Annotated in this window: 51 protein-coding genes, 1 tRNA gene and 1 CRISPR repeat array (1 of these 53 cut by a window edge); of the genes, 24 read left to right on the top strand and 28 right to left on the bottom strand. The window is 62.4% G+C overall.

What is annotated here, in order from left to right; translation table 11 throughout:
• The first annotated feature begins 61 nt into the window (after window positions 1-61).
• The 4 genes from OCUBac02_RS26760 (at window position 62) to OCUBac02_RS26745 (ending at window position 2893) form a co-directional block, all read left to right on the top strand.
• On the top strand, window positions 62-895 hold the full coding sequence (locus OCUBac02_RS26760) for a metallophosphoesterase (RefSeq protein ID WP_173050983.1): 834 nt from the start codon (window positions 62-64) through the stop codon (window positions 893-895).
• On the top strand, window positions 888-1841 hold the full coding sequence (locus OCUBac02_RS26755; RefSeq protein WP_173050981.1) for a metallophosphoesterase: 954 nt from the start codon (window positions 888-890) through the stop codon (window positions 1839-1841). The genes OCUBac02_RS26760 and OCUBac02_RS26755 overlap by 8 nt, the downstream gene beginning before the upstream one ends.
• Window positions 1842-1911: 70 nt before the next feature.
• The gene (locus tag OCUBac02_RS26750) at window positions 1912-2406 is read left to right on the top strand and encodes a hypothetical protein (RefSeq protein WP_173050979.1); all 495 of its coding nucleotides are present in this window, start codon (window positions 1912-1914) and stop codon (window positions 2404-2406) included.
• Between the two features lies 1 nt (window position 2407).
• The gene (locus tag OCUBac02_RS26745; RefSeq protein WP_173050977.1) at window positions 2408-2893 is read left to right on the top strand and encodes a hypothetical protein; all 486 of its coding nucleotides are present in this window, start codon (window positions 2408-2410) and stop codon (window positions 2891-2893) included.
• Between the two features lie 12 nt (window positions 2894-2905).
• Here the strand turns inward: OCUBac02_RS26745 and OCUBac02_RS26740 are convergent, their stop codons facing one another.
• From OCUBac02_RS26740 to OCUBac02_RS26710, 8 genes are all read right to left on the bottom strand, one after another.
• Window positions 2906-4324 (bottom strand): ATP-dependent metallopeptidase FtsH/Yme1/Tma family protein, encoded by a 1419-nt coding sequence (locus OCUBac02_RS26740; RefSeq protein WP_173050975.1) that lies wholly within the window; start codon window positions 4322-4324, stop codon window positions 2906-2908.
• Window positions 4325-5334: 1010 nt separating this feature from the next.
• Window positions 5335-5466: a hypothetical protein gene (locus OCUBac02_RS27550; RefSeq protein WP_280528869.1), complete on the bottom strand. Its 132-nt coding sequence runs from the start codon at window positions 5464-5466 to the stop codon at window positions 5335-5337.
• A 276-nt stretch (window positions 5467-5742) separates the two neighbouring features.
• Window positions 5743-5973, bottom strand: a complete 231-nt coding sequence (locus OCUBac02_RS26735) for a hypothetical protein (protein WP_173050973.1) — start codon at window positions 5971-5973, stop codon at window positions 5743-5745.
• Between the two features lie 764 nt (window positions 5974-6737).
• Window positions 6738-7102: direct repeats of the CRISPR family, unit length 36 nt; unit sequence GTTGTCGGCCAACCGCAAAAGAAGGGTCGGCATAGG.
• Between the two features lie 10 nt (window positions 7103-7112).
• Window positions 7113-9326, bottom strand: coding sequence for an ATP-dependent DNA helicase (locus OCUBac02_RS26730; RefSeq protein WP_173050971.1), 2214 nt, complete (start codon window positions 9324-9326; stop codon window positions 7113-7115).
• A gap of 5 nt (window positions 9327-9331) precedes the next feature.
• Window positions 9332-10447, bottom strand: a complete 1116-nt coding sequence (locus tag OCUBac02_RS26725) for an RAMP superfamily CRISPR-associated protein (RefSeq protein WP_173050969.1) — start codon at window positions 10445-10447, stop codon at window positions 9332-9334.
• Window positions 10448-10457: 10 nt separating this feature from the next.
• Window positions 10458-11246, bottom strand: a complete 789-nt coding sequence (locus OCUBac02_RS26720; protein WP_173050967.1) for a hypothetical protein — start codon at window positions 11244-11246, stop codon at window positions 10458-10460.
• A complete protein-coding gene (locus tag OCUBac02_RS26715) occupies window positions 11243-11887 on the bottom strand; it encodes a type I-E CRISPR-associated protein Cas6/Cse3/CasE (RefSeq protein WP_173050966.1) in 645 nt (214 codons plus the stop codon). The genes OCUBac02_RS26720 and OCUBac02_RS26715 overlap by 4 nt, the downstream gene beginning before the upstream one ends.
• A gap of 20 nt (window positions 11888-11907) precedes the next feature.
• The gene (locus OCUBac02_RS26710; RefSeq protein ID WP_173050964.1) at window positions 11908-12768 is read right to left on the bottom strand and encodes a hypothetical protein; all 861 of its coding nucleotides are present in this window, start codon (window positions 12766-12768) and stop codon (window positions 11908-11910) included.
• A gap of 280 nt (window positions 12769-13048) precedes the next feature.
• Here OCUBac02_RS26710 and OCUBac02_RS26705 point away from each other — a divergent pair, with 280 nt between their 5' ends.
• Together OCUBac02_RS26705 and OCUBac02_RS26700 are read left to right on the top strand one after the other, a co-directional pair.
• A complete protein-coding gene (locus tag OCUBac02_RS26705; RefSeq protein WP_244639306.1) occupies window positions 13049-13825 on the top strand; it encodes a DNA/RNA non-specific endonuclease in 777 nt (258 codons plus the stop codon).
• On the top strand, window positions 13822-14073 hold the full coding sequence (locus OCUBac02_RS26700) for a hypothetical protein (protein ID WP_173050960.1): 252 nt from the start codon (window positions 13822-13824) through the stop codon (window positions 14071-14073). The genes OCUBac02_RS26705 and OCUBac02_RS26700 overlap by 4 nt, the downstream gene beginning before the upstream one ends.
• A gap of 8 nt (window positions 14074-14081) precedes the next feature.
• On the opposite strand, the gene OCUBac02_RS26695 is transcribed toward OCUBac02_RS26700, so the two are convergent.
• From OCUBac02_RS26695 to OCUBac02_RS26680, 4 genes are all read right to left on the bottom strand, one after another.
• The gene (locus OCUBac02_RS26695) at window positions 14082-14255 is read right to left on the bottom strand and encodes a hypothetical protein (protein WP_173050958.1); all 174 of its coding nucleotides are present in this window, start codon (window positions 14253-14255) and stop codon (window positions 14082-14084) included.
• A gap of 259 nt (window positions 14256-14514) precedes the next feature.
• Window positions 14515-15759, bottom strand: a complete 1245-nt coding sequence (locus OCUBac02_RS26690) for a hypothetical protein (protein ID WP_244639303.1) — start codon at window positions 15757-15759, stop codon at window positions 14515-14517.
• A gap of 688 nt (window positions 15760-16447) precedes the next feature.
• A complete protein-coding gene (locus OCUBac02_RS26685) occupies window positions 16448-18520 on the bottom strand; it encodes an ATP-binding protein (protein WP_173050955.1) in 2073 nt (690 codons plus the stop codon).
• A gap of 205 nt (window positions 18521-18725) precedes the next feature.
• Window positions 18726-19025 carry a hypothetical protein gene (locus tag OCUBac02_RS26680; RefSeq protein ID WP_173050953.1) on the bottom strand — a complete coding sequence of 100 codons (300 nt, stop codon included), beginning with the start codon at window positions 19023-19025 and terminating at the stop codon, window positions 18726-18728.
• 53 nt (window positions 19026-19078) lie between these two features.
• Here OCUBac02_RS26680 and OCUBac02_RS26675 point away from each other — a divergent pair, with 53 nt between their 5' ends.
• Window positions 19079-20527 carry a hypothetical protein gene (locus tag OCUBac02_RS26675; RefSeq protein ID WP_173050951.1) on the top strand — a complete coding sequence of 483 codons (1449 nt, stop codon included), beginning with the start codon at window positions 19079-19081 and terminating at the stop codon, window positions 20525-20527.
• Window positions 20524-22008: a hypothetical protein gene (locus tag OCUBac02_RS26670; RefSeq protein WP_173050949.1), complete on the top strand. Its 1485-nt coding sequence runs from the start codon at window positions 20524-20526 to the stop codon at window positions 22006-22008. Before OCUBac02_RS26675 ends, OCUBac02_RS26670 begins: the two co-directional genes overlap by 4 nt.
• A 6-nt stretch (window positions 22009-22014) precedes the next feature.
• Here OCUBac02_RS26670 and OCUBac02_RS26665 read toward each other — a convergent pair whose 3' ends face one another.
• Window positions 22015-22614, bottom strand: coding sequence for a transglycosylase SLT domain-containing protein (locus tag OCUBac02_RS26665; RefSeq protein WP_173050947.1), 600 nt, complete (start codon window positions 22612-22614; stop codon window positions 22015-22017).
• A 212-nt stretch (window positions 22615-22826) separates the two neighbouring features.
• Here OCUBac02_RS26665 and OCUBac02_RS26660 point away from each other — a divergent pair, with 212 nt between their 5' ends.
• Complete coding sequence (locus OCUBac02_RS26660) at window positions 22827-23111, top strand: hypothetical protein (protein WP_173050937.1); 285 nt, start codon at window positions 22827-22829, stop codon at window positions 23109-23111.
• Between the two features lie 2 nt (window positions 23112-23113).
• Here OCUBac02_RS26660 and OCUBac02_RS26655 read toward each other — a convergent pair whose 3' ends face one another.
• Window positions 23114-23458, bottom strand: coding sequence for a response regulator (locus tag OCUBac02_RS26655; protein ID WP_173050935.1), 345 nt, complete (start codon window positions 23456-23458; stop codon window positions 23114-23116).
• Window positions 23459-23678: 220 nt separating this feature from the next.
• On the opposite strand from OCUBac02_RS26655, the gene OCUBac02_RS26650 reads away from it, so the two are divergent.
• A complete protein-coding gene (locus OCUBac02_RS26650; RefSeq protein ID WP_173050933.1) occupies window positions 23679-24428 on the top strand; it encodes a hypothetical protein in 750 nt (249 codons plus the stop codon).
• Between the two features lie 15 nt (window positions 24429-24443).
• On the opposite strand, the gene OCUBac02_RS26645 is transcribed toward OCUBac02_RS26650, so the two are convergent.
• A complete protein-coding gene (locus OCUBac02_RS26645; protein WP_173050931.1) occupies window positions 24444-25367 on the bottom strand; it encodes a hypothetical protein in 924 nt (307 codons plus the stop codon).
• A 64-nt stretch (window positions 25368-25431) separates the two neighbouring features.
• A complete protein-coding gene (locus OCUBac02_RS26640; protein WP_173050929.1) occupies window positions 25432-26082 on the bottom strand; it encodes a hypothetical protein in 651 nt (216 codons plus the stop codon).
• 219 nt (window positions 26083-26301) lie between these two features.
• Here OCUBac02_RS26640 and OCUBac02_RS26635 point away from each other — a divergent pair.
• A tRNA-Glu gene (locus OCUBac02_RS26635) sits at window positions 26302-26377 on the top strand.
• A gap of 184 nt (window positions 26378-26561) precedes the next feature.
• Here the strand turns inward: OCUBac02_RS26635 and OCUBac02_RS26630 are convergent.
• From OCUBac02_RS26630 to OCUBac02_RS26610, 5 genes are all read right to left on the bottom strand, one after another.
• A complete protein-coding gene (locus OCUBac02_RS26630; protein ID WP_173050927.1) occupies window positions 26562-27020 on the bottom strand; it encodes a hypothetical protein in 459 nt (152 codons plus the stop codon).
• A gap of 194 nt (window positions 27021-27214) precedes the next feature.
• A complete protein-coding gene (gene gmtX, locus OCUBac02_RS26625) occupies window positions 27215-27928 on the bottom strand; it encodes a gamma-mobile-trio protein GmtX (protein ID WP_173050925.1) in 714 nt (237 codons plus the stop codon).
• Between the two features lie 75 nt (window positions 27929-28003).
• The gene (locus OCUBac02_RS26620; RefSeq protein WP_173050923.1) at window positions 28004-31144 is read right to left on the bottom strand and encodes a VPA1269 family protein; all 3141 of its coding nucleotides are present in this window, start codon (window positions 31142-31144) and stop codon (window positions 28004-28006) included.
• Entirely contained in the window at window positions 31137-32642 is a 1506-nt protein-coding gene (locus tag OCUBac02_RS26615) for a tyrosine-type recombinase/integrase (RefSeq protein ID WP_173050921.1), read from the bottom strand. The genes OCUBac02_RS26620 and OCUBac02_RS26615 overlap by 8 nt, the downstream gene beginning before the upstream one ends.
• 1009 nt (window positions 32643-33651) lie before the next feature.
• Window positions 33652-36576, bottom strand: coding sequence for a hypothetical protein (locus OCUBac02_RS26610; RefSeq protein ID WP_173050919.1), 2925 nt, complete (start codon window positions 36574-36576; stop codon window positions 33652-33654).
• Here OCUBac02_RS26610 and OCUBac02_RS26605 point away from each other — a divergent pair.
• Both OCUBac02_RS26605 and OCUBac02_RS26600 read left to right on the top strand, forming a co-directional pair.
• Complete coding sequence (locus tag OCUBac02_RS26605) at window positions 36567-37022, top strand: hypothetical protein (protein ID WP_173050917.1); 456 nt, start codon at window positions 36567-36569, stop codon at window positions 37020-37022. The two genes, OCUBac02_RS26610 and OCUBac02_RS26605, sit on opposite strands and share 10 nt — an antisense overlap.
• Before the next feature lie 258 nt (window positions 37023-37280).
• Entirely contained in the window at window positions 37281-38036 is a 756-nt protein-coding gene (locus tag OCUBac02_RS26600) for a hypothetical protein (protein ID WP_173050916.1), read from the top strand.
• 96 nt (window positions 38037-38132) lie between these two features.
• On the opposite strand, the gene OCUBac02_RS26595 is transcribed toward OCUBac02_RS26600, so the two are convergent.
• Window positions 38133-38459 (bottom strand): DUF4031 domain-containing protein, encoded by a 327-nt coding sequence (locus OCUBac02_RS26595; protein ID WP_173050914.1) that lies wholly within the window; start codon window positions 38457-38459, stop codon window positions 38133-38135.
• Between the two features lie 433 nt (window positions 38460-38892).
• Between OCUBac02_RS26595 and OCUBac02_RS26590 the strand changes: the two genes are divergently transcribed.
• The gene (locus OCUBac02_RS26590; protein ID WP_173050912.1) at window positions 38893-39960 is read left to right on the top strand and encodes a hypothetical protein; all 1068 of its coding nucleotides are present in this window, start codon (window positions 38893-38895) and stop codon (window positions 39958-39960) included.
• On the opposite strand, the gene OCUBac02_RS26585 is transcribed toward OCUBac02_RS26590, so the two are convergent.
• The 4 genes from OCUBac02_RS26585 to OCUBac02_RS26570 are packed head-to-tail and all read right to left on the bottom strand — an operon-like array spanning window position 39957 to window position 44669.
• Complete coding sequence (locus OCUBac02_RS26585) at window positions 39957-41111, bottom strand: hypothetical protein (RefSeq protein ID WP_173050910.1); 1155 nt, start codon at window positions 41109-41111, stop codon at window positions 39957-39959. The genes OCUBac02_RS26590 and OCUBac02_RS26585 overlap by 4 nt on opposite strands.
• Before the next feature lie 16 nt (window positions 41112-41127).
• Entirely contained in the window at window positions 41128-42321 is a 1194-nt protein-coding gene (locus OCUBac02_RS26580; RefSeq protein WP_173050908.1) for a hypothetical protein, read from the bottom strand.
• Between the two features lie 10 nt (window positions 42322-42331).
• Window positions 42332-43501, bottom strand: coding sequence for a hypothetical protein (locus tag OCUBac02_RS26575; RefSeq protein ID WP_173050906.1), 1170 nt, complete (start codon window positions 43499-43501; stop codon window positions 42332-42334).
• Window positions 43502-43532: 31 nt separating this feature from the next.
• The gene (locus OCUBac02_RS26570) at window positions 43533-44669 is read right to left on the bottom strand and encodes a hypothetical protein (protein ID WP_173050904.1); all 1137 of its coding nucleotides are present in this window, start codon (window positions 44667-44669) and stop codon (window positions 43533-43535) included.
• Window positions 44670-44865: 196 nt separating this feature from the next.
• Here OCUBac02_RS26570 and OCUBac02_RS26565 point away from each other — a divergent pair, with 196 nt between their 5' ends.
• The 4 genes from OCUBac02_RS26565 to OCUBac02_RS26550 all read left to right on the top strand — a co-directional run bounded on the left by OCUBac02_RS26565 (window position 44866) and on the right by OCUBac02_RS26550 (window position 47559).
• Window positions 44866-46389 (top strand): ATP-binding protein, encoded by a 1524-nt coding sequence (locus tag OCUBac02_RS26565; protein ID WP_173051186.1) that lies wholly within the window; start codon window positions 44866-44868, stop codon window positions 46387-46389.
• Complete coding sequence (locus OCUBac02_RS26560) at window positions 46386-46640, top strand: hypothetical protein (RefSeq protein WP_173050893.1); 255 nt, start codon at window positions 46386-46388, stop codon at window positions 46638-46640. Before OCUBac02_RS26565 ends, OCUBac02_RS26560 begins: the two co-directional genes overlap by 4 nt.
• Before the next feature lie 4 nt (window positions 46641-46644).
• Window positions 46645-46917 (top strand): hypothetical protein, encoded by a 273-nt coding sequence (locus tag OCUBac02_RS26555; RefSeq protein ID WP_173050891.1) that lies wholly within the window; start codon window positions 46645-46647, stop codon window positions 46915-46917.
• Between the two features lie 117 nt (window positions 46918-47034).
• Complete coding sequence (locus OCUBac02_RS26550) at window positions 47035-47559, top strand: hypothetical protein (RefSeq protein ID WP_173050889.1); 525 nt, start codon at window positions 47035-47037, stop codon at window positions 47557-47559.
• Between the two features lie 3 nt (window positions 47560-47562).
• Here OCUBac02_RS26550 and OCUBac02_RS26545 read toward each other — a convergent pair whose 3' ends face one another.
• Window positions 47563-47880 (bottom strand): hypothetical protein, encoded by a 318-nt coding sequence (locus OCUBac02_RS26545; protein WP_173050887.1) that lies wholly within the window; start codon window positions 47878-47880, stop codon window positions 47563-47565.
• Window positions 47881-48092: 212 nt separating this feature from the next.
• Here OCUBac02_RS26545 and OCUBac02_RS26540 point away from each other — a divergent pair, with 212 nt between their 5' ends.
• Window positions 48093-49055: an SPFH domain-containing protein gene (locus tag OCUBac02_RS26540; RefSeq protein WP_244639337.1), complete on the top strand. Its 963-nt coding sequence runs from the start codon at window positions 48093-48095 to the stop codon at window positions 49053-49055.
• A 251-nt stretch (window positions 49056-49306) separates the two neighbouring features.
• On the opposite strand, the gene OCUBac02_RS26535 is transcribed toward OCUBac02_RS26540, so the two are convergent.
• Window positions 49307-49636 carry a hypothetical protein gene (locus OCUBac02_RS26535; RefSeq protein WP_173050885.1) on the bottom strand — a complete coding sequence of 110 codons (330 nt, stop codon included), beginning with the start codon at window positions 49634-49636 and terminating at the stop codon, window positions 49307-49309.
• 140 nt (window positions 49637-49776) lie between these two features.
• Between OCUBac02_RS26535 and OCUBac02_RS26530 the strand changes: the two genes are divergently transcribed.
• From OCUBac02_RS26530 to OCUBac02_RS26510, 5 genes are all read left to right on the top strand, one after another.
• On the top strand, window positions 49777-50433 hold the full coding sequence (locus tag OCUBac02_RS26530; protein ID WP_173050883.1) for a 3'-5' exonuclease: 657 nt from the start codon (window positions 49777-49779) through the stop codon (window positions 50431-50433).
• A gap of 14 nt (window positions 50434-50447) precedes the next feature.
• Window positions 50448-50696 carry a hypothetical protein gene (locus OCUBac02_RS26525; protein ID WP_173050881.1) on the top strand — a complete coding sequence of 83 codons (249 nt, stop codon included), beginning with the start codon at window positions 50448-50450 and terminating at the stop codon, window positions 50694-50696.
• Window positions 50697-50843: 147 nt separating this feature from the next.
• Window positions 50844-53501, top strand: coding sequence for a PD-(D/E)XK nuclease family protein (locus OCUBac02_RS26520; RefSeq protein ID WP_173050879.1), 2658 nt, complete (start codon window positions 50844-50846; stop codon window positions 53499-53501).
• A complete protein-coding gene (locus OCUBac02_RS26515; protein WP_173050877.1) occupies window positions 53501-56857 on the top strand; it encodes a UvrD-helicase domain-containing protein in 3357 nt (1118 codons plus the stop codon). Before OCUBac02_RS26520 ends, OCUBac02_RS26515 begins: the two co-directional genes overlap by 1 nt.
• A 14-nt stretch (window positions 56858-56871) precedes the next feature.
• Window positions 56872-57671, top strand: partial view of a hypothetical protein gene (locus OCUBac02_RS26510; RefSeq protein ID WP_173050875.1) — the 5' portion only. 721 nt of this gene lie beyond the right edge of the window; only the first 800 of its 1521 coding nucleotides appear in the window; its start codon is at window positions 56872-56874; its stop codon lies off the right edge, out of view.

The following is a 57671-nucleotide window of genomic DNA, read 5'->3' as shown; positions in this document are numbered from 1 at the left end:
CGTGGATTGAAGCCGGATTCCTTTCTCGGCTCGTTCGATTCCATCAAGCGGTGACGTGAAAATGCTGAAGCGACTGCCGAAGCCGGCTGTGAAGCGGCTGCCCCTCAATACCAAGGGGAAGGATCTGATCGTCGGCGACATCCATGGCATGTTCGATCTTGTCCTGCGCGCAATGGAAAAGATGAACTTCGATCAATCACGCGATCGCTTGATCTCTGTGGGCGACCTGATCGACCGCGGCCCGGGCTCGCACCGGACAGCAAAGTTCCTGTCGTGCTCGTTCGTAGAGGCTGTCCTCGGCAATCATGAGGGCATGCTCCTCGAAGCATATCAGGGCGGAGATGCACACCCCGCCGTGCTGGAATTTCTGCATAGTCGGAACGGCTTCGAATGGTGGAGAGACACCCCCGACGAGCTGCGTTCGGACATTCTCGATGCTCTCTGGAAACTACCTCTCGCGTTGGAGATCGAAACCGACCGCGGCCTGGTCGGCGTTGTGCACGCCGATGTTCCCAGGGGTATGAGCTGGCAGGCCTTCACAGGGGCCCTGGAGGCCGGCGACGCGGACGTGGCCGAATGCGCGCTCTGGGGCAGGGATCGCATTCACAAGCTCGATGAGAGCGGGGTTCAAGGCATCGGGCGCATTTATGTCGGGCACACGCCTCTGCGGCGCGTTGCGAAGCTCGGTAATGTCGTTGCGCTCGATACGGGGGGCGTGTTTGGGCTCGGGCGCGAGGAAGGCGCGCTGACGGCTCTGGACATCGCGACGGGGACGATGGAGATACGCACCGTGCATTCGATGATGCGTCCTGACGACCTCGTCTTCTCCGGCCCCGTCGGCGACGCACCCGACACGGCTTTCTCGTTCGAATCGGTGGGCATGCGCCATGGCTGACAGGCTTTTCATCGGTGACATCCACGGCCACGCTGACGAGCTCGAAGCGCTGCTGGCGGAGAACGGCTTCCAGCACGCCGGCGGCGCATGGCGGCATCCATCGATGATCGCGGTGTTCTGCGGGGACTATATCGACCGGGGGCCGCGCCAGCTCGACGTCGTCGATATCGTTCGGAGGATGGTGGATGCCGGAAGCGCCGCCGCCATCCAAGGCAACCACGAGTTCAACGCTGTGGCTTGGGCGACGGAGATCCCGGACGAGCCCGGCCGGCACTTCCGCGTGCGTGGGACGAAGAATCGTGCGCAGCATGCCGCCTTCCTCGATGCGGTCGGCAACGACAGCGAGCAGCACAAGGAGATCGTCTCCTGGTTCCGCTCGCTGCCTCTCTGGGTCGAATTCGATGGCGCCGTCGCCATCCATGCATGCTGGCATCGCGATTTGCAGGCGGAGCTGTCGGGCCTCACCGACGCGAACCACGTCCTGACCGAAGAAGGCTGGTTCCAGGCGCTCACGAAGGGAGCCAGGGCCTACGAGATCACGGAGACCTTGCTGAAGGGCCCAGAGGTCGCGCTGCCGCCCGGCGTTACCTTCTTCGACAAGGATGGGCACGAGAGGAAGAACACCCGCGTCCGCTGGTGGGATAACGAGGCGACCACATTCCGCTCGGCCGCGATCGTCGACGAGGAAACGGCTGCCTTCCTGCCGGACGAGGCTCTCGGATCCGACTGGCTCGCGGATCTCGGCGAGGAGCGGCTCGTGTTCTTCGGTCACTACTGGATGGCGGGCGAGCCGCGCATCCTGCATCCGCGGCGCACCTGCCTCGACTTCTCGGTGGCCAAAGCCGGGCACCTGGCTGCCTATCGGCACGAAGGCGAGACCGAGCTCGATCCGGAGCACCTGGTTTGGGCGGGAAAGCCAGTACCGGGGTTGCGCCCGGCCGGCTAGCGCTGCGGGTACTGTCGATTTGAAGGAATGGGTTTCCGGTCCTTGAAGGTATGCCTGTTATGACGGATGGATGAAGATCCTCATGCTGTCCGCCGCACTCCTCCTCGCTGCCGTCGCTGCTCAAGCGCAGACCGCCCTCATGCCTAGCCCTGGGGCCATCAAGATGGGAGTGGGCGTCGGAGGCGGCATTCTCGCGTACAAGGCTGCCAAGGCCTGCCTCGACCACAAGATCAGCTGCGCGGTTGCGATCGGCGGGGGCGCGGCGCTGGTCCACAAGTTCAAGAAGGATGCAGGGCTACCGCCGCCGGGTGATTGCGGCCCGGAGCAGTTTCGTCGGTTGAACGCTGAAGTGGAGCGAGCATGTAAAAGCCCGACGCCCTTGCGGTGCCTGAGGACTGACAGTGCCGCTATCCTTGAGAATAAGGCGGACAAGTTTCGCTTCTGCGCGGTGGCTCGATCCCGTCGAGAAACATTATGTTTTCGCGGTGGAGATAAGAATCACAAGACGCAAATCAATCAGGTCAATAATGCCTACAGGAATTGCGTCGAATTGGCGGGGATTTGAGATGAAGAGCCTGATCGACATCGTGTCCGACGCATTTCCTCCGGAGTTGTCGTATGGAGCAGTTCCGATCGAGGAGCTCTATGAATTCTACAGCATGGAATCGCTGGGTCGTCCGGTCGCAAACTGGACTGAGATCACCGAGGAGGATCTCAGGCATGGCCATTTCGGGGCGCTTTTGCAGATGATGCTGGATGGAACGTTCGTCAATTGGCTGCCCGCCTGGCTGGTGATGGTGCCGGCCTGTGGCGGAGAGGTTCGGAAAGCGCTCGCTGCGTTCAGCGGGTGTCTCTCGCCGCGTGCGAGTGCTGAACTAGGCGAAGCTGATCGGTTGGCGGAGCGCGTCTCTTGGCTGAATTCAGCTCAGAGGAAAGCCGTCGCTGCCGCCGGGCGAGAGCTCGCTGGGAAACACATCGAGTTCTTCGGCTTCGACGCAGGCTCAGACATCGCAGAAGCCTGGGAGCGATACGCGTCCGAGGCACCAGCCTGATCGCCTGGTGCCTCAAGCGGCAGCGCTGACTGCGGGACTGCTCTCGGCAACGATCCGGCGGATCTCGTCTCCATCGAGCGTGTCTTCCTCTCGGAACCGAGCGCAGAGCCGATCCAGCGCGGGCTTGTTCGCCAGCAGGAGCTCCTTCGCGCGCTCATAGCTGGCGCGGATGATCTCCTCGACCTCTTCGTCGACGCGGCGCTTGGTCTCCTCGGAGAGCGGACGCGACGAGCCGACGCGGCTCGCCATGCTCGATCCCATGCCGTACCTCGCGACCATGTCAAAGGCGGTCGTTGTTGCTAGGTCGCTGTCCGAGGTGGCCCCGCTGGTGACCATGTCGGCGCCGAAGAAAATTTCCTCCGCCGCGCGGCCTGCAAGCAGCATGACGAGCTCGGACAGGAACTTGGTCCGAGTTACCAATACGCGGTCCTTCAGGGGCATCGTGGCGATGTGGCCCAGCGAACGTCCGCGGGGCGTCACGGTGCCCTTGTGAATGGGGTCACAGGCCGGCAGGAGCACGTTCGCCAGGGCATGCCCGCTCTCGTGCACGATGATGGTCTCCAGCTCGGCTGGGTCGATCATCAAGGTGCCGCGCGTCCCTCCGAGAATCTTGTTGTCGCGGGCCTGGTCGAAGTCCGCCATGGTGACCTGGTGCGCAGAGCGCTTCCCAGCGAGGATCGCTGCCTCGTTGACCAGGATGGCAAGATCCGCGCCCGAGAAACCGGAGGTGCCGCGCGCGATCGTGGCGAAGTCGACGTCGTCGGCGAGCTCGACGTCGCGGCTGGCGACCTTCAGGATCTCGGTGCGCGCTTTCTGATCCGGGGACGGCACAATGACGTGCATGTCGAAGCGGCCGGCGCGAATGAGGGCCGGATCGAGCACTTCGACGCGGTTCGTGGCCCCGATGATGACGATGCCGCTCCCGGAGGTCAGGCCATCCAACTGCGTCAGGAGCTCGTTGAGCGTGTTGGCGGAGTCGTTCTCGACAGAGGAGGAGCTCGATGAACGCTTTTTGCCGAGGCTGTCGATCTCGTCGATGAACAGAATGGCCGGGGCCGCCTTCCGCAGCTTCTTGAACATCGAACGAACGCGTGCCGCGCCCACGCCGGCGAACATCTCCTGGAACTGCGAGCCCGAGCAGGCCATGAACGGGACACCCGCCTCGCCGGCGACGGCCTTCGCGAGCAGCGTCTTTCCGTTGCCAGGATCACCGACAAGGAGGACGCCGTTGCGCGGCTTGGCGCCGACCGCCTCGAACCTGGATGGGTCGCGTAGGTAGTCGACGATGTCCTTGAGCGCTTCCTTGCCGTCGTCAGCGCCCGCGACGTGCTGGAAGAGGATGCGATCCTTGATGTCGCGGGGCTTCACGAAGTCCGCGATCGCCATCTTGCTTCGCGCGGTCCGCAGCAGCCAGACGACCAGGCCGGCCATCAGGAAGAGCCCGAGGCCCTGCACGACGACGCTGAAGATCGAGAGCGAAAGGTTCAGGGTCGACTGATCGGGAGCCTGGAATTCGATGTTGACGCCGGCCTTGGCGAGCTCGGTCGCCCAGGTCTGGTTCAGCGGCATCGTCGCAGCCGCCCGGGCGCCTTCTCGGGTCTCGACCACGGCCTGACGCTCTCCCAGGACCACGATGGTCTTCAGCTTGCCTTCCTGTCCGAGGCGCATCACGTCGCCGAAGGTCATCTGACCATCCGTTGGGCCAACTGCAAACGCCAGCGGTGCCGGGGCCAATGCAAGCAGCAGCGCGGCAATCTTGAGGAAGCGAAGGATCATGCGATGGACCGGCGATTCAATTGTTGAACGCACCAAGGATCGCACGCCGGTTGAAGCCGTTAAAGGTTTATCAATTAAAATGCCGTGGATGCGTTAACGCCGCAGCCGGCAACGACGGAGAGAGGCGCAGCGCAATTGCAGGCGAGCCACGCTCCGGTTTGCCTGCCCCTCAAGGTGCGAGCATGAAACGCCGCTCGCAAAGCTTGTTGTCGGCCACCCCAGTTCGAAGGAGCGGCATTGGATTCAACGCATGATCGAGCGCGCTTGCGAGTTATCGGCCACTCCCAATTCACGGGGTGGCAAAGTTGGCGCTTGAAATGGAGCTGGACGTTGTCGGCTGCCCTGGTGAGGGGGCAGCATAGGGTCGCCGCACTCCATTCTGCGAATGAGGTGATACCAGCCAACCGCAACCGAGGTTGGCATTGCCAGGCTTTTCCTTGAAGAACTGCCGCAGATTTTATCGGCCGCCCCGTTTCAGGGGGCGGCATGAGGGCTGCAAGCGGCCCACAGCATAAGGCGGTTATCGGCCAACCCTAGTCTGGGGGTCGGCATAGGTTCGAACCGTCAGCAGACACCGCTTGCCTTGTTGTCGGCCAACCCCAATTCAAAGGTCGGCATAGGCGATGCGGTCTTCGATGCGATCGACGACCAATTGTCGGCCAACCTCAGAAGCGGGGGATGGCATTGGGAAAACGGTCGGCCTGATGCCAGCCGTAGAAGTTGTCGGCCGATCCCATTTGATGGGTCGGCATTGGGTTCATCAGGTAGGCGAGCGCGCCCGCATAGTTGTCGGCCACTCCCATTGGAGGGATAGCATGCCTATGCCGCCCCTGATCTGGGGTGGCCGAAGTTGTCGGCCAACCCCAAGAGAAGGATCTCTTCATGCTGGCTGGACGGCGTTGTCGGCCAACCCCATTTGATGGGTCGGCATAGGGCGCGCATCGCTTCCGGCTCTGCTGTCGTGTTGTCGGCCAACCCCAAATGGATGGTCGGCATGTACCGCTCGTCGAGCAATTTCTCCGCCTTGTCGTTGTAGGCCGATCCTCGAACCGAGTCCGGCATAGGTCCTTGAGTTACGCGATCGACTGCATGGCGTTTTCGGCCAACCCCAAAAGAAGGGTCGGCATAGGCTCGAACGAGACCGACAAGCGCACCGCGCTGTTGTCGGCCAACCCCCAAAGAAGGGTCGGCATAGGGCTGTTCGCCGTTGCGCTCGTGGTCTTCTCGTTGTCGGCCAACCCCAAAAGAAGGGTTCGGCATAGGGCGGTGAATAGCGCGAGGTAGACGGTGCCGTTGTCGGCCAACCCTAAAAGCCAGGGTCGGCATAGGGCCGTCGAAGCGCGGGCGTCGTGAACCCGAGGTTGTCGGCCAACCCCAAAAGAGGGGTCGGCATAGGGGCTGCCTGGCGCCGGCTCTCCCGCAACTTGTCGGCCAACCCCAAAAGAAGGGTCGGCACAGGCCGCATCTGATCGTCTGTGCTGACGATGACGTTGTCGGCCGACCCCAAAAGAAGGGTCGGCATAGGAGGTTCCTGGATCACCGACGAGCTCTCCAAGTTGTCGGCCGCCCCCAAAGAAGGGTCGGCATAGGGAGCCGTTTCGGTTCTACCCGGGATCGCCGTTGTCGGCCAACCTGGGGCTGGCATGGGAAACATCGTCATATCGCGGTTGACAGTGCCATTATCGGCCGGACCCTATCACGGGGACGGCATAGGTCAGGCACGACCACCCTACCACCGGCACAGTTGTCGGCCACCCGGAATCGAGGGGGCGGCATAAATGCCCGAACGATCATCACCTCGGTCAAGCAATTGTCGGCCACACCATACCAGGGGTGGCACTTGATTGCGTCCCGCCGCGTTCCGCCTTCCTAGTTTTCGGCCAACCTCTTCGAGGGGTGGCATGAGTAGAAGCAAGGCCTCCCGGAAATACTGCTCCTTGTCGGCCGACCTCAAATGAAAGGGTCGGCATAAGGATACGCAACGAAACGCTTGGCGTAATCAAATTGTCGGCCAACCCCAATCAAGGGTCGGAATAAGAGTAACGAAATGCTTCCAGCTCTCATCGAAGTTGTCGGCCAACCCCAAATCAAGGGTCGGCATAGGATCACCGCGGGCGATTTTGGCTTCGGGCTTGTTGTCGGCCGACCCCAAAAGAAGGGTCGGCATAGGATCGTCACTGTCGAAGGCTCAGGCGACCACGTTGTCGGCCAACCGCAAAAGAAGGGTCGGCATAGGCGTGGTGAACGTGCCGGCCATGGTCAACAAGTTGTCGGCCAACCGCAAAAGAAGGGTCGGCATAGGGGCAGGCAGATCGTGAAACGATCGCTCATGTTGTCGGCCAACCGCAAAAGAAGGGTCGGCATAGGTTCGTCATTGACGGCGGCGATGCCTCTACAGTTGTCGGCCAACCGCAAAAGAAGGGTCGGCATAGGAGGTGCCCAACTAAAGCCTTGGCAACGCATCCGGAACGTCCTCACGTCGCGGACGAATTTTGTCCAGGAATGCGGACAGCCTGCTCTGCCTTCGCTCCTTTTCGATGGATTCGAAGGGCCCCACGCCCGAGGCGAGGCTGTAAATCGCCGCGTTGTCGAGATTGGAGCGGAAGCGCTGCGGGACGGCGTACACCATGGAGCTGGCCCAGTTTCGGGAGATCACCTCGGGGTGCCTTTCGCGCCGATCATCGGAGAGGGGCCAGCGGCTGTCCCCGATCCAGATAGTAACACTATCCGACTCGATCCGAATGCCCCGGCCGGCCCCCTGGAAGAACTTGCGCCGGGCCTGCGAGAGCGACGCCATGAAGGCCTGAGCCCGGATCGATGATTTCTTGTAGCCGCGAGCGAGCAGGGACTCCTCGCGCAGAGCGTCGCGGACGACGTCGCGCGGGGTGAGCGGATAGCGCGGGATCACGATGTGGCGGATTTTGCCTGGCATATCGAGGCCTTCCCACCTGATCGCGCTGATCAGGATGGCGGACGCGTCGGTTTCGAATGCCCTGAGCACCTGGGCGCCTTCATCGCGACTGTCGAGCAAGATACGCCGCCCATCGATGGCACCGAGAGCATCACGCACCAATGATGCATCCCGATGGGAGGGCAGGAGCACGAGGATACGACCGCCCTTATCCGACGCCGCGCGGATCATGCCGCACCACCAGGGTAGGATGGCCGGGTTGGCGATCGTGTTCGTGTCATCGTCATCACCGTCGTTCCGGATCGTGACGGGAGGAGCTATCCGAGGGTCGATCAACACGAAGTCCATGCTCCCGAATTGTTCCGGAGCGAAGGCGGCGCAAACTGTCTCGGCGAGCACCCGCTGCCCCATTCCGATTTCGCGCGCGAAGCCAGCCATGGGGATGCCGCGATCGGCGGCCCCTGTCAGCGTCGCCGAGGTGAACAGGAGGGTGGCCGGACGGAGGTGTTCAAGGCGCCAGAGCCGGGAGATGATCCTGCCGGCATCGCCTCCGTCGATGTGGAAGCCTGGAAAGTTGCGAATTGGCGACCAATACAGCGAGAGGATCTCGCTGGATGCCCCGCCCTGGCGCGCCAGGTTCGCGCGGATCGCCTGCAGATCCCTCACGATCGTGTCGAGATCGTACCTGCGCATCGTGCCGAGCCCGTCCTTGGACATGCACGTCGTCAGAATTCCTTCGACCTCCTCGATCTCGCCGAGCAGCACCTTCTGGAGATTGCTCTGCCCGCTTAGGGGCATGATTGCGATGTCGCTCGGGCGGTTCAAAATGGCGCCGGCGTCCCGGGCCTGGTCGAAGCTTGCTGCGATGTTCTTCAGGCACTTGTTCAACCTCGTCCGCGTCGCCTTCGCGACATCGATCCTCGAGGCAGCGTAGTCGAGGTCGCGTAGCGGAAGCTTACGGGTGGCCAGGCTGGCGGCCATCGAAGCGAGGGCGTCGGCCTCGTCGACAATCATGATGACAGGGCGGCGATCGTCGGATTTGACGTCGTACAGGAAGCCTCCCGAGCACATGAGGTTGTAGGTCAGCAGGGCGTGATTGGTGACGAGGACGTCGCAATTGACGCTGTCATCCAGCATCTTGAGGTATGCGTAGTCGTCGCCATCCACCCTGCCGATCTGAAGCTGATCGAAGAAGTGTGCGGGAACGCCGATCTCTCCGAGCTCCTGGCCAAAGGCTTCGGATACGTGCTGCTTCGTCGCGTTTGCAGGATCGATCGACAGCTCCGCGTGTATCCTTCCCAACAGTTTGACGAGCGCCGAGTTCGGGGTCGCCTCGCGGGCGAGATCGTTGATCTTGATCTGCAGGCCGGGCAGCGAGATGAAGTTCTGGCGACCGATGCGGCGCGCCGCTCGCAGGCGTTTGCCAGTGAGGCGCTCGATCAGGACCAGCGCCGACGGCAACGCGTCCTTCATCAGCTGCTTCTGCAGGTTGAGGGTGTTCGTCGAGATGACCACCAGAGCGCCTGTCTTTGCCGCCTTCAAGAGGGCGGGAACGAGGTAACCGGCCGTCTTTCCTGACCCGGTCTCACCCTGGATGATCCCGATGCCGGAGCGCTGATCGAGCAGTCCCTCGACGGCCTCAGCGAACTGAGCCTGGGCGGCTCGCGGTTTGCCGAGGCGGCCCCCGAGGCCGATCGAGAAGAACTCGGACTCGGGGTTCGAGAAGAGGTCGTGAACGATCGACATGCTGCTCACGCTGCCTTTTTGCCCTTCTTGGCGGTGCCCGAAGTAGAGGTATCGTCGCCGGCGGACTTGTGCGTCGGAGGCGTCAGGTCCAGCGCGCCGCTGGCCGCGTACTCAGCCCACGCGGAAGCGAACTCCTCCAGCACGGCGCCATCGTAGGTTGTCGGGCTGAAAGTCGTTCCGGCGAGCGAGCCAGCGTCGATCCACTTGCCGCCGCGCTCCTCGCGATAGGAAACCTTCCAGTCGGCATCGACGGCGCCGTAGTGATAGGAGACCTTGCCGCCGAAGAACGGGTCCTCGTCGAACAGGTAGTTGAGCGCGGCGAGGAAAAGCCCTGCTTCGACGGCTGTGACCCGCTGAAGGGTGATGGTCTGGTCCATCACCACGCCGGCCGGCATCACTCGGTGAGCGATCGGCAGCGCCAGAGAATTGCCAGCCGTGCCCTTGGCCTTTTCATGCTCTGCCTTGGCGGCTTCGAGCGCGCTGGCGTCGGCATTGCCGTTCGAGCCCTTCTCGATCGCGAAGGCCTTCTTCGCGTCGGTGACCTTCTTCGCGGCTTCGACCTTGTCTCGGGTCGCTTCGCGCATCTTGAGGTAGCTCGGGACAGCATTCTGATCGAGCAAATCGACCAGGTCGGACTTCAGGCGCATTGCATCGACGCGCGCGCTCGTCACGAAGTGAGGCTCGACGATGTCGATCGGGATCGCATTCGAAATGAACGCCGACGAACGATCCCAGGGCTGACTGCCGCCCATGAGGCCGATGATCGGATTGACATGCCGACGCTGGTTGCGATCGGCGATGGCGAACGGGTTCTCGTCCTCGGAACCCTTCACACCGCCGAGGGAGGTGTAGACATAGGCCTCACGGGAAGGCTTCTCGGCCAGGTGGCGCATCGCGACCCGCGTCGCCGCGTTGCGCAGCTTGCCGCGGATCGTCGAAGCCGGGATGACCGGGAGATGACGCAGGACGCCGTCGCGGTACACAGGGAGGGTCGCGATCTCGACGGCTTTCGCATCCGAGAAGTTCGGGACCTCCTTCACCTGGGTGTTGGGGGGCGTGATGTGAAGCGGCGACCGATTGATCATGGTGCCGATGAAGCGGACGTCGAAGTGCTTGGTCATGTTGAGAATCCTATCGGGTCAGGAGTGCGTCGAAGATGGTTTTCGGGACGAGCGCATGAACTTGTCCGCGCTTGTCCCAGTAGGGAGGTCGGCAGGTCTCGATCCGGTGCCGGAATTCGTTCAAGCTCCTGCCCGCGAGGAGATCGGCGGGCGCGGGACGCATCAGGCGCTCGCCTTCCTCGTCGACAATGCCGAATAGGTCAGGAGCGTCCTCGACTGTCGTTGTTCGGATCGAGGCATGATCGAGCTGGCCGAAGCCGTTGTTGACCTTGGCGCCGATCCCAGGGGTCTCGGCGAGGATGCGACGAACCTCATCCGGATCCCCTTGCGCGAGCCATTCGAACCGGCCGGGTAGGATCATGCGCTGGGTCGACAGAAAGCCGGCGGTGATCCCCCGTTTCACATCGAAGACCTTTGCGGCTGTCGCGAAGGGGTATTCGACGTCGTGCTTGAACGCCTCATTGGGGCGCAGCCCGCCACGAAAGGTCACGCTTGAGATGGCCGGGTGAGGGATGGAGGCGCGCCCCGACTTCGTCTCATCTACAGGGTCCACGATCCGGATGGTGGCATCACCCGGGATTGCAGCCGAAGCGCAGAAGACCAGATTGCCGGACGAAGCGTCGAGCGCGGTCAGCCCGGCCCTTTTCTGACGCCCGTCGAAAGCGAGGAGCGGAAGGATGCGCTCCTCCGGGGCGAGACCGTTCTGGGTCTGGATGCCGTCGAGCATGGCGTCGAGCGTCAGCCAGCGGTTTAGAAGGACGGGGGTGACCGTCCTTAGGGAGAGAATGAAGGCCGTCACGCCTGTCCTCCCGCCATCGGTTCGAGGACGAGAAGGCCGAACCCGAAGCCGCGGTCGCGGCCGACGCCTTCGAGGATCGCCCGGCGAACCTTTTCGAGATCGGTGACTGTCGCGCAACCGCTCGCGAAGATGGCGTGCTTCGTCACCTTCTGGCTGCGGCGCTTGTCGATCTTGTTGACCTCGAAACGTCGCTGGTGCGCGGCGTCGAGATCTCCGACGAGTTCGAGGCCCGAGTTGGCGACGAAGTCGGACGCGATCACTCGCCATGCCGCTTGCTCGCGGGTCTCACCCTCGCGAGGCCGCTGGGTCAGGACGAACGACCGGAAGTCGAAGGAAGCCGACCGCTTCGTCGACACGTTGAGGAAGAAGCGAACGGTGTCGCCCAGTTTCGGGATGAAGGTGTCGCAGGAGTGCACGCTCAGCGGGGCGATCGCCTCGGAGAGTTCCGGCAGCGTCCGCACGAAGATGAAGCGAGCATGCGCATCGGGTTCGTGGATGACGGCACGCGGGTCCGCGCCGAAAAGCCAGCGGGACGTCTGCCCCTCGCCCATGCCGAGGACGCGGTAGCCGATCTGGTCGTGCAACAGTCGGTGAATCTTGTACCAGTCCGCCGCGATGGCGTCGGCGAGCCCGGCGTTCAAGGCGAGAATGTGATCTTGCATCACGAGGCCTTCTTGGGGTTCTGGATAGCTTCAGCGATGGCCCAGGCCGGGTCGTCGCTCATCGGAAGGCGGGAGACGTTTTCCCAGAACTCATGCTGCTGGGCGAACTCCGCATCGAAGGCATTGGGGTTCGCCTTCGCCGGCAGCCCCAAGGCCTTGCGGACCTGCTTGACCATGAGGGGGTGTCGGGGGTGGTTGATCGTCTTTCCCTGCAAGGTCGACTTGGGGCTTCTCCCTTCCAGTGCGATCGCGTGCTCAATGCTCCCCTTGAGCGCTCTGAGCTTGAAGGGGGTGGTCTTCATGTAGGCCGCGCAGAGGGTGACGAGCTCGACACGCTCTCGGTCGAGCAGGAAGCTCACCTGCCCCACGCCCTCGACAAGGTCTGGATCGAGCGTGAGCCGGGCCGCCTTGAGAGCTGGCTGGTATGAGGGGCCGATCGTCATGAAGAGAAGTGGCCGTGGCAGGGAGAGTGAATTCCAAGCCAACTCGTAGGTTCTCGGGACTGACAGGCCACGCTCGACGGTGACGCCGGGCACTGATTGCAGGCATGCGGGGCTGTAGATGGAAAGCCCGCCTTCCCAGGCCAGGATCGTGCAGTGGACCGCTGCAGCTCCAGGTCGGGTTGTCCGGATTTTCTCAGGCGCCCCAGGGGTCGCCTGCTCAGCCGTTTCGGGCTTCGGCCAGGTTGGCCAGCTCGATGCCAGCAGCTTCTGGAGCGGCGCGTCGCCGGAATACCCGTTGGCTGACAGGAGGGCACATCCGCCGTTGCGGGCGAAAAAATCATAGGGGCACAACAACACTGACACCACAGACAATGGAAGATTGGTCGAAACGTAGGAACGCGACAGCAATCCTGTCAACGGGGTCGATCAATCCTTCATCTCAAGGCGGTGGATGACGGTGGCGCTGGTGCAATATCAACCAACTATTAGGGACGCGGGCAGGTGTGCGCCTTCAATCAACAGGAATGGTGGCAGTTATCCTTGGCTGCGCACCATCCTGCGGCCAATGTGAGTTCCGATTTGACGCTTGAGGCGGGGAGCGACGATGCCGAGCCACTTCGTTGTGGGTTTCAACGAGTGCGCTCACGCTCTGCCCATGCGCAAAACAATCCTTGCCTCCGTCTTTCTAATTGCGTCGATGCTGACCGCGAATGCGGCGCCGACACAGTGCCCTGTGTTCTTCGCCGGCGGCGTTGCTCCCGATGTAGGTCCATCGCTTTCGCAGAAGGTTCGCCCGCTCTGCTTCTCGGCCTATGCGCTGCTGCATTCCGGCGTGACGCGTTCGGCGCTATGGTCGGCAGAGCATCTCACCCGCGACAACGTCCGCAGCGCGCGCAGCTTGGAGCGACAGAATCTCTTTCATGCCGAGACTGCCCTGCCGGTCGGCGAGCGCGCTGAGCTCTCGGATTACGTCCGCTCGGGCTTCGATCGCGGCCACCTGGCGCCGTCGGGCAACATGCCGGACGAAATCGCCCAGGCCGAGAGCTTCTCGCTCGCGAACATGATCCCGCAAAACCCGGACAACAATCGCAATCTATGGGCGGCGATCGAGACCGCAGTACGCGACCACGCCGTCCGGAGCGGCGAACTCTATGTGGTCACGGGTCCGCTCTACATCGGAAAGGATCTCCAGGCACTGCGAAACCGTGTCCTGGTGCCGACCCACGTCTTCAAGGCGGTCTATGATCCCCGCCGGCAAACCGCCGCCGCCTACATCACCGCCAACGGCCCGGGTGCCGAATGGAAGACTGTCTCGATCAAGGAGCTCGAAGCTCTCTCTGGGATCGACGTCTTCCCGGCGCTATCATCCGCGGCGAAGACGAAGCTTGCGAGCCTGCCTTCGCCGGCGCCGCGAGCCTCGCGGACTGCCCAGCAGGAGGGCTGGGTCGCGCGGACCTTGAGGAGACTGTGGTGAAGCCATTTTCCGATGACGCTTCGAGCGTCACGCTCGCCGGCCTGACGATCGAGAACGGCACCAGCGAGATCGCGATCTATGGCGACCTGCGGCTCAGAGCGGATCGCAAGGGTCTGGAGGCAGCGACAGAGCTCGCGCGCTTCTTCGCCGAGGCGCGGGACAAGCTCGCGTCGCAGCCCAACCTTCCGGACGCCGTCGATACCGTCGACGCTTCGGCAGTGTCGACGGTGAGAAACCCGTTCGGCTGAACTCGCCCCTACTCGGCCGCCTTCAGGCCGCCGGATTTCCTCGCAGACGCCTCGCGCATCTCTCGAACGAGCTTTTCGAGGAAACGCTCGTTGGTCGGGTAAGAGCCCTGAGGCACCGGGAAGCGGCCCTCCTCGCGGCGCAGCTCGTTCACCAAGTCGACGAACGCGCGAGTGCTGCTCACTCCGAACTCCGATGTGAGCTCGGCGCTCCATGGTGCCTGCCGAAGTCTCCCATAAGGAGGGGCTCGGCGATCGGGAGGCAATTCTGACGATTGAGCGGGCATCGGCTCCTCCGAGGCCCAGTGCAGCTGGCGATTGGGCAATGAGGGTGGTTCAGACGCGTTGGTTGGCTCTTTCAAGGCTTCGCCTCCCCAAAAGAAACGCGATACGAGCGCGCGCTTTATGGTCAGCTCATGACGGCCGTCAACCTTTTCCCCAACCTCAGCCGGAGACGTTGGCTGCCCCCGATGCGCTGTAATCTGCGACGGCCGATCGCACCCGGGGCCGCAGAACGTTTACGAAGGTGTTGGTCCGCTCCCGGAGCCACTCGAAGGCCTTCGTTCGGGTCCCGGCGTCATCTAGCGAGCCGAAGACCTTGTAGTCGATGATCCGCGGCCGGCCGTGATCATCGCTTTCGACGATCGCCGATCCACCGAGCTCCTTACTCACCGTCTCCCATTCCTCAGCGATGAGGTTCGAGGCGTATTCGCCGGCTGTGTTGCGGGTTGAGGCCAGGAAAACTCCCATGACGCCGCGGCGCATATCCCGGTAGACGTTGAGCCAGGAGCTCCCGGCCGGCGCCGGCATTGAGAATGACAGATATCCCAGCTTGAACGGCTTCGGTTTCTGCTGTTCGGGGTCATCGAGCGTCAGGCCGTCCAGGAATTCAGACCAGAAGCGAACATAGGCTTCGCCCGCGGCGATCGTCTCGGTGCTTGTCGCCGGTGTGCGCCTCTCGGTTGGTTCACTCGCCTCAACGACAATGTGGTCGGCCGGTGCGGCGATGACATGGCGGGTGATCACCGTCGTGCGGGCGAGAACACGCGGAGCCGCGAGCCTTGAGCCGTCTGGGAGCGCGAAGATCGGCATCTCCACCAGGCCAAGCGAGAAATGAAGGCCGGCGTGGGCGCTTAGGTACTCAGCGATGGTCTCAACCCCCTCCCTGATGCCGTCGCCTACGATCAGCAAGAGAAAGCGCCCTCGCCGCAGATTCGTAGTCAGGGCGTCGTTGAATTCCATCTCGTCGACGGCTGGGTTGACGCGCCGGACGATCTCAAGGAGGGCGTTGTCGTGGCGCTTGAGGCGTCGATTGACCTCTCGATGGAGATCTGCCGAGCTCCATTTGGCCAGCTCCTTCGCGTAGTCCAAAATCTGACCGGTGATCTCCCGTCGCGCCTCTGGATTTCGCCAGAGCTTGCACTCCACGAGAACAGGCAAGCCGGACGCCGTCACAAGGAAATTGTCGATCGGACCAGCAGGCGTATTGAGCTCGGTGCATACCGAAACCGCACCCGAAAACATCGGGTCGATCTCGTTGATCGGGAGCGACCCAGGAAACTGATGGACGAGGGCCTGGATGTCGGCCTCGCTGACGCTGTTGGGGCCGGCGCTGAACGCAATTGGTCGCAGCGCGATATGCTCTCCGCTCGATTGCAGAAGGACGGGGGCGGCGTGTTGACGGCTCAAGGCAAGGGCTTCCGTGGCGGGTGGTCCCGCGATCCGGTCAGCCTACACCGCGTTGGGCTGCAAGGAAGCCCAGGGCAGCGCCATGCACCGCTCGATGACGCATCGCTAGTGGAGGCGCCTCAAATGGCGCAGGCGACGCTTCCAGCGCTCTCCCGCAGGTAGATCGCTCTTTGCCCGGCGGACGCGCTCCTCGGGGGAAGGTGGTTCTTGGGGGGGGGAGGGATTGAGCTTTCGTCAGCAGGTTCTTTGAAACGCGCGAGCTCCGCAGCCTTCGCTTTGGCCTGCCTCGCCTCAGTCGGGGGCTTTGGCTTTCGCCCTCTCGTCTTCACAGACCTCAGTTTCTCCTCAAGCGGATCAACAGCGAGGAGATTGGGGAGAATCCTTGGCGCTGGCTGCGAAATCTCGGGCGCTTCTTGGGCGAACGTCAGAGACGTTTCGACCTCTTCGGATTCGGTATCCGCTACCAAGAACGAATTTCGACGCGCGTGCGTTCTCGGTGCTGGCGGCGGAACTTTGGCAAAGGAGCGTTTGCGTTCGACCACAAAGGTTGGAGATCTGCGCATCGAGGGCTCCGGATGAAGCGGAAGGAACCGTGATTCGATTCGTAGAACGGACAGCGCTTGAAGCGCAATCGATACTTGGTTCTGAGCTGTGAGCGCAGAACGGCAAAGGATTACATGACGGAACGTCAGGCCGCCTCTCTGTTTGGCCCTTGGGCGATCGCAGACTGAATCACCCTGACGACCTCTGCCTGGTCGAATGGTTTGCGCACGAGCGGGAAACCGCAGGTCGCGCCGCGCGCCAGCGCCTCGCTATAGCCTGTCATCATGACAACAGCGGCGTTCGGCAGTGCAGATTGGATACGCGGCGCCGCGTCGAGCCCGGACATGCCATCGCCGAGAACAATGTCACTGAGCACTGCATCGAACGCCTTGTCGGTTTCGATGACGTCGAGCGCTTCTTCCGCACTTTCAACGAGCTTTACCTTGAAACCCGACGCGCGCAGGACCTCACCGGTTATTGACCCGACCTCGACGTGATCCTCGATAATCAGGAGGCGCCCGCCTTCAACTTCGTCGTTCGAGACGATGGGAAGAGGCGATGGCACCGGCGGGGCATTGGAACGCGGCATGACAAGCGTGAACGTGCTGCCCTGTCCCATCTCGCTGCGAACATGAATATCGCCGCCGGACTGATAGGCGAAGCCATGCACCTGGCTGAGGCCGAGACCTGTACCTTTGCCGGTGGGCTTCGTCGTGAAGAACGGCTCGAAGATCTTCTCCTGGAATTCCTGAGAAATGCCGGCGCCGGTGTCCGTGACGGAAATCGAAACCGAATTGGGGCTGCGGAATGTGTTCCAGGCGTGAGCCCGGATAGTCAGAATGCCGCCGTCCGGCATCGCATCGCTGGCGTTCACAGCAAGGTTGATGAGGGCGACCTCGAAGGCATTTGGGTCCGCGAGGATGGCCGGCGTGTTCGGGTCGATACTGATCTGCAGGCGCACATCGGGATTGATCGCCCGCTCGATCATCACGGCAAGATGCGCGATGCGATCCTGAATCCGGAAGCTGATCGGGTCGTGCGAGCTTCGCCGGGCAAAAGCGAGCAAATGCGTGGTGAGCTGTCGGCCGCGCTGGGCCGCCGACGCGATGGTATCCGCGATCATCTGCACCCGTGTGGAATCGCCGCTGCGCGATTTCAGGATATCGGCGCCGCCCATCATGATCATCAGAAGGTTGTTGAAGTCGTGGGCCACGCCGCCCGTCACGCGGCCGAGAGCCTCGAGGCGGAGGCCGTCTTCGACCTTTCGCCCGACCTCTTGTCCGCGGCGCAGCTCGCGCAGGAGCAATGTGACAAAGACGCCGGAGATCGCCAGGGCAACGATGCCGGCCGTGACCGCGAGGAAGATCGATCGCCTGACAGGCTCCTGATAGATCTTGTCGGGGATTGCGACATGGACCGACCATCTCAGCCCCGGAAGCATTCGATAGTGGGCGTTCGTGGCGCGCCCATCCAAAGTCCGTCCCGCGTATACGCCCGCGTCGGAAGTGTGGCGCGCTTTGCGAGCAGGCTCGGAGGCAAGCGAGCCGGGCTGAGACGCGAAATCTCCCTGATCGCCCGCGCGAGCAACAATACGGTCATTGCCGTCGATTACGAGTGAAATCCATTCAGGCGACAGCCTGCTTGCCTGCAGAAGCGCGACCAGGACGGAAGGCTTCAGCGTGGTGGAGATCACACCCTTGATCTTCGAGTCCCTGACGATCGGGACACGTACGGCAAAGACAGGTCCCTCTTCAGGAAACTGTGTCACGTTGCCGACCGAAGGCTGCTGCGTTGCGACCGTCAACTCATGACTGAGGATATCCTTCGCCTGCTCGCCGATATGGCTGTCCTCGGGCACGCGGGCAACCCTGACGCCAGTTAGATCGTTCAGTGTGATCGCCGTGAAATTGGGCTGGGTCGTGAGGGAACGCTCCGCGAGATCGCGGAATTCGTAAAGGTCGAGGCCGTTATCGAAGGCCCTTGAGGCCGCCATCACCTTGAGGACGTTGATTTGCGCGTCGAACTCGCGCTGAAGCGTGTCGGCGAGATTGAACGTCGCTTCGCGCGCGGTCTCCTGCATCTCTTCCTGCTGCTGCCGAAGGATCAGGACACCTGCGAACGAGGCAAGCAGAACCAGCGGCACGCTCGCAGCGAGTGCCAGGAGGGCCATCGTCCTCGGTCGGAACGGGCTGAATCGAACCGACGCGCTGCCGGTCATTCCCCTCACCTGTAAACCCCTTCTGGGTCGAGGCTATTCAATCAGGATTACCCGACAACATCAATCTAGCTCTGACAACACAATACAATGGACCAAATGCTCATTAACCCTTCGTCCATGATTGTGTGAGTGCAATCCCGGCAGGCAAATAATATGTCGCGATTGACCTATGGGAATATCGCTTTGTGTCGTCGCGTAGCTAGGCTCAGCTCAATTTGCGGGGGGAGTTTACCCACGACAGCAGTTTGAGCATCGAAAAGATCGCAATAAACCCTATGCAGAAGTAAAGCACGCCGGACATAAATGTCCTCAAAGCGGGACCTGGCAGGCCCTCAGTGAGTAGCGCTATGCTTCCAACGAGTGGAGTGATGGCCAGGAAGAGGCCGGCGATGCAGGCAACGAGCGCGCTGCCAGATCGAAACGTGCCGTCCTGCCTTTGCAACAATGACATTGGCTTGTCCTCCAATCCGGAATGACAACCAGGTTCGTCGAGGGCCAGTTCCATCGGGTATAGTGCCTTGCGTCGTTGCGCGGGAAGGTAGAGATCTCGCGGAGCCCATGTTTGTGAAGCATCAAATCCCCTTCGAATTCCCGCAGAAGCAGCTCTCCCGGGGCTATCGCGGCCGCTACACGAACTATGCCGTGACGGGCTCGATGGAGATCGAGGTCATCGAGGTCGCCGCCGACGCGGCGCCTGTCGCGCTGCGGATCGCTGCCGACGTGAGCGCGAAAGACTACAGCGTCGACAGCTTGCTCAAGCGGCGGCCCGGGGAAGACGCCGTCGAGATGCGCTGGCATGCCGGATCCTTCTGGATCGACCACGGACCTGCTGAAAAGCTCGATGCTCCCTTCGAGGCGTGGAACGAGACGCATCGGGACTCGCCCTTTCGCAGCCTGACCCGTGTCCAGCGTAAAGGGGAAGTCCGAGAGGCGCCGCTGCGCTTTTTCGATGCGGCCAAGATCCGGGACAAGGTGCAGGCGGAGCGCGAAAAGATCGCGGTGGCCGCCAGTCGCCTCATGATCGTCGAAGGTCGCATTTTTGAGCGCTGCACTGAGCCTGTCGCCATTTTTCAGGCTGGAGAGCACGTCGGCTTCAGCTTCGCGGACGCGGCGCCGGAAGAGGCTGTTTCGTCCCGCTTCGGCAAGAACTTTCTTTATCGAAGCGAGGCGGTAGCCCTAAGTGAGGCTCAAGGGATCGACGGTGTCGAGATCCTGATGCCAGAGGTCCTTCACGCTGATCCGGAATTCGGTGCCACCGTCGCTTCGGTGCGGCATCAGGCGCAGGAGGTTACGCGGCATGCGCGCCACCTTCCTGTCGATCAGGTCCTCGCGATCAAGCGCCTGAACGAGACGCTGGTCGGGATCGGCAACCATGCTGAGCCGTCCCTGCTCGCAGCAGTCGAGCACTTCGTTGAGACGGCGGTTGATCCACAGGCGGCTGCTCGCTTGTTGGCGATCGAGGCGTACACCGCCGTCGCAGTCGAGCATTTTACCCAGAGGCCGGCAAACCCCGTTCAAGAGGCGATTTCTGGTCATCGTCAGGCAGCCCATTCGCTCGCTGACCTCATTCCCCGGCTCAAGGGTGACATCACCTCTCGGCTCTATCGGGAGCAGGAGCATGGGCCGCGCCACCTCGACGACGACCGCAGATCGGGCCTGTCGCGGGCGTCGACGGTCTCGGAGGTCTTCCGCGCCGCCAGGCTTCTTGAGACCAATGCGGTGACCCTCCTTGAGCAGGCTCGGGCAGGCGACGTCGACGTCATTCTCGTCGAAAGTGGGTTGCCCTACGTCAGGAAGCTCGACAAGCGCGAGACCGGGTCCGCCTGGATCAACTCGGGCTCGATCCCCGAGCTGGTTGGCGTTCGATTGGTCTATGCGGATGCACCGGATGAGCCGGTCCACGCGTTCTCCAAGGCCTGTGATCCGGAGATCAAGCAGCGTGCCCTCGATCTTGCCTACCCTTCTCTCGATGAGCCGCCACAGCCGGCGATGGAGATCCGGTCGTGATCATCCAGATTCCATTCGCGTACCGCATCGGTGTTCGCCGGCCGCGGGCGCGGAACTTCTCGCCCTTCTGGAACCTCGCTGTCGGCACGCTGCAGATCGCTGAGATCGAAACTTCCTCGGTCGAGCTCATGTGCCAGGTGGCGAACACGGATGACCCGACAGTTGGGCGTGTGTCGCCGGTGTTTCGGCAGGTCAAAACCCCGGAGGGGGAAACTCGGCCATGCAAGGTCTACCGGATCAACGGGCGCCTCTTCGCGGAGACTTGTTCGATCGAGGACCTTGAGAATGACGCAGTTTCGATTGGCAATCCCTTCGACGTGTCGCTGTATGGCGAAGGGCTGCACTACTCCCTACTGAGGTCCGACGAGCTCGACCGCGTCGGGATGGGCAAGGATGTTCCCGATCATCCTCTCACGGCGGCGGAGCTGCCTGGGTTCACGAAGGGTGAAGTGGCCGCCGTTGAGGACGATCGCGGCGCCGCTCGGCTCAGCCTTCTGCAGCGTCGGGCGAGCGAGCTGCGGTTGCTCGATGGTATGGTCCTCGCCCCGGTGGGTGAGCCGCGGCTCGCCGTCGTCGTGACAGTGCCTACCTCGTGGCCTTCAGCTGAGCAGGTCGTCAGAACCGTTCATGTTCGCATCGAGGAAGCACCAGCGCGCCCGAGCGCCTTCCGCTGGGCCGTTATCGGTGCTCGCGGACACACGGACTTCACCGATCGGCTCCATTACGCCCTCGACCGGATTCCGCAGGCCCTCGATGCGGCAGAGCGGCTAGAGGAGTTTGCCCGGGCGGATGGTTTGGCCGAGCGGGCTCCCTTGCCCTTCGTCGAGCACCTGAGTGCAGGTTTCCTCCGCGAGGATGGTTCTTCCCTCACTGTGGTTGCGGGAAGACAGATCTCGGAGATTCCCGCGGTCCTGGATATGCCTGAGGAAGCGATCGCCGCGTGGGTCGACGTCCGAGACGCAGCTCGCGAGTTTCGGTCTGGCACGACGCCGATCGTGGATGCCTTATGGGCATTCGAGGCTGCGGCGAACGGGTCTGATGTTCAGAAGATGCCGCTCTGGGTTGCCGGCGAGGCGGGGCGCGAAGCGGATCACGCGGTCGCCGTTGGGCGCGCCTGGTCAACGGCGGGTGCCGCGCCCGACACGCCGTCGGATCGGACGGTTGCCTGGGAGTCAGGGAGTTTCCGCGACCTCCCTCATGGCATCGGTGATGAATTGAAGGAGCTGTTTAGCCCCGGCGAACACGCCCTCGTCATCGTTCGCCGGAACATGCGGACGCCGGACATGTCTGAGAGAAGCCGTAAAGGCTGGATGGCTCTTGTCTTCGATGGGGCCGGTGCCGCGCTCGGCGAGGCCAAATGGGGCGATACCATCGGCATCGAGGACGAAATGCGCGCGACGGCGCAAAAGCATTTCGAGGCGAAGATCGCTCGATCGCTGACAAACCAGGCTGCCGCCGAGCTCGCAGAGTTCGGGCTCTAGAGAGCGTTACTGCTGAACGAAGCGCGCCGCCGTGGCAACATCAGCCATGGCGAGCTGCACGGTGCCGCGCTCGATCCAGCCATCAGCCGGCAGATTGGCGAAGGCCAGTACCTTCGTTGCGTAGCCCTGAGTGCGCGGCCCATGGATGCGCGTGTTCGGGCCGCCATGATAGCGAAGGACGGCCCAGCGAGGTCCGGCTTCGAGGAAACCCTGCCTGAGATAAGCGACGCCATAGCGAATGTTTACCTCGGGCCTGAACAGGTCGCGGATGGACCCACGATGCCCGAGACTCCTCGCTGTCCGCGGCAGGATCTGCATGACGCCCACGGCGCCGGCCGATGAGCGAGCCATCGGATTGAACGAGCTCTCGACCTTGGCGACGGCGAGAGCCAGGTCTTCGGGCACGCCTTGCTTTCGCGCCTCGCGCGCGACCGCCTCCGCGATCAAGCGTCGCTGCTTGCCAGACGGCCGCAGCTGGGCTGGTGCTGCAGGCTTCGTCTCGACGGATGCTGTCGGAGGCGTAGCCTGGAAAAGTGCGCATCCGCCGAGGGTGCAAGAGATGACGGCGGCAAGGGCCACTCGGCCGGCTCCGGACAAGGTCAGCATCACGCTGGAACGACTCCACGTTACTCTTGAGCAACATTGCAAATCGAATCCATCGCGCGATCAACAAGAATCCTTGACGCTGTCCACCGGAACACACGAATCAGAGAGCAGTCCTTTGTCGAGAGGGCAGATGGTGGATGAGGGTCCTTGCGTCGTGGTCTCATGCGAGGGCTGCCGGTAGGGTTCCAGCTCAGATCGGAAGGAAGCACCCAATGGGCTTGAAGGACCTCATCGCGCGGCAAGGCAGCAACCCCACTCTTCATGACCCGGCTGAGGTGCTCCACGCATCCAGCGCCGATCGTGCGCGCTACGCAGGCATCTTCGTCGCGTCGCTAACGATGGTCGCGCCTGAGGACCTGGAAGCGTTCTGGAAGCAGGAAAGGAAAAACCGCCAACGACTCAGCATCCGTGAAGGCGATGAGAATTGGCGCAAGATGGAAGATGCGGTACGCCTTCGGCTGCAGGAGCTATCGCCGGCGCCCGAAATGCGCATGTAGGCTCAGCGTTTCAACCCGATAGACGCGATCGCCAGCTCAAGCTCTTTCAGGCCGAAGGGTTTGTGAAGCATGGGCGCGGCGGGATGCCAGGCCGGACGGGCTGCGCCGGAAGTGATGATGAATGGCGTCCCTGCCGCGAAGAGCGCGTCTGCGACGGCTTCGGTGTCGCCTTCCCGCAGATTGATGTCCAAAAATGCGAGGTCATACTCGCAACGGGCTTCTGAAAGTGCTTCGGGCATGGTCTGAGCGTGCGTTGCTCCCGCGAAGCCGGCATCCTCCAGCAGCTGCTCCATGAACAGGGCAATCACTGCGTCATCCTCGACTATCAACACCTTGGTGTCGCGCATCAGGTGACATCTCCGGGCCGGCTCAGATAGGCTTCCTGTAGCAGCGAAAATTTATTTGGGCGACCCGTGAACCAAAACCGTTCTGACCGCGACAAATGACCAGAACGCGCGGTGCGAAAAATTTTCGATCGCCCTGCGGGTACGAAGAATGCAATGGATTCGACCCACGATTGATTGAGATCCTCGAGGTTAGATCAAGCGTGGTACAAGGAGTGAGCGCATGAATCTTCAGGGACGCGCCAACAGCTACATCATCATTGCCCGGGCGCCGAATTTCGTTGCGCCCTTCGATGATGGCTGCTGGCACCTCGTCGCGGAGGGCAACAAGTATGCCGACATGCGCACTGCCTTCGTCGAGATCGTGCCCGGCGTCGACGAGATCAACGGCGAGCTCATCATGGCTGCCATCATCAGCGGGAAAAGCGGCCTGGAGCTGAAGGGCGTCGTTCTCAAGGTTCGGAACGGGCTTGTCGTTCCGAAAGCCTCGGAGATCGTCGAGGACGCGCAGGACCAGCTTCGCTGCTTCAATCTCGTGGTCGAGGCCGGCAAGAACTCGAAGGATCCGCAGCGCTGGCGCGACTTCCTCGCCTCGATCGATTTCGACGATCTTCCGGAGGTCGTCATCCATGCTATTCATCGTCAGTCGCCTGTGGTGGTCTCCTTCAAGCGACCTCCCCGCAGCAAGCTGACGGAATTCATGGAGAGCCGCCGGGGCCTGATGGCAACCGTCGCAGCCTCGCTCGCCGCCCTCGCCTTCGTGATTGCTGGCGTTAGCGCCATCACGAGCTCCAATGCCGAGGATCGTCGCCGGACGCTGGAGCTGCAGGCCTATGCGGCCTTCCGCGATGGCGCGATGGATATCGTGCGCTCGGATGAGAATAAGGTCTGGTTCACCCGCACCCGGATGTACCCGGACGGCACGAGCCGCGTCATCGACCAGTACTCGCCATACAGCAAGGCCCGCCGCTGAGGCGCTGATCCTCGCTCAGAAGGTCTCGGAGAGGTCGATGCGATATTGCGCCGGGGCGATCTCGACCCCGGCGTTATCGCGATAGCCGATCAGGAGACGCGGGATCACCAGGCTCTTCCCGGATCTGAGGACCCGGCGATGCGACCTACGCCAGTGAAGGCGCGGCGATGATCGTAGCTGCCCCTGACTTTCCTCGCGATCGCCGCGCATCCGGGCCGCCACGTCTCTCGGTATGATCGAGACCATCGTGTGCGGTGCGATCGCGACGCGGCCGCGTTTGATCCGTTGCTTGTTCAGCTTCTCTGGCGCCGGAACGCGATCAATCTGCGTGGATCGCGATGAGAGCATGAGGGTGAGCCAACCGACGAAGCCGGTCTCGCCGCTCACGCGTCGTGCATAATCCGCCCCCGTCAGCTCGGCTCGGGTGCGGCCGACATTGAGCGGATCTCGCGTGTCGATGCTCAGCCCTTTACCGTCTGTCGCGGGAAGGACCAGCCAAACTTCACCGGTGAGGTCGCCGTATTCGCGGACCCAATGGCCATCTATATCGATGGCCTTGGCGTGCTGCATGGTCCGCAGGGCTCGCACGCAAATTCCGCTTCCGGGGAGTTGCTCGACCAGGAAGCCGAAGATCTCGCGGTGACCAGGCGCGATCGTCACGCTGGTTTCGAACCAGCAGGTCTCGAAGGGCAGTGGGATGAGGCCCTCTGCAAACATTTCCTGCTCTTCGGCCTCAAGGCCGGGCAGATCGATTGATCCCTCCCCGTCGAGCGCCACCGGCAAGTTCTCAAAGACGAAGACGGCGGCCTTCTCCATGCGCCGGGCGAAATCCTCGGCCGTCGACTCGATAGCGCTGCGCGGAGCGTTTGGGCTCAGGCAGATGACCGGGATGCCATCATCCCGGTAGCGCAGTCCGTCTATCAGCTTATGGTGGATCATGGGCCCAGGATTGCCGTCGCCGATGTAGGGCTGTCAATCCTGGGAAGGCGAGACACCTGCGCGTCTAGGAGGCTGTCGGTTCGCCGAGATACCACCGTTCGGCCCCCTTGGTTGCCTGCGGCAGATCCAGTCGTTCAGAGGCCGGGATAATCGCCACATCGGAAGCCGTGGATCGTGTGACGAAGGCATGGGCTTCCGACCGGGTCGCGAACGTCGAAGAGTGGGCCTGGACACCGTTCGCGCCTGGAAAGCCAGCCTTTGCCTCATCGAGCCAGGAGTTCGAAGAGTAAATGCTGATTGCTCGCTTCTCGGCGGACGCCGGGTAGATCTCGATGAAGGTGGCGACGGTCTTCGACTGGACGCGGATGCTCACCGTCGAGGCGATCATCGGTTCCCAATCGGCCGGACGTCTGATTCCCAGAGCTTCGTCAAGCGCGTCCGGATTGGTGTCCAGTCCGTCGGCCAGCCACGCATAGTGCTGCTTGCTGCGAGCGGCGAGCCAACGCCGGAGCCAAGGGCCGAGCATCGGGTCATAATCCACGCGCTCAGCCACCGGCCAATGTGTGGTGAAACCGAACTCGCCATCCAGGGTCTTCTGCGCGGACGGATAGATCTCAGCCACTTCCCAGCGCGGCGCGGGACGATTGACTGCGTGCTCGAAACGCTCCGTAGCTTGGTCCTTGTTCTTATAGAGCGAGAGGTAGGCTGCCCTCACGCGGGCGCGATCCTCATCGGTCGGCGCCAGGTGGTGGATCAGCTCAACCGGATGCCGCAACACAAGGCAAGTGGACGTTTTCTGGCCCCTCCGGACCTACCAAGTCCGCAGTGGTCGGGAATTGGCAGTGGTAGGCCTACCAACTTTGGATTTTCCGCTTGCGGAAGGCTTCAAAGTAAAATAGCGAAGCCGACAAGCTTCGTGCTGATTTAATACCGCGCGCCCTTCGTCTAGCGGTCTAGGACACTGCCCTCTCACGGCAGGAACAGGGGTTCGAGTCCCCTAGGGCGCGCCATTTCCTTCCCGAAATTTTCGAACAAGCTGAAAAATACTTTAGCTGAGCGCGAGATCGGGTTCGCTCGCTCGTACAATCGTGTTTGATTAGATCGAATGGCGATGGTTTTCGATCCGGCGTGGGGCCTCGGTGCCTCGGCTGCCGCGAAGCTGCGCCGCGCGTGGAAGTCGGTCTTTCCTCGGATTCAGCCTGCCACCTTTTCCGTCACCGATATGATGAACTGGTTGATCATCTCGACATAGGGTAAGGCATCGGCGTCCGCTAGGTCGAAAGGCCCGTATTTCGGGTCGATGAGTTCATGGACATACAGCTTGAAGCTTGAGTTCCCCACGATACGGAACGAGGCCAGCTGCTTGCCGGAATCGGAGAGTGATACAGTGATCGTTCCGGCGGTGGCCTTGGAAAGCGGCACCACCTTCTTGGTCAGAGTTGCGCGGCTCCCCTTGAATGCCTCGTTCGCCTGACGCAGACATTGGTCGACCCGTGCCTCGGCGGCTGCGAACAATGCGGTCGCGTTGGAAAACGAGCGTTCCTTCTCCTGCCGCTCCGCATCGGCGGCTGCCTTGGCCCGGCGCTCTTCATCGGCGATCAGGTCGAGGCGTCCGACAAGTGCGCTGGCAGCCTTCTCGAAGGGATTACTCATCTTTTCTCCTCATGAAACGTGGCGGTCGGGCCATTGCCAAGTGACGCGAGGCTTTCCCCGCCGACAGCATGATTTATGCTTGAGGCGATCGAAGCGGAAGATAGACGTCCAAATTCTTGAATAACGTCAGCCTGTCACTTTCCAGATCGAAGTCATGGGGTCGTGTGCGCGGACGTCCCGGGATTCCGGAATTTTCACTGCGGCCCCTCTGCGATCGCGAGGATTTTGCGCAGCGCGCTGACGAAGCCGGGATCGGCCAGATCACGCCCGTCTCGGGTGGTGACGCTGCCGTCCTCGTGCTCGGCAAGGCCGCGAGATTTCAGCTTCCGTTCGGCAACGAAGTCTCGGATGGCCTCGACCTCACTCTCGGCGAGTTGCGGGAGCGAAGTCCTCTGCGAGCCCGGAGGTGGCGTGCCAGGCGTCGCGACCAGGGTAATGGTAGGCGCGTTTTTCACTTGCCTGACGATGTCGAGCTGGCTCTTCAGACTTGTATTCTGCGCGATCAGGAGCTTGACCTGATGCCGAAGGGTCGGGTCCGGGATTGAGCTGAGCTCGGTGTAATCGATGATCTCGCCTGGTTTCGCCTTTCCCATCTTCCGTGGGCGCGCGAGGATGACCTCGCCGGCGTCCTCCCAGGCGCGATAGAGCTCTAGATAGGGGTTCGCTCCTCCTCGCTTGTTGCGGATGGAGGACTCGGCGATCGACTGGTCCTTGGCAGGGAACATCGCGGCATAGGTCGACAGCACCAAGGGAACGGTCAGCCGCTGCTTGCCGTTCATAATCAGATGCGAGCACGCCTCGTTGAGGTTCCGAAGCTTGACCCGCACGGTGTCGGTGCTCGCTGCCTCCACCAAGCGCTTCAGGATCTCCTCAACGACCTGGGTCGCCTGCTTTTCTGCGTCCGACAACCTTGCCTCCCACCACTACACAAATCGACAAATTGAGCGAGCACCCGGCGCTTGCGCTCCCCCAGGGAGCCGGGCTTACTGCTCTGTCTCCGATGCAGTCAGCTCAAGGACCGCACCAGGTTGCGGTCTTGTCTCTAGGCGCACCAGCGGGGCCCCGATTGCCCGCCTGACGACATCTTCAAGCGGCTGCTGGAGTCCGAGATCCGCCAGTGTCTTGTGCCCCTCGATCAGATTCTGGGATTCCGAGGCCCCGAGCTTCGTCAGCAGGAAGGCTGACATCGCATCGGCGGCTTTCCGGCGCTCCTCCGCGGAGAGCGGCCCCAACGTGATGGGGATGTAGCCGCCGTTGTAGAGGATGCGATCGAGGAACTGGTCGCGTTCCCGTTCGAGGTCCGCGGATTCCAGCGAGGGATAGAAGCGGCTCATCTGAACGACGGAATCGGTGAGCTCGAACCGGGTCGACTCCCGTCCGGTCAGTTCCGGGATCCCATCATCGTTGATCAGCATCGGCAGTTTGTCGCCTGCGTCCTGCCGACTGATAGCTCGTATCTTCTCGACCAGCGTTAGCGTCGCGTGGAAGTCGGTGAAGACCTGGTCCCGCGCATCACTGTCCGCCTCCAATTCCGCCTCGATGGCCATGATGCGCTTGCGGAGCCCTGAAGGAATGACGTGTCCCGCCGTCGAGAGCTCGTGACGTTCGCGCTTGAGGTCTTTCAGCCGGGCTCGGCTTTGCTCGATCCGAATGCTCAAGGAGCTCGCTTTGGCCGATTGCATATTGGCATGACCGGCCAGCGGTATCAGGAACGGCAACCCGGTGATGAAGAAGCGGCAGCGGACGCAGTTGCGCGGTCCGCCTGGCACGGGCAGATACCCGCCGGGCTTCCGATGAGACTTCCCACCCTTCCGTATCTGCGGCTCGCCGCCGATATGGCATTGCACGCCGCCGTTGGGGCAGATGCCGATATCGGGACTGCTCCACGAGTTCGCATCGGCGTAGAGGCCTTTGGCTTGTTGGAGTCCATCGTCCTGAAGGCGGGCCGTCATCTTGGCCGCCTCCTCGTAGGTCGTGTTGAGCAGGGTCGATCGGAACTGCGAGGTATCGTTCGCCAGCGCTTTTTCGCGAGCGGCCGAAAGAACCTCGCTCACATGCAAGGGATCGAATTTGACGTAGCTCAGCGTCATCAAGATCGTTGCATGCCCGGCAACGAGCTTGCTGAGGATCGTGATCGGGACGCCTTCACTGTAGAGCGTGGTGATCGTCGACGATCGCAATCCGTGAAGCGTGTAAATGGCCTGCCGCGGAGATCCGCCAGGCTCTCGCCGGGTGATGATCTTGATCGGGTTTTCCGGGTCCTCAAGGTTCAGCCGCCGCTCCAGCTCCTCAAGCGCCAGATTGAAGAACAGATGCAACGCTTGGTAATTCGGAGGCGCCTCATTGCCGCGATACCCTGCATTCAACGGATATCTGAACAGATAAAACCGATCAGGAAGGTTGCCGGCGACCGACTCTGACGCCTCGTCGCTGCGTAGGCCAACGGGCGTATCCGAAGACGACAGCGGCCGCTCAACTGGATTGTAGCGCTCCTGCCAGGCCCGCATCGCCGCGAGGTTCTCGATGACATCGAGAAACTCCCACGGGATCTCGTAGCCCGACATCTCGTCGAACTCCTTGTTGCGATCCTGGGTCTTGTTCGAATTCACATAAAAGCCGGTGATCGACCCGCCGTTACGGCCCGCCGACGGTATTCTCCTTAGAACGCCGCGGCGTCGATTCCGAGCGCCCATCTTTCGCCAGTAACCGGCTGCAGGGCCCGGGTTCTCGACCCATTGGCGAGACGCAGGGGACCATGCCTCGTCGTCACCCTCGCCGCTGTCGAGGCGCCTCGCCTGTACGCTGCGAAGCGGTAGGTCGAGCATAAGCAGCAAGAGACGCGGAAGGACCTCGCAGAAAACTTCCTGACCCTCGCCGGTGACCGGGTCGATGTGGGTGATCCATTCGGAGGGGCGATCCTTTTTTAGCAACGATTTTGGCCAGGCGAAATCGTTCTCGCGGATCAGATTTTTCATCTCGACATGCAATCGCGCCGGCATTGGCCGCGCCCGAACTTCCGAGTCTGACGACCGTGAGGCGGCTGGAAGAGACTGTCGGAAACGATCGATGTCGGCGTTTGTTAGCCCGAGTGCGATCTGCGGGTGACCATCCTCGTCGCGACTTTCATCCTGCACCCAGACGCAGAAATCGAAGATTTTGGACAGGCACTGAAGGCGTTGGTCCGGGGTGCTCCAGTCTTTCGCGGCGGCCATGAGCGCCTGCATATTGCTACGGCGGAATGCCGTCGCGACCTCAGCGACGTCCTCTGGCGGGCATGCCTTGAAGCCGAGAAGCAGCAGATCGAGCGCACGACGATGTTGCTTCTTCTGCAGGAATTTCTGGCTGTCGAGGAAGCGCTCGAACAACTCGTCAACCCATAGGAGATGGGGCGCACCGATAGCTGTGTCCGACTTTCGCTTGGGCCTCTTCCGTTCGCCAACGCGGAGGAAGGACTGACCAAGGCCAGGGTCTTCTCGTTGCTCTGAAAGCGCCTTTGCGACGCCGCGGATTACCGTTTTATGCCACTGAGAGAGCCATGGCGCCCACACACCGGCCGGCCGCACCATGTCTGCGAGCATCAGAAGGTGCTCGCGCTGGACGTCGTCGATCGTCCGGACATTGGTCGATGCCAGCTGGAACGCCAGAACGACGCGGTAGATGGCACCGATGTGGTTATCCCTGTCGCGCCCGGTCTTCCTTGCAATGAACGGAAGACGCTCGATCGAGGCCTTGGCCTCGTCCTGGAGCTCACCGGTTCGAGCGGCGATCTCATGCAGCAGCTGGGCGGATAGCGTCCCGAGCGCCGATTGCCCCCAGATGAAGCCGAAGGGGAACAATGCGGCCTTCTGCTCCCAGAATTCAAACAGAGGCTTCAGGGCATCGATCTTCTCGCCATGCGTCTTGCTCTCGCTGGCAATAAGCTGGAATGCCTCCAGCAGGTAGCCTTCGGTCGTGATCGCACCGGTAAATCGAGCCAGCTGATCCTCTTCATCGACGTCGTGGCTCGCCTCCTCCCAGTCTTCCGGAAGGATCGCGAAGTTGTCGGTCAGCGGGTTGAACCAGCCGTTGCCGATAGGCGTGGCCAGACCTAATTCGGGAGTTTTCGGAACGACGCGATCAAGCAAGGGTCGGTCCCCCCGTGATAAAATTATGGAGGTCGAGCAGCGCGCGGCCGCTTTCATGGCCAAGCGGCGGAGCCGGGATCGGTTCGCCTCTAGAGACAGCGCTCAGCACCTCGTTGACGCGCTCCTTCGTCGGAACGGTGTAGGGCACCTGCGACAGGAATTTTCGGTGGTGCAGCCCCTTCCTGATGATCTGTGGCGGAATCCCCAGCTCAGCCAAGGCTTGGCCATATCCATGACGCAGGCCGTGCGTCGTGGTGCCTTCGTTCTTCGCGTGAGGGAGTCCTATCCGCCGGACCGCGGCCTCATGGTTTCGCGAGTAGGCCTGCGCCGAGTATGGATCGCCAATCAAAGCGTCGGCGTCTTCATTTCGGTCTTCACCTTCGCTGACGAACAGGAATGGGTGATCGGAGCCCCCGCGACGCTTGCGCTCCTCCATGATCGGCCGACGCACATGGCGGACGTAGCCGAGATAGAGAACCCAAAACAGCGCACCGGCCCGCTCGTCGAGCCAGTAGACAAATGCTTGATAGTCGGAGTTGAGGTCGAGGCTTTTCCAGCCGACGTGATAGCGGCCGCGCGTTACCAGGTGCCTCGGCTGCCTCTGGTACAGACGATGAAGAGCCTCCTGCCGTGTGACACGGACGGTTCCGCCCCGCAGTCCATCCGGGATCTCGATTCTTGCTTCCGAGGGATGGTTCAGGACGACGAGCGCATGCTGCGGCTTCTTGGGCTCCTCGACGACATCCTGGACCCACAGATGCAAGCCCTCCGAGCGGCGCAGGCCACCCCAGCCATCCAATAGGGCAATCATCTGGTCGCGGACGTTGTATTTCAGAAAGGGATTGGTCTCGCTTTCCTTGCCGGGCCGCAGATGTCCTTGCCAAAGCAAGCGCTCGATGTGGGCAGCAGGGAAGAACTTGTAACCCTCCGTTCCCATGCCCCGCGGTGAGGGACCAAAATCTACCACGCTGTCGCGCCGGATTTGATGGGGCCGGTCGATGTGCTTGAGCATCGAGACGTTTCGCAAGCGCGCCCAGATCAGCAGATCAGTGACCGAGAGCGAGTCATCTGGGCGCCCGGGGCGTAGCGTGATTTTTGCCTCTCGATCCTCGTCCTTCCACCAATCCGCGAAGTTCTCAATCGCGCGGATCAACCTGACGGTGCGATCACGCCCGGTACGCGCCCAGATCAGCCCGTTCTTCTCACCGTCGCTGCCATTGGAAAGCATGGCCGCAAAGGAGCGCAGCAAAGCGTAGTGAGGGTTCTGGTTCCCGCCAGCTTTGGCCACCTCCATGACGTCGTGGCCGCAAATCTGGCAATAGTCCCAGAAGAGGCCGACAGCTCGCGCGACGTCGTTTTGCCAGGTGCCGGATCGATAGGGATGCGCGCACATGTACTCAACGAGCGGCACGTAAATCTCGACGCTGTCGTCGGGGCGCCTCAACAGGAGCACCCGGGCTGTCCATCCGTCCCGCATGCCCGAAACCGGCATCGACATCGTCGTGTGGCGTTGTGGATGAGGCTCTGGCAACGGCAAGGCAGCTTGATAGGGCGTCGGTGTCTCGACGCGAAGGAATGGAGGAAGGACCAGAGAGCTAGTCCTTGTGCTTGTGGGCAGGAGTAGGTCGCTCAAGTTCACATTCCGTTACGGACACAAAGGATCTCACGCCCGAACCAGCGGTTCGGGTTGAAACTGTGCGGAGGAAGGAAATCAGAAGCGCGCGCCTTGTGGGCTCGATCACTTCTGGACAACATGAACTAGATCAGGGCGTAGCGATCGTGTTTGGTAGGAATCATAGGGGCAAACAGCGGAAACCTACCATGGCATGGTGGGTTCGGCGCCGCGTGCGTTTGGTATCAGATGGTAGGTTCGGAAGATCGACCTACGTGTTTATGCCCCTATTGAAGCATCCCATCCTACCATCGCTCGGCGAGTGACTCCGTACGAGGTGCACGGCATACCGGGCAGAGATGGTAGGAATTGTGGGGGCGGAAAATCAGATACCCACCATCGAACTCGCCAGCCCTCCCTAGCTGCAACGATGCGGGTCGAAGCGCCTTGGTAGGTTACTGGGGGGCAGCTGCATTCCTACCAACCGCGAGCGCGGAGCCAATTGCGCGTTCACAACGACCGCGTCAGGCTTAGATCGAGCGATGGCGTCGGGGCGCGGGCGTGATGCCACGTTCTGCTGCGCCGATCGATGGCCGAGGCTCAGGGGAACCAACAGTGTGGGGAAGCTACGGTCGAATCTAAGCTCTAAAGCCTTAACAATCCCTTGCGCTGAGCCAGGTTTGAATTCCAACCGTCAGAAGAACCGGGGTCCGCGCCCAGGCTGCTGCGATACTTGAGGTCTACGCAGCCTGGGCGCTGCTCGGTCAGCCCTTTGGAAGGCCCGTGATTTCAGCTGGCGAGCACGCTATAAATTGGGGTTGGTATAGTAGCTTGGGGCGAACCGCCGTGCTCCTACCAATGTGCGATCAGGCGATCGGGAGGCCCTCGAAGTGCTTCATGGTACCGGGTGGTAAGGATCGTGAGGGGTATAAACGTAGCGCAGGTCGCCGGCGGCGCCACTGACGCCGATCGGGAGCACGAAATCCGGCTCGACGACACGAGACAACTTCCTGGTCAGATTGGTGCGTTCGAGCGACCAGGCCTTGTAGTAGTGCTCGAACCACAAGGAGCTCGGCTTTCCGAGACGGCGTATGACGTCGAAGCATCCCTCGGCGGGAGCCAGGAACTGCGCCTTCTGATGGAAGGTCGCGAAGACATCCGGGTGGCCGGTCCACGACTCAGCGTCGGGCCACTGGTGGATGACGGTCTCCGCGGCCGTGCGAGCCGTCAGGACACTCCAGCTGCGGGCCTTCTCGATCAGCTTGGTCTTCCCGAGCTCAAGCGTGATCCGATGAACCCACCGGTGAGGCACGAGGCGATCGTCACGTTCACTTTCGGCGGGCGCGGCGTAGATGACGAGCTTCGCATTGCCGGAGAGCACCAGACGCAGCGGCGCGAGCCCGAGCGCGCGAACGAAGGCTTCAGCCTGTACCGTCCTTGAGTCGCCCTCGTTGGCCAGCATGAACATCTGGTCGAGCAGCGACTTCCAGGCCGCAGGCGGGGTGCCACCTTCGAACACCGGTAGCGTGGCGCCTCGCTGGGCCGCGCGCCACGCGATGACGGCCCGCGACACGAGTTCCTCGGCCTTTGATCCGGTCGCGATGTTGCCGTCCGCCAGCGCCTCGACAAGGCGTCGACGGGTATCGGCTTCCGCCACGGCTTCGGCACGCACGAACTTCAGCGCGTGCTTCCAGAACCGGATGTACAGGAGGTGATCGGACCGCGACGCTCGGTTGTTGAGATAGAAAACGAGATCACTCTCGGTCACGGCATCAAGGCAGAGGTAGCCGAGCTGCTCGTGATCCCAGGGCTTCTCCTCCTTGGTGAGGCGTACCTTCGCCTGGAAGCTGCGGTCATCGCCCAGACGGGAGTAACCGCTGACCTCCGCATTGGCATAGAGCTCGGCGCCATCGCGATAGGCGATCACCGGCTCGACAGGGCGAAGCGGCCGATAGCGCATTTCGAAGCCGCGATCGCTTCGAGACGGGAAGCAGGCCCCCGGTGCTGTGTGATCGGTCATGAGGCCGTACCAGGAGACAAGCACACGCGAACCGCTGCGCAGGAAGGCGTTCTTTTCCTTAATCCACTCGCGCACCGACGGACGGCCTTCGCTGAGCAGCAAACCGCTGTCGTCGAACAGGAAGCGGCAGTTCTTCTCCTGGAACCCGAGCGAAACAAATTCGAAGGAGGCGGGCCCCTCGTAGAAGTCGCCGAAGAGCTTCTCGCGATGGTCGAGGCCGCAAGCCAGGATCAGGAAGCGCTTGTAGTGGAGGACCTGAGCCTCGTGAACGGCGAGCTTGTCCGTGTAGGCGACGTCGTCGATCTTCATGTTGGAGCCATCGATGCCCCGGAAGATCGCCTTGTGGTCATCCGTGTTCGGGAACAGCCGCGCCGTCGCCAGATGGCTCTCGACCGGCGAGACGACGCGGTGAATGCGCATGCCGTCGCGGACAAGCATGAAGACCTCAGCATTGGCCTCATTCATGGCCGCGCTGATCAGAGGGTGGCTGTAGTCGATGTGCCGGCGCGTTGTCGCCATCACGAGAACGCAGCGCTCGGTCGGAAAAATCTGCTCGACCAGGCCATCGTGTTCGCAAAGGGCGCGGAAGAACTCCTCCTGCCGGGAGACGTCGAACTGATGGTCGACGTCGAGATAAACAGACAGCTCCTCGTCCATGAGAAGCTTGCGCTGGACAAAGGTCAGCGGGACGTCGCGGGGTGCGCTCCGGCCGTCGCGGATCAGGCGAACGGAGACGTTCTTGCCGACGTATAGGTCAAGCGTCTCGATGCCCGTCATCATGCGAGCGACGTAGGATCGGACGTCCTCGGTCCTGGCGAGCGCCGCCGCCGCCTGTTCCTGGAAATAGGGCGTCATCGCGGTCACGGCTTGCCCGATCTTCTCGGTTCTGTCCTTGACCCAATTAGCTCTGATCGTCGCGACCTGATGTTCGCGCTCAGCCGCGACCTTGAGTGCCTCGATTTTCTCGGGCGTGATGCCTGACTGTAGCGTCTCAGCGAGCGTTCCGGTCGCGACACGCTTCAGTTCATGGCTGGACGCCGGCGAAACAGCGACCGCTTTCGATCCGCTGGCGCCGGCCGTGGCCGGCTCCGACTTCGGCTTCTGCTTGGCGAGCTCACTTTCGACGACCGCCGCGAGTACTAGCGGGTCGCGCTGGCCGTCCAGCAACTCCTGCTGGAGGTCAAAAATCTTCTGCTGAGCGTCCTTGATCTCACGCTCGCGGATGGCCTCGGCGTCGAGCTCGGGCACGAAGCGAGAGAGGAAGTCGTCGAGCAGGAAGCGGTGCTCTTTGAGCCTGATCCATTGGCGCAGCTTCTTGCCTTCGGTGCCTCGCTCAACCTGGACCTGATGGTCATAGTGAGACGGGTGCGGCCGCAGGATGATGGTGTGCGGAGCGTCGTGGGCCCAGCGGATCGAAGTGATCAGGAGGACCATGCCCTCAGTGATCGCCTCTTCTGGGATTGCTTTGACCGCCTTCCAGTACTGGCCGGCCTGCAGAGGCTGCGACCGCGTCAGACGCTCAACGGAAGGCTCCTCGGAGGAAACCTCGATATCACGACCCACCACAAACCACTCCGTCGACCATACGCGTTGTAGGAGGAGATAGCACCGGCACACAAGAATTCGGTGAACCGGCAAATTCGAATTGTAGGATTCTCCCAGGAATCGTGATGATGATCCTTGGTGTGATCCTTCTTTTGCCCCTCGCTTGGGCTCGCAGTGATCCACACAAAGGAATTTCACCTCAAGATCAAATCCCCCATCAAGGAATGAAAGGCGTGGACGGAGCGATGCGCGCACAGCGAGGACGCCAGATTGACCTGATCGAGCGCGCCGGCGTTGCAAGCGCGCAGGTCAGGAGTGGTTCAACCTGCGATCCCGTCGTCCTTGCGGATCTTCTGGACGGGTTGGTTGCCGCACTCCCGGAAAACGAGGCTGCGCTGGCTCTCAGGGCGGCTGAGCGACGCGAGCGTAAGCTGCAATCGGAACTCGACCGAGCAATTGGAGCGTGCCGGTCCGCCTGGCAGTCCATTGGGCGCTTTCCCGGATCCGTTCACGATCGTGCCATGGCGCGCTTGGAGCGGGTGCTGTTTCCGGGAAGGCATCCCGACTATCCGCAGCTGGATCCGAAGCTGCCGGCTCCAGAGGCGTTGGAGAAGCTCATAGCAGATGGCCTTGCTGCGCTGAGGCCGCCGGCCGCGATCGCGCGCGACATCGCCAACCTCATCGACGGCGGAACGGCCTAATGGCGTCGCGGCGAGACCGGTATCAGGAGCTCGGGCCGAAGATCCTGGTCTACGGGTTCGAAGCGGCGATGACCAAGGTCAGAGAGGTCTGGCCGGAAGCGTATCAAGAGGGCTCGACAGGATTTGAGCGAACCTGGTGGAGCGCAAGGGAGCTCGTCGGACATCACTGGCCAGTCCGGGCCCGGGATCCAGAGAGGCTATGGCTTCGCCTCAAGCAACGAGTGACGTTATCGTAGGGCAGGAAGGCGGAATCGGTTGATGGCGCTGAAGATGACAGGGGCGGACTGGAAGGCCTTTATGGCCGACGTTCGCTATTGGCCGGAAGACGGATCGCGCTGGGTTGATGAGTGGCTCCTCCGGTTCCGCGGTGTGGAGGTCGAGGATCTTGGGGAGGACCAGGTTGAGGATGCCGACGAGATCGTCGTGCTCTCGGGCTGGGTCAGGGCCCCGGAAGAGGGGTGCCAGATCCCTGGGCATTACGACTTCCTCGAATACGCCCGCGACTTCATGAAGCGCCGGAACACGATCGCAGCTGCTGTCTCGATCCCGCTTGCGAACGTCGGGGCCGCGGTCGACGCGGCGAAGGCTCGCGGCCTGAAGCTGGAACTGCCTTTTGACAACGCCGCGGAGCTGCGAGCGGGGAAGCTCAAGCTCGCGGGTGTCGACTGGCTGGATTACCTCGCTTTGGAGCCCCCGGCATGGCCCGAGGGCGGCTATATCGAGGACTGCGAAGGGAAGATCGACGGGATCGCCTCGTCCGACGTCTCCGTTGCGACTGTGGGGCCTAGCCAGATCGTGCTGGTCGAGAGCGGAGCCATTGTTGTCGAGGGAGCCGAGGAGATCGATCTCGTGTCGCATCTTCAGGCCTGGATGCGGGGGAGACCCGCTCGGACCGTTATCGTGAGCTACAAGCGCGACCGGCAGTCCAATTTCGATGCCTGGATTTCTGAAGCAGAGGCAAGCGTGCGGATCCCGCCAGACCGGGCTTTATCTCCCCAGCCGCCGGTGGTGTAGAACCTGCGCTTTTCGCCGCACATTTTTGGAACAAGCACCCCGAGGAGGCATTACCCCCCGTTGCCACGCCGACTAGGGCCTCAGCTCCGCCGCGAGCTACAACGGAAGGGAATGTGCGTGCCGAGCTTCTGCGCGAAGTTGGCGCCGAAGCGCCACCGCTGTCATCGGGTCGCCGAGGCTACCCGTATCCCTTCGGTTGGCGACCATGCAGCCAAGCTGGCGAAAAGTGATCCCGATCGCTCCACTTCGAAGCGCCATCTCCCTGGCGCCTTTGCTCACATCGTAATGATCGCCCTGAAACCAGCGGCGCGCGATACCGAGCCGATCGGCCATCTCATGGAGTTCATGATCTGTGTCAGCGATCATATGAAACATGATCATGCGGCCGTACCGTGCTGCCATGTCGTCGACATAGACGGTCATGATTACGCGGCGACTCCAACATGCTGGCCCGCTGCGATTCTGCACTGAGCAGTCGCAAATTACCAAGCCGATGGGTTGCTGCGTGTGCGAACGCGCTGCGGCTTTGCTAGTGGAATCCCGCAGTTGTGTGTCGACGCGCGCCAGCACTTGCGTCACACTTCATATTAACTATCGGGAAGGTCAGTTTAGAACCTCTCTGGAGAAACGCCTCCATTCAATGGATGGCGGTCATAAGCTGTTGATAATTCACGCAGCTATCTGTACGCCGACGAAAAATTAGGTTGGTTCCTGTTGGAACCTCTTTGAATAGAGCGCGTACTGATAGTCGGATCCTGGAGGCGCTGGACTTTAACATATGTGAGTGACGCACGCCGTGACGCATATTCCGAAGAAGAAAATGTGATGTCTACAAGAATCGCCAAAGGGGAAATCGGTGATCGGCCGTCGTAACGACGACAACGGCAAGGTGCCTGTCGCAGGCATCGTCGGGGTTCCCGACGTCATGCGCGTTTGCGACGATGAGCTCGCTGCGGCGGCAGACGCGATTCTGCGCGCTGGGCAGCCGATAGAAGGCTTTCGGCTCCGTCGAAAACTCGACGAGCTTCAGACATCTCTTTCGGAGAATCCCACGCTGCTGTACGCGCTTCGATCGCGTTCGCCGCGCCCCCACTCGCCAAGGAATTTCCGGGAGTCTCTTGAGCTCGGGTCGATTTCGGCCTTCCCGGACGCCAACGTCGCCATCGTCAAGTTCGCATCGCATATTTTTCATCGGGACCGTCACATCGCGATGCATGCCTCCTCGCCCATGATTGGTGACATCCCGATCGCGGAGCGGCTGCTCCACAAGCGGCGAGCGATTAATTCGGCCGCGCCCGGTTCGTGGTCGGCAGCGAACCGCGTCATGGGGCTCATGGGATTTATGCTTTTGCCGGCGTCCCACTTCCCGGAGCGTAGGCTGGCCACCGCGCTGCGCGACGGCCTGGTCTTCGGGGAGGTTCGCAACGATTACGGTGGCCAGGATGGAGCGGCCTGCTGCAAATCGACGGCGCGGGAAATCACTCCGAGCGGCGAGATCGAGCATCCGGTGCTGGACTGCCCATTTTCGATCGATGCGGAGGGCACGACCTGGGTCTTCAAAGTGGATGCGCTTCTCCCAGTCGAGGCGATGGATGCCGGCCAGAGAGCTCTTTTCGAGCGGCTCAAGGAATTTGAGGATCAGCACGGGCGATTGCTTGAGATTGCCGGGATCGGGTGCCTGTTCCCTCACCACGCCGAGTTCGCCATCAACTACCGGTCTGGCTCAGGTCTGTATGACCAGATGAACCGCGCCCGCGAAGAGATGATCGACCTGATGATGAGCCCTGGCATGGCACAGGCGATGGGTAATAGCCGGTCGCCGGCAACCCGGCCGCCGTTGACGCCGTTGATCACTGACACCGCTATGGAGAGCGTGAATCAGCTCATTCGGGCGGTCGGCGTGAAGCCTACCGGAATGCGCTAGATCTGGAGCCCGGCGAGCTCGGGGTCGTCTTCGGGTGCAACACGCTCCCGGAGGTCGAGCGATTTGGATTGCGCCATCAACGCATGGGCGTGAACGCCGAAGACCTCGTTCGCTTCTTTGGCATCCCGGGGGATTAGCCCTCCAAGCCTTTCCAGTAGGTCGTAGAGCGGCTGGGCATGCCCATCGACGGCTGACCAGCGTCGAGCTTCCCTCCGCAGCTCCATCCAGCACAGGAGAGCATCGTCAGGCAGATTGCCGAAGCTCGATCCGCAGCCTGCGATGCCATAGCGCAGAGCAGCGTATCCGAGATGGACTTGGTCCAGCGCCAGGAGTTCCGGCTCAGCGTGGTGGATCTCCACCGGAGCCATCGCCAGGATGTTTCGATGGCCGCGGCCTTGCAGCTCGGAGGTGAAAGCCTCGAAGGCTTCTGTGTCTGTGAGCGGAAACCAGACACGCCCCGGAAAGGGGGCGGCCTTTCTCTCGACACCCACAGCTACGTCGCGGAGTTCTTTCGCGACCCAGTAGCCTGGGGGCGCCGTTCGGGTGTGCAACCGACCATCAATGATCAGGAAGTTGTCGCGTACATAGTGCTCCATCGTCGCGCGGTTCAGTTCGCGATCATCGCGGATCATCTCACGGACGTTTACGGGCTCACGCAGCACATTGCCGGGCATCGCAGCCGGGCCATCGACGGAAAGGACGATCAGTTCTTTCCTCCGCAGCTGATGGGCTGCGTGTTCGTCAAGCCAGTGGAGGAGACCACCAGGCGGGAGCGAGGCCCCGTCCTCGCTGACGTAGCTTATAAGCTCTGGAGCGTCCTTACCGCGCAGCCTGTTGGCAGCGAGATCCGGGTAACGCTCTCGACTGTCGCGTGCGGCATCAACCCAGAGCGCGCCGCCATATCCCTTAAGTTCGATGCTGTTCGAGACGACTGGCAAGCGCGGGTCCTTCCCGAACATGTCGATCGCCTGTCGATCTTCATGCTGTCGGCCGTCGGGTGTGATTTCCGCAAACAGCGCAGGGGTGGCGTCGCTCGCCGATATCTCCGCAATCTCCACCTCGATAGGGTCGACCACCAGGTCCGTCCGCTCGAAGCGTGCGCGAGCTGCTACATGCGTGACGGGTGACTCGATCGTGACGTGAACCTTCATGCCGCCCGATTAGCCTTCAGAGCGAGAGCGCGGCAAGCTCGATGTCGTCGACGGGCCGGACCCGCTCTCGCAAGTCGAGGGTCGGCGCCTGTTCCAGGAAAGGGAGACACTGCATCGAGAGCTGGTCGAAGACGAGGCTGCCGATCTTCTCCTGTCGCGGGATGGCGTCCCGGAACTCAACGAAGGCCTCAATGATCTTGCGCGGATCCCCTTCTACGGGCGACCAGGAATCCGCCAGGCGCCGGTACTGCATCCATTTTTCGAGGCATCGGTCCGGAAGCTCGCTGAAGCCGTCGTGAAGCCGATGCAGAGAGCGCCGCAACGCCCTGATACCCAGATCCACCTTGTCGATGGCCATGTAGTCCGGGTCGACGGACGTCGCCTGGATATCTCCGCCAAGATAGTCAGCGACCTGGCGAGCACGTCCGGCGAACTTCTCCGACATCTGCTTAACCTGCTCGTACTCGTCGAAGCGGAAATAGGCCCCACTGGCGAGCGCATCTGATCCTCGAATGTGGTTCTTCATCGCGAACCATCCGTTCTCGCGGCTGAAGGAGCGAGCCGGTGGGGGGACCTTCATATGAAGGCTTCCGTGAGCCCACAGGAAATGGTTCTGGACGTAGGTCCCGACATCGCTGCGCGCCGCATCGAGGCCGCTGGAGATCATCTCCTTCAGCGGGCGCTCCAGATCCTTCGAGCGCCCCGGCATGCGGGCTTCATCGGCCTGGCGTAGGACGATCAAGTCTGCGCGTGCATCCTGCCTTGGGCCCCAGCGCCGCCAATGGATCGCGCCGGCCTGCGGTTCGCTATCTGGACGGGGCGAGCTGTAAAGACGGATGCGACGCTCGAAGTCGGGGTCTCGGTAGATGTCTCCGCCCTCGCGCAGCTGCGGGCCGTCAATATCGAAGAAGCGTTCGGACGCGGTGCGCCAGGTGTCTTCCCACAGCGCGCCATCATGGCCCCGGAGATGGATGCCCCCACTCAGCCGACCAAGGCAGTCGACGAGGTTCTGTTGCTCAGCGCGCTCGCGGTAGACCTTGAGGGCATTCTCCGTAGGGTTCCTGGCGACGAATGCATCAGGCGAGTGGAAGCCACCATTGAGCTCCCGGATATCGATCTCGCTGGTCGCGTAGAGGATCTCTTCGCGAGGCTTGCGGGCGCCGCGAGGGATGTATCGGACGGGGTATTCGAACGCGACGGAGAACTTCATCGGGTCGGTCTCAAAGCGTCAGGTTGGCGAGTTCCGGATCATCCTCCGGCTTGATCCGAGGCCTGAGATCGAGCATCGGCATGAGGGCGCAGAAGGCCTTGAAGTCAGGGCCGAGTGCGGTTTTGACGTTGTTGGTCTTTGGGACGGCCTCGATGAAGCTCTTCCCAAGCTCGTGGATTTTCCCTGGATCTGCGTCGATCGGGTCCCAGGCGTTGATCGCTCGGCGAAACGCCTTCCAGAGATGGAGCGTCTCGTCCGGAAGGTCAGAGAAGCCCGTGGCCGCGAGGGTGAGCTTTCCCTTCAGCCCCTCGATCGCGAAATGCACCTGGTCGATCGCCAGATAGGAGCGATCGGCCGCAAAGATCTCCACATCCTCGTAGAACGGCGTGTAGTGTTTTGCTGCCGAAATATGCGGGATGATCGCCTCGAAGCCGGCCTTGTCATCGATGCGGAACAGGACCCGGCCTGGCATCGGCTTCGCTGCTCGCAGGGCGCTACGATAGACGCAATTGGGCTCGGCGCCCACCATCCAAACCGGAGGCGGCGTAGCGGCAAACAGCCGGCCGTCCTGAATGACAAAGTTCTTCTGCGCGTAGTCGGTGACCTCCTCGCGAACGCGGTCGCGTTGGTCGTCGATGATCTCGGCGATGTTGTCGGGGCGGGTGTATTCCGCGCCTTCGATGGTGGCTGCGCCGTCACTGCGCAGGATCAGGACGCGCTTGCGGCGGTTGTTGTCCTCGTGCGTATCGAGCCAGTGCAGAAAACCGCCGGCGGGGTGGGCGCGTCCGTTCTTGGAGACGTGGTCCTTGATGATGCGGCTGGGAAAATCGCTGCCGTAGTAGCGTTCGTCTCCGAGCCGAAGGACGTCGGCAAGCAGGTCAGGCATCTGTGTCCGGCTGTCGCTCGCGCAATCGGCCCAAAGCTTTCCGTCGAATCCGCGCAGATGCATGTCGTTGTTGAGGAGCGCAATCTGCTTTTTCTCGCGATTGAGATAGCGCTCGCGCTGCTGCTGGTACCGGTCATAAGGCACGAACCGCGCGCGGAAGGCCTCGTCCTCATCGAAGCGAGTAATTTCCGGGATCTCGACGTCGAAACGGTCCGCCAGCGTAACGGTGCGCGACAGGCGTGATTTTGGCGTCCGATATTCCAGGGTGTAGGGCGTGGAAAGGCTGAATTTCACGGTCGAGATCCTCGATCGGGCATAGGAACGTTTAAAGCGCCGGCGAAGGCGCCTCGAGGACGGGGCGGTTCGAGAGATCAAACGTCTTCATCATTCTCAAAAACGCGTCGAACTGCATGTTCGACATTCTGGTGACGCTGTTGATCTCGCGCGGGATGCTTGAGTGGAAGGCTTCGACCGCCGCGAGGATCGCAGCGGGGTCACCCTTGGCGTTCTTCCAGGTGGCGGCTGCATGCCGAAGCTCGATCCATCGATCGATGCTTTCGTCTGGGAGGTCGCTGAACCCCTTGGAGAAGCTCGGCAGAGCCATCTTCAGACTCTCGATGGCGAGATCGACCCGATCGATGTCGAGATATGCAGGAGTCATTTCGCCCGGCAAGTGGGCAAAGAAGTGGTCTTGAAAGGACTCTTCGGCCGTTCCGTACCGCTTCATGTAAGCGATGAACGCCTCCTCATCGTCAGCTCGGAAGTGAACGAGGGCAGGTCCTGGACTTGCCTCGCGCTGGGTGGTGGAAATCCCGTTGCGCCAGGCGCGGCGGCCGGCAAAGGCGGGCGGATTCGTAGCGATGTGGAGCTTCCCGTCGACAACCATGAGGTTCTCTTCCACGAACCTCCGAGCTCGTGCCTGGCGATCGTCATCGAGGCTGGTGATGATCCGGCAGGGGCCACGAGGCCCATCCGTTTTTCCTGCTGGATTCCGGGCGCGCCCTTCCAGGTTGATCGACAGGACCTCTCTGGGATTGCCGGGCATTCTCGCGAGAAACCCGCGTTCCGGCAGGGCATCGGGGGATTGGGGCCAATAACGCTCAGCGAAGTTTGTTCCGTTCACACCCGCGAGATCCACGCCGTCGGCAATCCGCGCATTGGAGATCTCGATAAAATTGTGATGCGCCTCACGGGCGCAGTCGGCCCAGAGCCGCCCTCCGTGGCCGACGCGCCGAATCTCGTCCCGGTGGGCCTGCGCTACGGCCTCAGGAACCCACCAGAAGCGCCTCTGAGGAACGTTCGGGAAGTTGAGCTTGACGTTGATAGCCTCGGCATTGTCGGGGCTGGGAACCTCCGGCACCTCCACCTCGATCGACCGGCTGAACATCTCGGTGCGCGGCTTCCTCGACCCTTGCGGGACGAAGGTGATCGGCACTTGGTAGGCAACGCTGACGACGGCCATCGAGAGAGACTCCTTTCGACCAGACTACAGCCAGCGTTTGCAAGAGACATCTTCGAAGCTCTTTTCGCTCGATCCTTTCCACCGTGCCAGCAATCTTCCTTCAGCACATGGATTCGGTGGACGAGCAGTGGCGCGGTCCTTGATCCGAGGTGCCAATCCCTTCCATCAAGGTGTGGTAGTGAATTCGAGGGTTGGAATGACAATTGCTGTCGAGCTCGGCGTGAGCAGTGCCGCTGGCGTCGCTTCAGGACCGGCCACGATCGATATCGAGGAGCTGCTGGCGACCCGCCTGCTCGTCCAGGGCAATTCCGGGTCCGGCAAGTCTCATCTCCTGCGCCGCTTGCTGGAGCAGAGCGCGCCCCATGTGCAGCAGGTCATCATTGACCCCGAGGGCGATTTCACCTCGCTTTCGGACCGCTATGGGCACCTCGTCGTCGACGCCAATCGCTCCGAAGCCGAGCTCGAAGCGATTGCTGGTCGTATCCGCGAGCATCGCGTCTCCTGCGTGCTCAACCTCGATCAGCTGGAAGTCGACATGCAGATGAAGGCCGCGGCGGTCTTTCTCAACGCGCTCTTCGACGCTCCCCGCGAGCTCTGGTATCCAGCGCTCGTAATCGTCGACGAGGCGCAGCTGTTCGCGCCGGCGGCCGCTGGCGAGGTCTCTGATGAAGCTCGAAAGATATCGCTGGGTGCGATGACGAACCTGATGTGCCGCGGCCGCAAGCGCGGCCTTGCCGGCGTGATTGCAACGCAGCGGCTTGCCAAGCTCGCCAAGAACGTCGCGGCGGAGGCCTCGAACTTCCTCATGGGCCGCACTTTCCTCGATATCGACATGGCGCGAGCCGCCGACCTCCTCGGTCTCGATCGCCGGCAGGCGGAGATGTTCCGCGAGCTGCAGAAAGGCCAATTCGTGGCCCTGGGTCCCGCGCTTTCGCGCAAGCCGCTGCCGATCCGCATTGGATCGGTCGAAACCCATGCACGGGGATCGACGCCGAAGCTTACCCCGCCGCCGGTTCCGATGGGCGATGAGGCGCGGGATCTCATTCTGGCTGCCCTGCCTACCCCGGCGCCGCGGGTTGCTCGCCGGCCGCCGCCGCCGGCCCAGTCCACGGACGATCTGCTGGCCGCTGTCGAGCGGGAGACCAAGGTCGAGGAAGCTGGCGACGGGGAAGCAGTGGATGAGGTCAGCCAGGTCGATAACGCGGCTCGTGAAGTCGCGCTGCGGAACATCCTGGCCACCATCATGGGTGAAACGGACGCCTCGTTTAAGGCTGAAGGTGTCCTCTACCAGGATTTCCTCGTGCACTGCCGCATTCAGAAGGTCGCGGGGCCGAAGCCAGATCTCGGCGCCTTCAGGAAGCTATTGACGGTGGCGCGTGCTGGAATCGATGGCTCGGCTACCGAGAACCCCGACATGGAGCGGGCGATCACCTTCGCGACAAGCGAGGTGCCTGAGGAGCTGCAGTCTATCTATCTGACGCTCGTGAAGGCGGCCTCGGACGGGGAAAGCTGCCCGACCGATGCGGATCTCGCCCGCGTTTGTGGTAGCCATTCCGCTGGTCGCGCGCGCTCTCGGGTGCAGCAGCTGGAACAGGGTGCCTTCATCACGGTTCGCAAGGATATGAAGGGCCAGCGTATCATCGCGCTTCCGGATTTCGGATGGGAGACCAAGCCCGGCAATCCAGCCGGTCCGGCGCGTGCGATGGCGGGGGCAGCATGACTGAGCAGAGCAACAACCCGCCGAAGCCCGAGCGCTGCTCGCCGGCGATGGCTCGGGTCCTTATCAACCTCTATCAGGGGCGGCCGGCCTGGGGACACCTGAGCGGACGCTCCATGTACGGCGGAGCCGGCCAGACCGAGCGTGCGCTGCGCCAGCGCGGCTGGATCGATGCTGAAGGCGCGCTGACCGAGGCCGGGCGCGAGCGTGCGGCTGATCTGGTTCCAGCCGCCCCGTCTGGTTTCAGGCTTTAAGGCGATGGCGTACGGCGACTACAGCGGCCCTGACAAGGCAGACAAGGGCAAGGAAGGCGGGAGTTGCAATCGCAGGCTCTGCCAGTGTGCGCCAGCTCGCTGGTACAACCACGGCAGCTTCGCCTGGTATTGCGACGACTGCCGGCAGGCCATCGAGTTCGACCCGGTCAATAAGCGCGACTGGGACCGGAACTGGCTTCCACGATGCGGGCACCCGATGTTCGAGACGCGCGAGATGATGGACCGGCGGGCGTCGATCAACGCCGTGCCTGGATGACGATCGGCCAAGGACTGGCATTCCAATCCATGCTCTGGTAAAAGGGCCGCCTCGAAGGAGACCGCCATGAGCGAGGCCAGCGTCTTCCGTTAGGGACCACCCTGACGGAGAAAGACCATGCATACCCAGAATTGGAGCGAGATCGTCACCGTAGAGGTGCGCGATCGCACCGGCTCGTCCGCTCGCTTTGAGAATCTCGCCGACGCCTTCGCCTGTCTCGGATACCGGCGTTTCGTTGCGATCCTGCTTGATATCGAGCGCCCGCCCTCCCCTCTGCTTGAAACCGGTCGCGCCAGCGTTCGCGACGAGATGGGGCTCGACATCCCGACCTGGTGCATTCGCGCCGCGCTGGGCGATCGTCTCGCGCCTTCGATTGGATATTGGTCCTGGAGCAGGAATGCGGCGATGCCAGCCTTCCGTGGCGGGCCTGTCCCGTTTACGGGCCGCCGCGGCGGCTACGCCTGGCACCGCCCCATCCGAACCACTCAGGAGCGCCGCTACCTCGCCGGGACCAAGGTCGATGGGGAGGCAGTTCGCCAGCGCGCTGCGCGGCACTCGATCCCCTCTGACTACGACGACATCCCGCGCCATTGCGAGCGCAGCTGGAAGCGCCACCGCCGGACGCAGTGGCGCGATTCATGAGCCCTACATCCGAAAGGACGGTCCGACCTCAGGAACGTCGATCTCGGTCTGCTCGGCCAGGGCTCGTGACAGGTCGACAGCGCCGATCAGCTCCTCCGGGAGTGCGGCGCCGAAAGCCTGGTTCAGGTGCTCGAACAGATTGTTGGCCGCGAGCATGATCTCGATCGTGTCGAGGCCGTCGGCGCCGGCCTCTGACCAGGCGGCGACCTCCTCCGTGAGGATCGCTGCGCTGGACGAGACCATGTCGGGGATCGAGTCGAAATCTTCGATCAGATGGGTGATGGCGTTGGCGGCGTCGTGGACGAATTCGGCATTGAGCATCTTGGGTCTCTTGAGCCGTTTGAATCTCCCGGCCTGAAAGCCACAACCGCGTTTCCAATTCGTGTTTTGGAACCCCAAAGAGCGCACGGATGAGGCATCGAGCACTTCCGCTGCCGAAGGATTGAACGTGGGTGAATAAAGGAAAGGAGAATTGAATCTATTGACCCGGGCGAGTTGGTACCCATTTATGATATCAGAAATCCATCACGGTGATGGATTCCTTCCTTGAGGATTTCATGTCGAGCGACCATTCGCGTTCCTATCAGCCCATCATCGAGAAGGCGGTTCTGAGCCTATCGGGCTTCCTGGCGCTGGGCGTGGCCCTGCTCATCGCGGCGGGCGCGGTCTACATCTACGGGGCGGAGGCGTTGTACTCTTTCCAGGCGGGCAATCTCGGTCGCATGCTGCCGGCGGTTTTCAAGATCGGCGGCCTGTGGGTCGTGGCCTTCTTCCTTCTCAGCGGATGCTACACGCTCGAACCGAACAAGGTTGGAGTGACGACGTTCTTCGGTCGCTACGTCGGCACAGACACGACGGAAGGTTTTCGCTGGCAGCTACCATTTTTCCACGTCGCGATCGTCTCTCGCCGCATCGTGACGCTGGCTTCGGAGGTTCTCAAGGTCAACGACCTCAACGGCAATCCGATTGAGATCGGAGCGGCGGTGACGTGGCGCGTGGTCAATCCTGCGAGCGCTCTCTTTAATGTTGAGGACGGCGAAGGAATGGTCCGCCTGCAGGTCGAGACTTCAATCCGGAAACTTGCGAGTAGCTATCCGTACGACGACCACGAAGCCGACGATTCCAAGACCACGGATACCGTTACCCTCCTGGGCGGCGGCGACACGGTCTCTGCTGAATTGGTGAAGGAGTTGTCAGAGCGACTGGCTCAGGCCGGCATCCTTGTCGAAGAGGCGAGGATCACGCACCTCGCTTATGCGCCCGAGATCGCAAGCGCCATGTTGCGCCGGCAGCAGGCCAAGGCGATCGTCTCGGCACGATCGAAGATCGTACAAGGAGCGGTCGAAATCGTCGATGAGACGCTCAAGGGACTTCGCGACAAGAAGATTGAGATCGATGAGGATCGCAGGGCTTCGCTTGTCTCCAACCTTCTGGTCGTGTTGGCTGCCGACAAGGATGCTACTCCTGTCATCAATGCCGGCAACGTGCACGGGTAAGGGCATTGGGCGGACAAGGCAGACCGACCATGGGAGAGCGCGAAGCGCTCTCCCTGCGGCTTTCCCCCGAGGTGGTGAAGGCTCTGAAGCGGTGTGCTGAGGATGACCTTCGAAGTGTCAATGCGACCATCGAGGTGATGGTGCGGGAAGGTCTAAAGCGCCGTGGATATCTGAAACCACGTCAGGCCACTGATCCGGCCTGACGTCTTCGCCTGCGGCCGCCGGACGACTGGGGCCCCGGTGGCTTCGAATCACATCATCCGCGGTAGCGCGGGCTCCGGGTCATTGACAACGAAGCCCGCGCGCTCCGCGAGGTCGACCAGGTCCTTCGACAAAGTGAAGGCTTGCGTGATCTCCGCCGGCGGCTCGTCGCCATGGGCCACGATCATCGAACCATGGATCTGGTTGACAGCGATCAGGGTCGCGAGGCTGTCGCCGAGCTGGCCGCCGGCGGCCTTCCAGTCAGCCGAGGCTTCCTTCAGGCCGGCCAACGCCTCAACAATATGGTCGTCATGCGGACCGCTGTTGTCGAGCGTCTCGGTAATGGTGCTGACGGCTTTTGCGATATCGTTCGCGAGCATGCTCGATCTCCTTGATGGGAGCTCGATGGTGGGTTTCGCCGGTGAAAGTCACAAACCGACGATCCACCGAAACTTATCCCGGAGGATGGAATCTCACGTCAGAGAATGTCAAGAATTCCCAGAAATGCAAAGGATTTGTCGTGAATCTTGCTGATATCGATCGCGCCGAGCGGTTGGTCGTCATCGATTTCGAAGGCACCGGAAACCGGCCCAAGGTGAGGATCGAGATGATCCGATCGCCGCGATCGGTTCGTCTCCCTGGCGTGATCATCGAGATTGGCGCGATCGAGCTGCTGCGGACAGGTGACGGCTGGAGAAAAGGCGAGAGCTTCTACAGCAAGGTAAACCCCGAAGGACCGGTGAGCCACGTCGCGCGCGGCATCCACGGTATCACCGCCGGCGAGCTTCGCAAGGCACCGCGGTTCGCAGACCTGCACGAACGCTTCTTCGCTTTCCTCGGGGAGAGAGATCCGATCGTTGCTCACGCGATAGACAACGAGCGAGAGCTTCTTTCGCACGAGCTCGCGCGGATGCGGCTTGGGCAATGGGGTGAGAAGCCGCTGCCCGGCCGCTGGCTGTGCACGCAGACGCTATTCGCAGAACTGTTTCCGCGCGCCCCCAAGAGCCTCGATGCAGTCTGCGACAAGCTCTCTCTGGATCGGAGCCATCGCCAGGCCGCGCACGGGGCACTTCTCGACGCGGACCTGACGGCCGACGCCCTGCTGGCCATGCGCGACATTGTTTCCGCCGGCTTCGAACCGGAAGAAGCTGTGCGTTGGCGCTACGCGCGGCGTTGAGGCATGGTCGACCAATGCTGAAGATCGTCATCCTCGTTGCTATGCTGCTGCCAGCGTCTGCGCAGGCGGCGGGCTACTGCCTGCCGCAGAATGGCAAGGACAGGATCGCAAGGGACGGGATCTGTCCGACCGGATACTTCGGGAGCGGCGATTGCTGCGAGGCCTTCCGCGCAGACACGAAGCGCGCAATCCCGAAGATCGAAGGCAAGGCGTGTCCAGCCGGATTCTTCAAGAGTCAAGCCTATTGCGTCAGTTTTCACTGAGCCGTGGTGGATAGGCCGTCTATCGCCCTAGACCTTCTGCCGAATTTGTCGCTGCATACCCAGTCGAAAGGGAGCGTCGCTGCTGACATCTCCTGACAGGCCGATCGATCAGGCTTGAGTTCGAGAAATGCTGGGGGATAGCGCAGGATGCGGTCGACGATCATCACACACGGTCAGCTCGCGAGCCGGGCTTTGCGTGTGGAGTTGGCGAAGCAGGGCAAATTTGGTGTCCTGGTGACCACTTTCGAGGGTTTGGCGGCGCGTCTCGCCGGCGGCTTCACGCGTCCGATCGATCAGGACACGCTGCGCAAGGCGCTTCAGAAGGCGTTGCCGGCTACCGACCTCGGTGAACTCGACGCGATCAAGAACCTGCCTGGCATGGTGGGAGCCGGGGCCACTACGCTTCACAAAATCTGGCGGGCCGGGATCGATCTCGAAGCCCGTGCGGGCCATTCTCGGATCGATGCGGTCGCTGCACTGCAGGCGGCCGTTCTCGAAGAATTGCCGCAAGGAATGCTCCCTCCCGGCTTGATCGTCGAGCGAGCCAGGACGCGCCTGCAGCAGGCGGCGAAGATCCTCGGGCCTATCGAGGTGCGCGGCCTGACCGATATGTCGCCCTGCTGGCGCCCGCTGCTTTTGGAGCTCGCCGAGCATGTCGAGGTTCGCTGGGTCGCCGGGCCGCGACATGTACCTGACTGGCTCGAAGGCAGCCGCGTGATCATCGAGCGCTCGCCAAGCCTGAATCCAACCCTTCAGGCGATCAGCGCATCCACTGCGCTGCATGAGGCGATCGAGGCGCTGCGTTGGGCGCGCGAGCTGATTGCCTCGGGACGCGCGAAGCCTAACGAGATCGCGATCGCGGCCGCCAGCCCCGCCGACTATGACGACCACTTCTTCACCCTGCGGGCCGACGCCAATCTCGATTTGAAATTCGTCCACGGCACCAGCGCGCTGGCGAGCCGGGATGGTCAGGCCGCCGCGGCGCTCGCCGAGATCCTCGTGCGCGGTATCACGCACTCGCGCATGCGCCGGCTTGCTTCGCTCTGCCGCGGGAGCGGCCTTTTCGAGACGCTTCCCGAGGGATGGCTTCGTGTCATCCCGGAAGACGCACCGATGGCGACGCATGCCTCCTGGCAGAGGCTGTTTGCCAATCTGAAGGCCGCAAGCTGGCCTGACGGGGTCGACCATACCGGGGAACTGCGCAAGCTCGTCGAGACCATCACCGGTCCGCTGGCCGAGGCCGAGGAGATCGGTCGTGCCGTGCTGCCCCTGTCTGCGCTTGCCATCTGGCGGCGCGGCGTCGAGGCGGGCCCGGTTGTGGCCCTGCCGCTCAACCTCGAAGGTCTCCGCTGTCTCGACGACAGCAAGGACGCGCCGTCGGCCGTCGCATGGATGCCGGCCTCCGCCCTCGCCGCAGCACCCCGCCCCTTTGTTCGGCTGCTCGGTCTGACCTCGCGCGGCTGGCCCCGCATGGGGAGCGATGACCGGCTCCTGCCCGATCACGTCGTTCCGACCAGCGAGCTCTCGCCGCTGTCGATCGGTGTCGCGGATCGCCGCGACTTCGACACCATCCTCGCGACGACGGCGACCGAGCTGGTGCTGTCGAGGCCGCGCCGCGACGGCGAGGGACGCCTTCTCGGCAAGAGCCCGCTCCTCCATGGTCGGACGCCCGCCGAGACGTACCTGCAGCGCAACGACGTGCCCGCGCATGCCATGAGCGAGGTCGATCGTCTGACGGCCAGGTCCGCGGAGTTCCGCATGTCGCCGTTGGCGCGCTCTGCGGAAGGCTGCTGGATCGACTGGTTCAGCGAGGAGGTCACGGCCCATGATGGTCTGATCCGCGCGCATCACCCCATGATCGACGGCCTGCTCGACAGGATGCAGTCGGCGACCAGTCTCAAGCGCCTGCTGCGCGACCCGCTCGGTTTCGTCTGGCGCTACGGCTTCGGGTGGAAGACGCCTCGCGTCGGAATCGATCCGCTCACGCTGGACAATCGCGAGTTCGGCGAGATCCTGCACGGAGTGCTGGAAAAGGCCGTCATCGACCTCGAGGCCGAAGGCGGATTGATCAACGCCGATGCCTCCACCGTCCAGGCTGCAATCGATCGCGCCTTGACGAGCACCAGACGTCGCTTCGAAGCGGAGCGCGCTGTTCCGCCGGCGGCGATTTGGACGCGGACGCTCGCGGAAGTGCGGGGGCTTGCGGTGGCGATCGTGCGTCCTGAGGACGAGGTCCCGCTTCCGGAGCAGCGCAGTTTCGCCGAGGTGCCTTTCTCTCGCGAGGATGTCGATGCCTCGATCGCGCTGCCCTGGGATCCTGCAGAGGCGGTCACCGTGCCGCTCGCAGGCTTCCGGATCACCGGTGCGATCGACCGCCTCAATATCTCCGGTGACGGATCGAAGGTCAGGGTCAACGACTACAAGACCGGCCGGCCTCCGAAATCGGCGGATGAGTATGTTCTCGACGGCGGGAAGGAGATCCAGCGCGCGCTTTACGCCTTCGCGGTGAAGCAGCTGCTCGGGTCGAACATCGAGGTCGAGGCGGCGCTGAACTTCCCGCGGCACGGCCGAAGCCTGCCCTTGGCCAACGCCGACGAGGTTCTGGAGCAGCTCTCGATCTTCCTCGCCGCTGCGCGCTCCAACCTTCAGGGTGGTCAAGCCCTGCCCGGGCCAGACACCCCGATCGCCTACAACGATTTGCGCTTCGCTCTGCCGGCAAACGCCGCGAAATCCTGGTTCAGGAGGAAGCAGGCACCGGCGACCCTGGCGCTCGATGAAGCGGCCGCCATCTGGGAGGTCAAGTGATGAACGCCCCTGTCCGTATGCTGTCGGATCAGCCGCAGCGCCTCGCCGCCATGACGGAGCATGATCGCTCGCTACTGATCGAGGCCGGCGCCGGTTCCGGAAAGACCGCCGTCATGGCAGGCCGCGTGACCATGCTTCTGGCTGAAGGCGAACTGCCGAAATGCATCGCGGCTGTCACCTTCACCGAGCTCGCGGCAAGCGAGCTGCTGGCACGCGTTCGGTTGTTCGTCGAGCGGCTCGTGGCAGGCGACGTGCCGGTGGAGCTCAAGCTCGCGCTCCCCAGCGGACCGTCGGCGATCCAGATCGAGAACCTGCGCAATGCGCTCGATACCCTGGACGAGCTGGTCTGTTCGACCATCCATGGCTTCGCTCAGCGGCTGATCAGCCCCTATCCGGCTGAGGCCAATATCGACCCGGGCGCGGGCGTTGCCGACCGCAACGATGCCGAGCTTGCTTTCAGCGACCTACGCGACGCGTGGATCCGCGAGCGTCTGGGCGAAGGCGGTAGCGAGTTGCTGATCGAGCTCGTCGGCATTGATCCGGGCGAGACTGTTGGATCGATCAATCGTGTCTCGGATGCGATGCGCCAGCGGCGCGATGTGCTCCCGCCGCCTGTCCGCCCGTTGGTGGACCTGGTCGATGGGTTCGTCGCCGCGGTCGCTGGCTTCCGGAGCTTCATCGGCGGTCTCTCAGTGTGGGACGCGGATACGCCGCTCTGGGTCGCCGACCTGGAGGATATGGTCGACCAGGCAGCCGCCGCGCGCGATGCGGCTGGTGCCCATGCTCTCGCCCTGCTGATCCGCATCGAGCCCTCTGATCGGATCGCGACCAAGTCGGGATCTTTGAGGGCCTATCAGCGGAAGACAGGCTGGAAGAATGCGGCCAAGGCCGGCGGTCTCTCCGCAGCCGAGGCAGATCGTCTCTTCGCCGAAGCAGACGGGCACTACGCCGCCTGCAAGGACGCCTGGGGCGCGCTCATCGTCGGCGTCGGCGCGCATCTCCTCGCCGCGCTGATGCAGGAGGTCCGGCCGCTCCTCCAGCGCTTCCGCGACTATAAGCGCGAAGCCGCACTGCTCGACTTCGACGATCTGATCTACGCGGCCCGTGATCTCCTGCGCGATCACGAGACGGTCCGGGTGGCCTTGTCGCAGCGCTACCGCCGCGTCCTCGTCGATGAGTTCCAGGACACCGATCCGCTCCAGGCAGAGATCTTCTGGCGTTTGTGCGGTGAGGCGCCGACGCCCGAGACGCCGTGGCAGCAGCGGGTTCTCCGGCCGGGCGCCCTCTTCCTCGTGGGGGACCCCAAGCAGGCGATCTACCGTTTCCGAGGCGCCGACGTGCGTGCGTATGTCGAGGCGCGCGAGGCGATCGCCGCGCAATCGAGCGACGATGTGCTTTCGATCGCAACCAACTTCCGCTCGTGCAAATCGATTCTGGAGTTCGTGAACGGCAGGTTCGAGACGCCGCTGTCGGTCGAGAATGCCCAGCCAGGCTTCACCGCGCTCGATCATTTCCACGACGATGTCGGTAGTCATCCTTGCGTGACCGCGCTCGACGTCTGGGTGGACGACGACGCGAATGCGGACGCTATCCGCAACGCTGAGGCCGAGGCGGTTGCTGAGACCTGCGCAAGGATGATCGGCAGCGCCGAGGTCACCGATCATCTGACGGGTGGCAGGCGCTTGTGCCGGGCCGGTGATATCGCGCTTCTTGCACCGACCGGAACGGACTTGTGGCGCTATGAAGAAGCGCTGGAGCGCTATGGCATTCCCGTCGCAACCCAGGCCGGAAAGGGGTTCTTCTGGCGGCAGGAGATCCAGGACCTGATTGCCGTCACCCGCGTCCTGGCAGACAGCCGCGACACCCTCGCCTTCGGCGCGCTGATGCGTGGTCCGGTCGTCGGGCTGACCGAGGAGGAATTGCTCGACATCGGCTTCGCCCTGCCGGAGCGCGAGAGCGGCCATGGCAAGGAACGCTTCTCACTGCGCACTGAGCCCGAGCTCGTCACTCATCCGGTCGCCAGGGACGTTCTGGAGCGTCTGCAGGGCCTCTGGCGCCGAAGCAACGCTACCACGCCCTACGACCTGCTCTCACAGGCGGTGGCGGAGCTCCGTATCCGTCCGACGCTGCTCGCCCGTCATAAGGGCCAGGCCGAGCGCGCTCTCGCGAATGTCGATCTCTATCTCGGCATGTCGCGAAGCTACGTTGCTCGCGGTCTGCGGGCCTTTGCGGAAGCGATGACGACCGCCTGGGAGGATGAAGAGCGGGCTGGCGAGGGCCGGCCAGATGCGCAGGAGCAGTCGGTTTCCCTGATCACCATGCATTCCAGCAAGGGGTTGGAATGGCCAGTCGTGATCCCCGTGAATACGTCGACTGGGCTGAAGGAAGGCGTATCGACGATCATCAGCCGCGAGACTGGTCAGCTCTACACCAAGGTCTTCGGGATCGCACCCGACGGCTTCGCAGAGGCAGCCGAAGGCGAGAAGGCCGAGATCACGCGCGAGCGTGTTCGTCTCTGGTATGTCGCCGCGACGCGTGCCCGTGAGCTTCTGATCGTGCCGCGGCCGTCTTCCGGGGTGGCCAACGGCACCTGGATCGGGGTGGTCGACTTGGCATTGGGTGATCTCCCGGCTCTGGATCTATCGGCCTATGAGCCCGAGCTGCCGGCCTCGGCTTCGCCGCGCGCGAACCAGCAGACCCGCGATGTCTTTGCCGACGAGGCATCTCGCGTGGTGGCCGCTTCCAGGAGCCTGCATTGGAAGTCGCCGTCCAGGCATGAGGATGCAGACAAGCCCGATGCTATCGACGAGGTCGCGGTCGTTGTCACCGCTGCGGAAGATGGCGATACCACAGCCGCAGCGCCTGCGATCCAGGGCGGACGTATTCGCGGCCTGGTGATGCACAAGCTTGCCGAAGAGATCCTGACCGGCGAAGTCGCCGAGGAGGCAGTGGCTCTGGAAGCCCGGGCGCGGGAATTGCTGGTCGAGCTCGGCACCACCGAGGCGGTAAGCGCAGAAGAGGGTTTCGTTGCCTCGGAGATGGCAGGCGCCGTCCTTCGCGCGCTGCAACTGCCGGAGATCCTCGCAGTCAGGGATCGCTTGGTTCCTGAATGCCATGTCTACGCCTTCGCGAGCGATGGCAGCGTCGATACGGTCACCTACGGCATCGCCGATGCGATTGCCTTCGACGGTGCGCGCCCGACGCTGGTGATCGATTGGAAGAGTGATGTGAATCCAGATGCAGCGACGATCCTCGCCTATCGAGGCCAGGTCGGAGATTACCTGAAGGCGACGGGCGTTCCTGTCGGTCTGATCGTGTTCCCGACCACCGGCCGGGTCGAGCGTGTGGCGGCGTAGGCTGGGCTGCGGCGATGTCGACCTTCAGTCGGTCCAAGCACGTCAGGACGAACCGCTACGGCACGACTTTCCAGGTCAGGGAGCACCATGTCCGCCGGGATGAATGGTCCCTTGGCCAGCCGGGTGAAGCGAGGGCGTTCAAGGCCGATGGCGCTGGTTCCGGAAGCCTTCTTGTCCCGAATGCTCACTGCCCGGTCTGTGGCGGACTGGTTTGGTATTTCGAAAGCGTCGAAGGCGGTCGCGTCTTCTTCGATACGGTCTGGCCGGACTGGGAGAAGCATCCCTGCACCGACAATGGAGCGCGGGTGGTTCGAGCGGCTCCGGCCACGTCCGCCGAACCTCTGGCGCTTCCAGAAGTCGAGATTTATCCCCGCGCGGCGGGAACGATCCTCGGCTTGAGGCATACTGACGGCTCTGTCGACTGGGTGAAATCGAAGCTCCCCGCCGGCGAACGCTTCTTCCCCGTCGCCAGCTTGCGCCGCAACGCCGCGGGCGAGATCAATCGCATCTCGCTCCAGTCGGCGGATCTCGTGCCCTACGAGTTGCCGGCAACCCGGTCGGAAGCACCCGGCGCCATCACGCAGGGGGACCGGGTTGCCTATGCCGAAGCCCTCCAGAAGGACCTGATCGCCTGCGCCAGGAAGATGACGGCACTGGAGGGGAAGGTTCTGGTCAGGCACGACGCGCTGGGGCCCTTTATAGCGGGTCATGTCGGCGCTTCGCGTGTCGCCATCATCCCGCTGCTGGTCGATCATTACCGGGCGGAGGTTGAAGCCATCCCCGGCGCAGAGGATCCAAGCGAGGCCGCCTCGCA

This window comes from Bosea sp. ANAM02 (genome assembly GCF_011764485.1).
Taxonomy (GTDB): Bacteria; Pseudomonadota; Alphaproteobacteria; order Rhizobiales; family Beijerinckiaceae; genus Allobosea.
Note: the sequence above shows the minus strand (reverse complement) of the source record. Positions and strands in the feature narration are given on the sequence as shown.

Coding starts and splice junctions, on each gene's coding strand:
- OCUBac02_RS26760 (WP_173050983.1), top strand. CDS start 62: ATGCTGAAGCGACTGCCGAAGCCGGCTGTGAAGCGGCTGCCCCTCAAT.
- OCUBac02_RS26755 (WP_173050981.1), top strand. CDS start 888: ATGGCTGACAGGCTTTTCATCGGTGACATCCACGGCCACGCTGACGAG.
- OCUBac02_RS26750 (WP_173050979.1), top strand. CDS start 1,912: ATGAAGATCCTCATGCTGTCCGCCGCACTCCTCCTCGCTGCCGTCGCT.
- OCUBac02_RS26745 (WP_173050977.1), top strand. CDS start 2,408: ATGAAGAGCCTGATCGACATCGTGTCCGACGCATTTCCTCCGGAGTTG.
- OCUBac02_RS26740 (WP_173050975.1), bottom strand. CDS start 4,324: ATGGCCGGCCTGGTCGTCTGGCTGCTGCGGACCGCGCGAAGCAAGATG.
- OCUBac02_RS26730 (WP_173050971.1), bottom strand. CDS start 9,326: ATGTCGATCGTTCACGACCTCTTCTCGAACCCCGAGTCCGAGTTCTTC.
- OCUBac02_RS26725 (WP_173050969.1), bottom strand. CDS start 10,447: ATGACCAAGCACTTCGACGTCCGCTTCATCGGCACCATGATCAATCGG.
- OCUBac02_RS26705 (WP_244639306.1), top strand. CDS start 13,049: ATGCTGACCGCGAATGCGGCGCCGACACAGTGCCCTGTGTTCTTCGCC.
- OCUBac02_RS26685 (WP_173050955.1), bottom strand. CDS start 18,520: ATGACCGGCAGCGCGTCGGTTCGATTCAGCCCGTTCCGACCGAGGACG.
- OCUBac02_RS26680 (WP_173050953.1), bottom strand. CDS start 19,025: ATGGAACTGGCCCTCGACGAACCTGGTTGTCATTCCGGATTGGAGGAC.
- OCUBac02_RS26675 (WP_173050951.1), top strand. CDS start 19,079: ATGTTTGTGAAGCATCAAATCCCCTTCGAATTCCCGCAGAAGCAGCTC.
- OCUBac02_RS26665 (WP_173050947.1), bottom strand. CDS start 22,614: ATGCTGACCTTGTCCGGAGCCGGCCGAGTGGCCCTTGCCGCCGTCATC.
- OCUBac02_RS26660 (WP_173050937.1), top strand. CDS start 22,827: ATGGGCTTGAAGGACCTCATCGCGCGGCAAGGCAGCAACCCCACTCTT.
- OCUBac02_RS26655 (WP_173050935.1), bottom strand. CDS start 23,458: ATGCGCGACACCAAGGTGTTGATAGTCGAGGATGACGCAGTGATTGCC.
- OCUBac02_RS26650 (WP_173050933.1), top strand. CDS start 23,679: ATGAATCTTCAGGGACGCGCCAACAGCTACATCATCATTGCCCGGGCG.
- OCUBac02_RS26645 (WP_173050931.1), bottom strand. CDS start 25,367: ATGATCCACCATAAGCTGATAGACGGACTGCGCTACCGGGATGATGGC.
- OCUBac02_RS26630 (WP_173050927.1), bottom strand. CDS start 27,020: ATGAGTAATCCCTTCGAGAAGGCTGCCAGCGCACTTGTCGGACGCCTC.
- OCUBac02_RS26615 (WP_173050921.1), bottom strand. CDS start 32,642: ATGTCGATGCCGGTTTCGGGCATGCGGGACGGATGGACAGCCCGGGTG.
- OCUBac02_RS26605 (WP_173050917.1), top strand. CDS start 36,567: ATGCGCGCACAGCGAGGACGCCAGATTGACCTGATCGAGCGCGCCGGC.
- OCUBac02_RS26600 (WP_173050916.1), top strand. CDS start 37,281: ATGGCGCTGAAGATGACAGGGGCGGACTGGAAGGCCTTTATGGCCGAC.
- OCUBac02_RS26595 (WP_173050914.1), bottom strand. CDS start 38,459: ATGACCGTCTATGTCGACGACATGGCAGCACGGTACGGCCGCATGATC.
- OCUBac02_RS26585 (WP_173050910.1), bottom strand. CDS start 41,111: ATGAAGGTTCACGTCACGATCGAGTCACCCGTCACGCATGTAGCAGCT.
- OCUBac02_RS26580 (WP_173050908.1), bottom strand. CDS start 42,321: ATGAAGTTCTCCGTCGCGTTCGAATACCCCGTCCGATACATCCCTCGC.
- OCUBac02_RS26570 (WP_173050904.1), bottom strand. CDS start 44,669: ATGGCCGTCGTCAGCGTTGCCTACCAAGTGCCGATCACCTTCGTCCCG.
- OCUBac02_RS26565 (WP_173051186.1), top strand. CDS start 44,866: ATGACAATTGCTGTCGAGCTCGGCGTGAGCAGTGCCGCTGGCGTCGCT.
- OCUBac02_RS26560 (WP_173050893.1), top strand. CDS start 46,386: ATGACTGAGCAGAGCAACAACCCGCCGAAGCCCGAGCGCTGCTCGCCG.
- OCUBac02_RS26555 (WP_173050891.1), top strand. CDS start 46,645: ATGGCGTACGGCGACTACAGCGGCCCTGACAAGGCAGACAAGGGCAAG.
- OCUBac02_RS26550 (WP_173050889.1), top strand. CDS start 47,035: ATGCATACCCAGAATTGGAGCGAGATCGTCACCGTAGAGGTGCGCGAT.
- OCUBac02_RS26545 (WP_173050887.1), bottom strand. CDS start 47,880: ATGCTCAATGCCGAATTCGTCCACGACGCCGCCAACGCCATCACCCAT.
- OCUBac02_RS26540 (WP_244639337.1), top strand. CDS start 48,093: ATGGATTCCTTCCTTGAGGATTTCATGTCGAGCGACCATTCGCGTTCC.
- OCUBac02_RS26535 (WP_173050885.1), bottom strand. CDS start 49,636: ATGCTCGCGAACGATATCGCAAAAGCCGTCAGCACCATTACCGAGACG.
- OCUBac02_RS26525 (WP_173050881.1), top strand. CDS start 50,448: ATGCTGAAGATCGTCATCCTCGTTGCTATGCTGCTGCCAGCGTCTGCG.
- OCUBac02_RS26520 (WP_173050879.1), top strand. CDS start 50,844: ATGCGGTCGACGATCATCACACACGGTCAGCTCGCGAGCCGGGCTTTG.
- OCUBac02_RS26515 (WP_173050877.1), top strand. CDS start 53,501: ATGAACGCCCCTGTCCGTATGCTGTCGGATCAGCCGCAGCGCCTCGCC.